This is a genomic window from Mesorhizobium sp. B2-3-2 (assembly GCF_006442295.1).
Taxonomy (GTDB): domain Bacteria; phylum Pseudomonadota; class Alphaproteobacteria; order Rhizobiales; family Rhizobiaceae; genus Mesorhizobium.
The window spans coordinates 1-52855 of the sequence record NZ_VFWA01000010.1 but is presented as its reverse complement, the minus strand read 5'-3'; the positions used below and the strand labels follow the sequence as shown (position 1 = coordinate 52855).

General features: G+C 64.6%; 61 protein-coding genes and 3 pseudogenes (1 of these 64 cut by a window edge). 32 read left to right on the top strand and 32 right to left on the bottom strand.

The genetic code is table 11. The features are described 5' to 3' along the window. Positions 1-69, bottom strand: the 5' end (the start) of a protein-coding gene (locus FJ964_RS21360) for an SDR family oxidoreductase (RefSeq protein WP_140552239.1). The gene continues 714 nt to the left of window position 1, outside the view; only the first 69 of its 783 coding nucleotides appear in the window; it begins with the start codon at positions 67-69; the stop codon falls past the left edge of the window. A gap of 70 nt (positions 70-139) precedes the next feature. Beyond that, entirely contained in the window at positions 140-1027 is an 888-nt protein-coding gene (locus FJ964_RS21355; RefSeq protein WP_140552238.1) for a MurR/RpiR family transcriptional regulator, read from the bottom strand. Positions 1028-1358: 331 nt separating this feature from the next. On the opposite strand from FJ964_RS21355, the gene FJ964_RS21350 reads away from it, so the two are divergent. Together FJ964_RS21350 and FJ964_RS21345 are read left to right on the top strand one after the other, a co-directional pair. After that, the gene (locus FJ964_RS21350; protein ID WP_140552237.1) at positions 1359-2543 is read left to right on the top strand and encodes a Gfo/Idh/MocA family oxidoreductase; all 1185 of its coding nucleotides are present in this window, start codon (positions 1359-1361) and stop codon (positions 2541-2543) included. Between the two features lie 286 nt (positions 2544-2829). Then, entirely contained in the window at positions 2830-3363 is a 534-nt protein-coding gene (locus FJ964_RS21345; RefSeq protein ID WP_140552236.1) for a sterol desaturase family protein, read from the top strand. Positions 3364-3422: 59 nt separating this feature from the next. On the opposite strand, the gene dinB is transcribed toward FJ964_RS21345, so the two are convergent. Next, complete coding sequence (dinB, locus tag FJ964_RS21340) at positions 3423-4664, bottom strand: DNA polymerase IV (RefSeq protein WP_140552235.1); 1242 nt, start codon at positions 4662-4664, stop codon at positions 3423-3425. Positions 4665-4806: 142 nt separating this feature from the next. Between dinB and FJ964_RS21335 the strand changes: the two genes are divergently transcribed. Continuing rightward, on the top strand, positions 4807-5043 hold the full coding sequence (locus FJ964_RS21335; RefSeq protein ID WP_140552234.1) for a hypothetical protein: 237 nt from the start codon (positions 4807-4809) through the stop codon (positions 5041-5043). 113 nt (positions 5044-5156) lie between these two features. Here FJ964_RS21335 and FJ964_RS21330 read toward each other — a convergent pair whose 3' ends face one another. Next, entirely contained in the window at positions 5157-5573 is a 417-nt protein-coding gene (locus FJ964_RS21330) for a helix-turn-helix domain-containing protein (protein ID WP_140552233.1), read from the bottom strand. 141 nt (positions 5574-5714) lie between these two features. On the opposite strand from FJ964_RS21330, the gene FJ964_RS21325 reads away from it, so the two are divergent. Further along, on the top strand, positions 5715-6302 hold the full coding sequence (locus FJ964_RS21325) for a dihydrofolate reductase family protein (protein WP_140552232.1): 588 nt from the start codon (positions 5715-5717) through the stop codon (positions 6300-6302). Between the two features lie 119 nt (positions 6303-6421). Here the strand turns inward: FJ964_RS21325 and FJ964_RS21320 are convergent, their stop codons facing one another. Continuing rightward, positions 6422-7180, bottom strand: coding sequence for an alpha/beta hydrolase (locus FJ964_RS21320; protein ID WP_140552231.1), 759 nt, complete (start codon positions 7178-7180; stop codon positions 6422-6424). 110 nt (positions 7181-7290) lie between these two features. Next, complete coding sequence (locus FJ964_RS21315; protein WP_140552230.1) at positions 7291-8205, bottom strand: alpha/beta hydrolase; 915 nt, start codon at positions 8203-8205, stop codon at positions 7291-7293. Between the two features lie 118 nt (positions 8206-8323). On the opposite strand from FJ964_RS21315, the gene FJ964_RS21310 reads away from it, so the two are divergent. After that, positions 8324-9226, top strand: coding sequence for a LysR family transcriptional regulator (locus tag FJ964_RS21310; protein WP_140552229.1), 903 nt, complete (start codon positions 8324-8326; stop codon positions 9224-9226). Between the two features lie 8 nt (positions 9227-9234). On the opposite strand, the gene FJ964_RS21305 is transcribed toward FJ964_RS21310, so the two are convergent. The 4 genes from FJ964_RS21305 to ada all read right to left on the bottom strand — a co-directional run bounded on the left by FJ964_RS21305 (position 9235) and on the right by ada (position 12178). Further along, positions 9235-9978, bottom strand: coding sequence for a 2OG-Fe(II) oxygenase (locus FJ964_RS21305; RefSeq protein ID WP_140552228.1), 744 nt, complete (start codon positions 9976-9978; stop codon positions 9235-9237). After that, the gene (locus tag FJ964_RS21300; protein WP_140552227.1) at positions 9975-10529 is read right to left on the bottom strand and encodes a methylated-DNA--[protein]-cysteine S-methyltransferase; all 555 of its coding nucleotides are present in this window, start codon (positions 10527-10529) and stop codon (positions 9975-9977) included. The genes FJ964_RS21305 and FJ964_RS21300 overlap by 4 nt, the downstream gene beginning before the upstream one ends. A 326-nt stretch (positions 10530-10855) precedes the next feature. Next, positions 10856-11086 carry a hypothetical protein gene (locus FJ964_RS21295; protein ID WP_140552226.1) on the bottom strand — a complete coding sequence of 77 codons (231 nt, stop codon included), beginning with the start codon at positions 11084-11086 and terminating at the stop codon, positions 10856-10858. A 12-nt stretch (positions 11087-11098) separates the two neighbouring features. Beyond that, positions 11099-12178, bottom strand: a complete 1080-nt coding sequence (gene ada / locus FJ964_RS21290) for a bifunctional DNA-binding transcriptional regulator/O6-methylguanine-DNA methyltransferase Ada (RefSeq protein ID WP_140552348.1) — start codon at positions 12176-12178, stop codon at positions 11099-11101. Between the two features lie 98 nt (positions 12179-12276). Here ada and FJ964_RS21285 point away from each other — a divergent pair. After that, positions 12277-12572: pseudogene (locus FJ964_RS21285) on the top strand (type II toxin-antitoxin system HigB family toxin). After that, positions 12572-12970: a type II toxin-antitoxin system HigA family antitoxin gene (locus tag FJ964_RS21280; RefSeq protein WP_140552225.1), complete on the top strand. Its 399-nt coding sequence runs from the start codon at positions 12572-12574 to the stop codon at positions 12968-12970. Before FJ964_RS21285 ends, FJ964_RS21280 begins: the two are co-directional and overlap by 1 nt. 13 nt (positions 12971-12983) lie before the next feature. Here FJ964_RS21280 and FJ964_RS21275 read toward each other — a convergent pair whose 3' ends face one another. Beyond that, on the bottom strand, positions 12984-13676 hold the full coding sequence (locus tag FJ964_RS21275) for a helix-turn-helix domain-containing protein (protein WP_140552224.1): 693 nt from the start codon (positions 13674-13676) through the stop codon (positions 12984-12986). A gap of 177 nt (positions 13677-13853) precedes the next feature. On the opposite strand from FJ964_RS21275, the gene FJ964_RS21270 reads away from it, so the two are divergent. After that, on the top strand, positions 13854-14180 hold the full coding sequence (locus FJ964_RS21270) for a DUF1330 domain-containing protein (protein ID WP_140552223.1): 327 nt from the start codon (positions 13854-13856) through the stop codon (positions 14178-14180). A 154-nt stretch (positions 14181-14334) separates the two neighbouring features. Here FJ964_RS21270 and FJ964_RS21265 read toward each other — a convergent pair whose 3' ends face one another. Then, entirely contained in the window at positions 14335-15363 is a 1029-nt protein-coding gene (locus FJ964_RS21265; RefSeq protein WP_224713331.1) for a phosphatase PAP2 family protein, read from the bottom strand. Positions 15364-15671: 308 nt separating this feature from the next. Further along, positions 15672-16119: pseudogene (locus FJ964_RS21260) on the bottom strand (ester cyclase). 209 nt (positions 16120-16328) lie between these two features. On the opposite strand from FJ964_RS21260, the gene FJ964_RS21255 reads away from it, so the two are divergent. After that, on the top strand, positions 16329-18425 hold the full coding sequence (locus FJ964_RS21255; protein ID WP_140552221.1) for an EAL domain-containing protein: 2097 nt from the start codon (positions 16329-16331) through the stop codon (positions 18423-18425). A 134-nt stretch (positions 18426-18559) separates the two neighbouring features. On the opposite strand, the gene FJ964_RS21250 is transcribed toward FJ964_RS21255, so the two are convergent. Further along, positions 18560-18757: a hypothetical protein gene (locus FJ964_RS21250; protein ID WP_181172563.1), complete on the bottom strand. Its 198-nt coding sequence runs from the start codon at positions 18755-18757 to the stop codon at positions 18560-18562. A 206-nt stretch (positions 18758-18963) separates the two neighbouring features. Between FJ964_RS21250 and FJ964_RS21245 the strand changes: the two genes are divergently transcribed. Then, positions 18964-19683: a 3-keto-5-aminohexanoate cleavage protein gene (locus FJ964_RS21245; protein ID WP_140552219.1), complete on the top strand. Its 720-nt coding sequence runs from the start codon at positions 18964-18966 to the stop codon at positions 19681-19683. Between the two features lie 7 nt (positions 19684-19690). On the opposite strand, the gene FJ964_RS21240 is transcribed toward FJ964_RS21245, so the two are convergent. From FJ964_RS21240 to FJ964_RS21230, 3 genes are all read right to left on the bottom strand, one after another. Continuing rightward, positions 19691-20791, bottom strand: a complete 1101-nt coding sequence (locus FJ964_RS21240) for a serine hydrolase domain-containing protein (RefSeq protein ID WP_140552218.1) — start codon at positions 20789-20791, stop codon at positions 19691-19693. Between the two features lie 177 nt (positions 20792-20968). Next, positions 20969-22573: an ABC transporter substrate-binding protein gene (locus FJ964_RS21235; protein WP_140552217.1), complete on the bottom strand. Its 1605-nt coding sequence runs from the start codon at positions 22571-22573 to the stop codon at positions 20969-20971. A 49-nt stretch (positions 22574-22622) separates the two neighbouring features. Then, on the bottom strand, positions 22623-23756 hold the full coding sequence (locus FJ964_RS21230) for an FAD-binding oxidoreductase (RefSeq protein ID WP_140552216.1): 1134 nt from the start codon (positions 23754-23756) through the stop codon (positions 22623-22625). Positions 23757-23888: 132 nt separating this feature from the next. On the opposite strand from FJ964_RS21230, the gene FJ964_RS21225 reads away from it, so the two are divergent. Then, positions 23889-24506 (top strand): XRE family transcriptional regulator, encoded by a 618-nt coding sequence (locus FJ964_RS21225; protein WP_140552215.1) that lies wholly within the window; start codon positions 23889-23891, stop codon positions 24504-24506. A 56-nt stretch (positions 24507-24562) separates the two neighbouring features. On the opposite strand, the gene FJ964_RS21220 is transcribed toward FJ964_RS21225, so the two are convergent. After that, positions 24563-25558, bottom strand: coding sequence for an ornithine cyclodeaminase family protein (locus tag FJ964_RS21220; protein ID WP_140552214.1), 996 nt, complete (start codon positions 25556-25558; stop codon positions 24563-24565). A 131-nt stretch (positions 25559-25689) separates the two neighbouring features. On the opposite strand from FJ964_RS21220, the gene FJ964_RS21215 reads away from it, so the two are divergent. The 3 genes from FJ964_RS21215 to FJ964_RS21205 all read left to right on the top strand — a co-directional run bounded on the left by FJ964_RS21215 (position 25690) and on the right by FJ964_RS21205 (position 28138). Continuing rightward, a complete protein-coding gene (locus FJ964_RS21215; protein WP_140516010.1) occupies positions 25690-26157 on the top strand; it encodes an Lrp/AsnC ligand binding domain-containing protein in 468 nt (155 codons plus the stop codon). A 123-nt stretch (positions 26158-26280) separates the two neighbouring features. Continuing rightward, positions 26281-26985, top strand: coding sequence for an SDR family oxidoreductase (locus FJ964_RS21210; protein WP_140516008.1), 705 nt, complete (start codon positions 26281-26283; stop codon positions 26983-26985). Between the two features lie 94 nt (positions 26986-27079). Beyond that, on the top strand, positions 27080-28138 hold the full coding sequence (locus FJ964_RS21205; protein WP_140552213.1) for a Gfo/Idh/MocA family oxidoreductase: 1059 nt from the start codon (positions 27080-27082) through the stop codon (positions 28136-28138). A gap of 17 nt (positions 28139-28155) precedes the next feature. On the opposite strand, the gene FJ964_RS21200 is transcribed toward FJ964_RS21205, so the two are convergent. After that, on the bottom strand, positions 28156-28758 hold the full coding sequence (locus FJ964_RS21200) for a DUF922 domain-containing Zn-dependent protease (protein ID WP_224713330.1): 603 nt from the start codon (positions 28756-28758) through the stop codon (positions 28156-28158). 290 nt (positions 28759-29048) lie between these two features. On the opposite strand from FJ964_RS21200, the gene FJ964_RS21195 reads away from it, so the two are divergent. The 4 genes from FJ964_RS21195 to FJ964_RS21180 all read left to right on the top strand — a co-directional run bounded on the left by FJ964_RS21195 (position 29049) and on the right by FJ964_RS21180 (position 32049). Continuing rightward, positions 29049-29501, top strand: a complete 453-nt coding sequence (locus FJ964_RS21195; RefSeq protein WP_140552211.1) for a GNAT family N-acetyltransferase — start codon at positions 29049-29051, stop codon at positions 29499-29501. 148 nt (positions 29502-29649) lie between these two features. Then, positions 29650-30849 (top strand): PLP-dependent aminotransferase family protein, encoded by a 1200-nt coding sequence (locus FJ964_RS21190; RefSeq protein ID WP_181172567.1) that lies wholly within the window; start codon positions 29650-29652, stop codon positions 30847-30849. 110 nt (positions 30850-30959) lie between these two features. Further along, positions 30960-31340, top strand: a complete 381-nt coding sequence (locus FJ964_RS21185) for an ester cyclase (RefSeq protein WP_140552209.1) — start codon at positions 30960-30962, stop codon at positions 31338-31340. A gap of 160 nt (positions 31341-31500) precedes the next feature. Further along, on the top strand, positions 31501-32049 hold the full coding sequence (locus FJ964_RS21180; RefSeq protein WP_181172562.1) for a YbhB/YbcL family Raf kinase inhibitor-like protein: 549 nt from the start codon (positions 31501-31503) through the stop codon (positions 32047-32049). Between the two features lie 133 nt (positions 32050-32182). Here the strand turns inward: FJ964_RS21180 and FJ964_RS21175 are convergent, their stop codons facing one another. After that, positions 32183-32653: a nucleoside deaminase gene (locus FJ964_RS21175; protein ID WP_140552207.1), complete on the bottom strand. Its 471-nt coding sequence runs from the start codon at positions 32651-32653 to the stop codon at positions 32183-32185. 244 nt (positions 32654-32897) lie between these two features. Between FJ964_RS21175 and FJ964_RS21170 the strand changes: the two are divergent. The 8 genes and pseudogenes from FJ964_RS21170 (at position 32898) to FJ964_RS21135 (ending at position 40483) form a co-directional block, all read left to right on the top strand. Continuing rightward, positions 32898-33516 (top strand): annotated as a pseudogene (locus tag FJ964_RS21170) (C39 family peptidase). 35 nt (positions 33517-33551) lie between these two features. Then, entirely contained in the window at positions 33552-34631 is a 1080-nt protein-coding gene (locus FJ964_RS21165; RefSeq protein ID WP_140552206.1) for a D-alanine--D-alanine ligase family protein, read from the top strand. A gap of 73 nt (positions 34632-34704) precedes the next feature. Further along, positions 34705-35127 carry a VOC family protein gene (locus FJ964_RS21160; RefSeq protein ID WP_140552205.1) on the top strand — a complete coding sequence of 141 codons (423 nt, stop codon included), beginning with the start codon at positions 34705-34707 and terminating at the stop codon, positions 35125-35127. A gap of 206 nt (positions 35128-35333) precedes the next feature. Continuing rightward, positions 35334-35693, top strand: coding sequence for an SPW repeat protein (locus FJ964_RS21155; protein ID WP_140552204.1), 360 nt, complete (start codon positions 35334-35336; stop codon positions 35691-35693). 177 nt (positions 35694-35870) lie between these two features. Further along, positions 35871-37256, top strand: coding sequence for a nodulation protein NfeD (locus tag FJ964_RS21150; RefSeq protein WP_140552203.1), 1386 nt, complete (start codon positions 35871-35873; stop codon positions 37254-37256). Continuing rightward, the gene (locus FJ964_RS21145) at positions 37253-38017 is read left to right on the top strand and encodes a slipin family protein (RefSeq protein WP_140552202.1); all 765 of its coding nucleotides are present in this window, start codon (positions 37253-37255) and stop codon (positions 38015-38017) included. The genes FJ964_RS21150 and FJ964_RS21145 overlap by 4 nt, the downstream gene beginning before the upstream one ends. Before the next feature lie 325 nt (positions 38018-38342). Further along, entirely contained in the window at positions 38343-39335 is a 993-nt protein-coding gene (locus FJ964_RS21140) for a sterol desaturase family protein (protein WP_140552201.1), read from the top strand. After that, positions 39332-40483: a GNAT family N-acetyltransferase gene (locus FJ964_RS21135; RefSeq protein WP_140552200.1), complete on the top strand. Its 1152-nt coding sequence runs from the start codon at positions 39332-39334 to the stop codon at positions 40481-40483. Before FJ964_RS21140 ends, FJ964_RS21135 begins: the two co-directional genes overlap by 4 nt. Positions 40484-40556: 73 nt before the next feature. Here the strand turns inward: FJ964_RS21135 and FJ964_RS21130 are convergent, their stop codons facing one another. Together FJ964_RS21130 and FJ964_RS21125 are read right to left on the bottom strand one after the other, a co-directional pair. After that, positions 40557-41564: an aldo/keto reductase gene (locus FJ964_RS21130; RefSeq protein WP_140552199.1), complete on the bottom strand. Its 1008-nt coding sequence runs from the start codon at positions 41562-41564 to the stop codon at positions 40557-40559. 156 nt (positions 41565-41720) lie between these two features. Next, complete coding sequence (locus tag FJ964_RS21125; protein ID WP_224713329.1) at positions 41721-41996, bottom strand: hypothetical protein; 276 nt, start codon at positions 41994-41996, stop codon at positions 41721-41723. Between the two features lie 261 nt (positions 41997-42257). Here FJ964_RS21125 and FJ964_RS21120 point away from each other — a divergent pair, with 261 nt between their 5' ends. Both FJ964_RS21120 and FJ964_RS21115 read left to right on the top strand, forming a co-directional pair. Continuing rightward, positions 42258-42503 (top strand): hypothetical protein, encoded by a 246-nt coding sequence (locus FJ964_RS21120; protein WP_140552198.1) that lies wholly within the window; start codon positions 42258-42260, stop codon positions 42501-42503. A gap of 220 nt (positions 42504-42723) precedes the next feature. Next, complete coding sequence (locus FJ964_RS21115) at positions 42724-43788, top strand: PAS domain S-box protein (RefSeq protein ID WP_140552197.1); 1065 nt, start codon at positions 42724-42726, stop codon at positions 43786-43788. Between the two features lie 81 nt (positions 43789-43869). On the opposite strand, the gene FJ964_RS21110 is transcribed toward FJ964_RS21115, so the two are convergent. The 4 genes from FJ964_RS21110 to FJ964_RS21095 all read right to left on the bottom strand — a co-directional run bounded on the left by FJ964_RS21110 (position 43870) and on the right by FJ964_RS21095 (position 46267). Then, the gene (locus FJ964_RS21110) at positions 43870-44076 is read right to left on the bottom strand and encodes a hypothetical protein (protein ID WP_140552196.1); all 207 of its coding nucleotides are present in this window, start codon (positions 44074-44076) and stop codon (positions 43870-43872) included. A 104-nt stretch (positions 44077-44180) separates the two neighbouring features. Continuing rightward, positions 44181-44471, bottom strand: coding sequence for a hypothetical protein (locus FJ964_RS21105; RefSeq protein ID WP_140521515.1), 291 nt, complete (start codon positions 44469-44471; stop codon positions 44181-44183). 408 nt (positions 44472-44879) lie between these two features. Beyond that, positions 44880-45194 carry a plasmid stabilization protein gene (locus FJ964_RS21100; protein WP_140552195.1) on the bottom strand — a complete coding sequence of 105 codons (315 nt, stop codon included), beginning with the start codon at positions 45192-45194 and terminating at the stop codon, positions 44880-44882. 140 nt (positions 45195-45334) lie between these two features. Further along, positions 45335-46267 (bottom strand): alpha/beta hydrolase, encoded by a 933-nt coding sequence (locus tag FJ964_RS21095; protein ID WP_140552194.1) that lies wholly within the window; start codon positions 46265-46267, stop codon positions 45335-45337. Positions 46268-46383: 116 nt separating this feature from the next. On the opposite strand from FJ964_RS21095, the gene FJ964_RS21090 reads away from it, so the two are divergent. Then, positions 46384-47361 carry an SDR family oxidoreductase gene (locus FJ964_RS21090; protein WP_140552193.1) on the top strand — a complete coding sequence of 326 codons (978 nt, stop codon included), beginning with the start codon at positions 46384-46386 and terminating at the stop codon, positions 47359-47361. Positions 47362-47428: 67 nt separating this feature from the next. Continuing rightward, positions 47429-47725 carry a hypothetical protein gene (locus tag FJ964_RS21085; protein WP_140499986.1) on the top strand — a complete coding sequence of 99 codons (297 nt, stop codon included), beginning with the start codon at positions 47429-47431 and terminating at the stop codon, positions 47723-47725. Positions 47726-47785: 60 nt separating this feature from the next. Here FJ964_RS21085 and FJ964_RS21080 read toward each other — a convergent pair whose 3' ends face one another. The 3 genes from FJ964_RS21080 to FJ964_RS21070 form a co-directional block, all read right to left on the bottom strand. Further along, positions 47786-48037, bottom strand: coding sequence for a DUF982 domain-containing protein (locus FJ964_RS21080; protein WP_140552192.1), 252 nt, complete (start codon positions 48035-48037; stop codon positions 47786-47788). A gap of 87 nt (positions 48038-48124) precedes the next feature. Further along, complete coding sequence (locus FJ964_RS21075; RefSeq protein ID WP_140552191.1) at positions 48125-48568, bottom strand: GFA family protein; 444 nt, start codon at positions 48566-48568, stop codon at positions 48125-48127. Positions 48569-48652: 84 nt separating this feature from the next. Further along, a complete protein-coding gene (locus tag FJ964_RS21070) occupies positions 48653-48832 on the bottom strand; it encodes a DUF3606 domain-containing protein (protein ID WP_115144153.1) in 180 nt (59 codons plus the stop codon). Between the two features lie 390 nt (positions 48833-49222). Here FJ964_RS21070 and FJ964_RS21065 point away from each other — a divergent pair, with 390 nt between their 5' ends. Beyond that, on the top strand, positions 49223-49651 hold the full coding sequence (locus FJ964_RS21065; RefSeq protein WP_140515969.1) for a DoxX family protein: 429 nt from the start codon (positions 49223-49225) through the stop codon (positions 49649-49651). On the opposite strand, the gene FJ964_RS21060 is transcribed toward FJ964_RS21065, so the two are convergent. Further along, on the bottom strand, positions 49652-49957 hold the full coding sequence (locus tag FJ964_RS21060) for a hypothetical protein (RefSeq protein ID WP_140552190.1): 306 nt from the start codon (positions 49955-49957) through the stop codon (positions 49652-49654). It abuts the gene before it with no gap. 252 nt (positions 49958-50209) lie between these two features. Between FJ964_RS21060 and FJ964_RS21055 the strand changes: the two genes are divergently transcribed. Continuing rightward, positions 50210-50857, top strand: coding sequence for a glutathione S-transferase family protein (locus FJ964_RS21055; RefSeq protein WP_140552189.1), 648 nt, complete (start codon positions 50210-50212; stop codon positions 50855-50857). Positions 50858-51081: 224 nt separating this feature from the next. Here the strand turns inward: FJ964_RS21055 and FJ964_RS21050 are convergent, their stop codons facing one another. Then, a complete protein-coding gene (locus FJ964_RS21050; protein WP_140552188.1) occupies positions 51082-51696 on the bottom strand; it encodes a hypothetical protein in 615 nt (204 codons plus the stop codon). A gap of 555 nt (positions 51697-52251) precedes the next feature. Further along, positions 52252-52855, bottom strand: a 604-nt coding sequence (locus tag FJ964_RS21045) for an IS1595 family transposase (protein WP_140552187.1), incomplete at its 5' end; no start/stop codon positions are given.

Sequence of the window (52855 nt, the reverse complement as noted above, 5' to 3'; positions counted from 1 at the left end):
GACCGCCCGGCCGATGCCTTGCGTCGCGCCGGTGACCAGCACCATCTTGCCGTCGAGCTGAAGCTCCATTCCTCCTCCCGGAACAAAGTTTCTATTTCTGGAAATATGGAATGTCAGTTCTCGTTAGTCAACCGCGCGATCATTCTGCCCGTTGGGCCACGACGCCATGGACCAAAGCCATGCCGACGGCGAGCGACGCCGCCAGCGAGCGGAAGCCTGCGAAGTCCTGTTCCACCACTTCCAGCCAGGTGTCCGAGAACTTGACCAGCGGAGAAAAAGTGCTGTCGGTGATGGTGACGATCCGCGCTCGCCTCTCATGGGCGACCGCGACGAGGTCGGGCGTGATCGAATTGTAGGGGCTGAAGGAGACCGCCAGCACCGCATCGCGTCCGCCGATGCAGCCGACCTGGTCGAGCGCGGTGGAGCCGACATTGTCGACCAGCACATTGCGCACGCCTTGCTGCGACAAGGTCAGCGAGAGATAGCTGGTGACGGGAAAGGCACGCTTGGAGCCGATGACATAGATCAGCTCGGCGGCCGAAAGCAGCGCCACCATTTTCTCGAAGCTCTCCGTATCGAAGCCGGCCTCGATGCGGCCGAGCGAGGCCTGCGAGGCACCGACAATGCCGCGCAGGAAATGCAGGTCGGCGTTGGGCTCGGTCCGCTGCTCGCCACGTCCCTCCGGCCAGGACGCCTTGACATGGTCCTTGAACAGGCCCTGGAAATCGGAAAAGCCGGCATAGCCGAAGATCTGGGCGAAGCGCACCAGCGTCGAAGGCTGCACCCCTGCCTGCGCGGCGACCTGTGCGATGGTGCCGAGCGCGACATCGCTCGGATGCTGCCACAGGAAGATCGCGACCTGGCGCAGCCGCTTGGGGAAATGGACCGTGCCCGACGACAGCACCGCGCGCAGTTCCTCATAAGTCTGCGGCTTGATATGGCCGAGCGCCGCCAGCGAGCGCCCGCGCTTGCGGGTCGCCGCCTCGTCGGCACTGGACCGTCCGGATGTTTTGCGCGCCCCGCTCATGATTTCAGGCTAGCGCGATACGATCGTTTTACAATATGAAAATTGGAAATCCTGTTCGAAGGTGATAGCCGTTCTGCAGCGAAGAAGTTCGATCTGTTCAACCATAGCGCTCTACGGCGCCCCCCTCTGTCCTGCCGGACATCTCCCCCACAGGTGGGGAGATTGGAAGCGTCGACCGCGACGCCTTTCATGCAACGCCGGCAATTGGCGAAAGCCGGCGTGACATCCGATCTCCCCCCTTGAGGGGGAGTTGTCCGGCAGGACAGAGGGGGGCGCCACAGAACTCGACAGTGGGTGCTGGGCAAACAAACTATCGGGAGGAATCATCAGCATGGTCTATGCGACATCCGACGGATCGGCGGGCAAGCGTTTGCGCGTCGGCATGGTGGGAGGCGGGCAGGGCGCCTTCATCGGCGCGGTGCATCGCCTCGCCATGCGGCTTGACGACCAGATCGCGCTGGTGGCCGGGGCGCTATCGTCCGACCCCGGGAACGCCGCCGCCTCGGCCGCCGAGATCGGCATCGCGCCCGAGCGCAGCTATGCCGATTACCGCATGATGGCAAAGGCGGAGGCTGCGCGCCCGGACGGCATCGAGGCGGTCGTCATCGTCACCCCCAACCACCTGCATGCGCCGGTCGCGACAGCCTTTCTCGAAGCCGGCATCGATGTGATCTGCGACAAGCCGCTGTCGACGACGCTGGGCGAGGCGCAAGCGCTGGTCGCGCTGGCGCGGGAGAAAAATCGCCGCTTCGTCGTCACCCTCAACAACACCGGCTACGCCATGGTGCGCCAGGCGCGCGAGATGGTGGCGGCGGGCGAACTCGGCCGCATCGTCTCCGTGCACGGCGCCTATATCCAGGACTGGCTGACTAGGCCGATCGATGCCGACGGCCAGAAGCAGGCGGAATGGCGTACCGACCCGGCGCGTGCCGGACAATCGGCGGTGCTGGCCGATATCGGCGTGCATGCCTTCAATCTGGCGAGTTTCATCAGCGGCCGCGAGGCCGAGACGGTGTCGGCCGACCTGTTCACCGCCGTGCCGGGACGGCGGCTCGACGACAACGCGCATGTGCTGGTGCGCTGGGCGGGCGGCGCACGCGGCACGATCCTGGCCAGCCAGACGTCGCCCGGCCACTATAATGATCTCTCCGTGCGCATCTATGGCGACAAGGCCGGGCTCGAATGGTCGGGCACGCGGCCCGAGGAACTGCGTTTCTCCAGATATGGCGAGGAAACCCGCACGCTCGTGCGCGGCGGCCATGGCTCGACGCAGGAAAGCCGGCGCGTGTCGCGCATGCCGGCGGCGCATCCCGAAGGCTATATCGAGGCCTTCGCCAATTTCTACCGCGACGCCGCCGACATCATCCGCGCGCATCGCTCTGGCGCTGCCGTCGATGCGGCCCGGGCGGCGCAGGTGCCCGATGTGGTCGACGGTGCGCGCGGCGTGAAGTTCGTCGCCGCGGCGGTGGAGTCGAACGCGGCTGATGGGGCGTGGACGGCGGCAAGCTTCGGGTGAGGGCGTGCCATCGGACGCGAAGCACGCCATCGCGGCCACGTCGACGGTGCCGCGCTGTTGACGGCGATCACGAGTTGGCTGTCCATTCGGGACCACGCTGAGTTCCGCCATTTTTCAGTTCGTTGCGAGGCTGGTTTCGAGGGCAGCAGCCGGTTGACTGCTTCCAAATCGTTGCCGCGGACCTTGCGCGAGGTGATTGCGACGCTATGTCAGGTACATCCGCGTTGCTTCTCGCGCGCGCGTTCGGCAATCTCATCGCTTCTTCGGCGTTGAAGGCTTGGTCCCGATGGAACTCGGTCTCGTTGGATACTATAGCGATTTCGTGGTGTATCCGCTGGCGATCGTCGTACTCGCCGTCGCCGGACTGCTCGAGGCCGGAGAAGAAAGTGCGCCGGGCTGGCTGGCCACGGTCATCGCTTGTCTCTGCTTGTGGACGCTGATCGAATACGTCATGCACCGGTTCGTCCTTCACCACATTCCCTGGATCAGGGATCTGCACGACCGCCATCACGTCGAGGAGCGCAGTCCGGTGGGCACGCCCACCTGGCTCAGCCTCGGCGTGCATGCGCTTGTCGCGTTCTTCCCCATATGGATGGCTTCGGATTTCGCGGTCGCCAGCGCGGCGAGCTGCGGGCTGATGCTGGGCTACCTTTGGTACATCAGCATCCACCACATGATCCATCACTGGCATCCCAGGCATCCGAGCTATCTCTACACGCTGAAGCGCCGCCACGCGCTGCATCATCATGTCGACGAAAACGTCAATTACGGCGTGACGTCGCTGTTCTGGGATCGGGTCTTCGGCACGATGCGCCTCTGAAGCAAAGAGGTGTGCCATTCGGGCAGCGCAGGTCTGACGGACGAGACAGCCATTCCCGTTCACAATTCCTTCTGCGCCAATTCCCTGAACTCGTCGGGCACGGAACGGGCCGCCTCCAGCGCCACGGTGCCGTAGCCGACGGCCTGTTTGCCGAAGCGCTCGCGGATCTTGTCGATGGCGCGGTCGGCGCCGAAGCGGGCCAGGCCCTTCCTGGTGCCGGGGCGGCGCTTTTCGTCGGCGAGGCCGAGCGGCAGTTCGAGCTGCAATTCGGCACTTTCCTCCAGATGCGAGACGGAGATCGCCAGCAGCGAAATCGTCCTGTCATGCGGATGATCGGCAAGCACGCCCCGTACCAGGCCTGTCGCGATCTCGGCCAGCATCACCGTCGCCGAGATCGGCTGGTCAGATGTGATCGAGCGGGTGACGGCGCTGAGGTCGGCGAAGCGCACGCGCACCGTCACCGTGCGGCCGGGGCGCGCCTTGGCGCGCAACCGGCTGGCGACGCGGTCGGCCAGATGCAGCAGGACGGGGATGTAGACGCTTTCCAGCGCCGGCTTGCGGCCAAGCGCCGACTGGGCCCCGGCCGAATGGGCGCGGCGATGTGTTTCCAATCTGCGCGGGTCGCGGTTCCACGACAAGGCGGCGAGCTTTTCGCCGGCGGCGGGGCCGAGCAGCCGCGCCAGCGCGCCGCTGTGCGTCCTGGCTAGTTCGCCGATGGTCTCGACGCCGATCTCGGCCAGCCGCGCCTTGGTCGCCGGGCCGACGCCCCACATCAGCGAGACCGGCAGGTCGTGCAGGAAGGCGATCTCGGTGCCGGGCTCGACCACCACCAGTCCGTCGGGCTTGGCCACCTGCGAGGCGATCTTGGCCAGGTGCTTGGTGCGTGCGACGCCGATCGAGATCGGCAGGCCGAGTTCGCTCCGCACGCGGCGGCGAATGGTCGAGGCGATCTCCCGCGGCTGTCCGAACAGATGCGTGCAACCGGCGACATCGGCGAAGGCCTCGTCGATGGAGATGCGCTCGACCAGCGGCGTGAAATCGTCGAGCACCTTCATCGCGGCGTCGCCGAGCCGCTGGTAGTCGCGGAAATTTCCGCCGACGAAGATCAGCTGCGGGCAGAGCTCGCGCGCCTTGCGGCCCGGCATGCCGCCGCGCACGCCGAAAGCGCGGGCCTCGTATGAGGCGGCGAGCACGACGCCGCCGCCGACCGCGATCGGCTTGCCGCGCAGCGACGGGTCGAGAAGCTGCTCGACCGAGGCATAGAAAGCGTCGAGATCGGCATGCAGGATGGTGGGCTCCATCCCCGGTTCCTCGCCACGTTGTACGATATGGAACATAAAGAGAACAAACATTGCTCGCTGTCAAGCAAGGTCGCGATCTGCCGGAACATTGTCGCTCACAATCGCGTTGACGGGCCGAAGGGAGCTGCATGCGGAGGCTGGCATGGGCAACTTTGAAATGATCGATCTGGTTTGCGTCGTCAACGCCTGCTCGACCGACCGCGCCGCCGGGCGGCTGGTGTCGATGGCCAGGGCCGTGGAGGAATTGCGGGTGCTGACCGGCGATTTCGTCTCGGCCGACGAAACGGTTGCGAATGCATTGAGTGAAGTCGCGCTGCAATGCGGCTGTGCCGTGCTGTTCGATGAGCAGGCGGGCGCCGACATTTTGCGCACGCCATAGCTCGTCGCCGGCGTGCTTGTTTTAGCGCTATTCCGAACAGAGGGCCGTCACACGCTTTCAACGCGTGTTGCCTATGCGTGTCGTTGTCTCGAGGCCGCCTTGGGCGGCATCCATTAACCGAGATGCTCCGCTCGCAGCGCCTGCTTCAGGCGCTCCAGCGCCGGTTCCCCGCCGGCAGCGAGCTTATCGGCGATCCTTGCCAGATGGTCGTCGGCCTTGCGGTGCTTGCTGCCCCAGGCGCCGAGCGTGGCCAGCACGGGCACAAGGTCGATGCCGGCCTCGGTCAGGCGATAGATCGCCTTCAACCCATGCGTGGGATCACCGCTGCGGGTGAGGATGCCTTCGTCCTGCAATGTCTGGAGGCGCTCGGCCAGCGTGCGCGAGGATATGCCCTCGTCGGATTGCAGGAATTCGCGAAAGTGTTTTTTTCCGGCGAAGACCAGATCTCGGATGATGAGCAGCGTCCAGCGGTCGCCGAGCAGTTCGAGCGACAGGTTGATGGGGCAGCCGGACCGGTCCCGCGTCGACATGTGCATGGTTCCATTTTTAAATCGCTTTACTATTGACAGCATTTTCATCTCAGGTCAATAGTTCCAAATGTAAGCCATCGGCAGCCGTGCCGGCCGAGCGGGTAAAACGAGCCGCTCGGCCTTTGACCAGGGAGAACCATAATGAAAAAGCTGATCCTGCAGATGCAGATGTCGGTCGACGGTTTTGTCGGCGCCGACGCGGATCATCGCTGGCAGCTCTGGGAATGGGGCGACGACAGCGCCTGGGACGAGGAGCTGAAACGGGATTTCAACGCCGTCTTCGCCGGCATCGATACCATCGTCTTGAGCCGCAAGATGGCCGAGGAAGGCTACCTCACCCATTGGGGCAATGCGGCCAAGAAATTTCCCAGGGACCCGTTCTATGCTTTTGCCCAGCGCATCGTCGAGGCGAAGAAGGTGGTGCCGAGCGACAGGCTCAAGGCCTCGCGATGGGAGCGCACGACAGTGGTCAGCGGCGACCTGCCGCGGGAGGTCGGCGCGCTCAAGGCCGGCGAGGGCGGCGACATCGCGGTGTTCGGCGGCGCCGGCTTCGCCTCGGCGCTGATCGCGGCCGGGCTGGTCGACGAGTTCCAGCTGTTCATCAACCCGGCCGTGCTTGGCGCCGGACGCCGCATCTTCGACCAAGGCGGGTTCCGGACATTGCGGCTGCTCGGCTCGAAATCCTATGCCTGCGGTATGGTGGTGAGCCGATACGCGCCAGCGGGGTGACAGGGTGGCGTAGGCCCTGCGCCAAAACCGTTTCGGCGGAGTCCCTTGGCCGCGTCTGTTCGTCTTCAGGTGCGACAGTCGCGGTGCGACGAAAGAGCATGCGATGGGACGGTTCTTGGCTATTTCAACGCGTCCGCCGCCGCCAGGATGACATCGGCGACTTCTCGCGGCCTGGAGAGCATCGGGACGTGGCCGGTCGATAGCTCGGTCACCTCGGCGCCGATCGCCTTGGCCATGGCGGCCTCGGCTGCCGGTGGGATCATGCCGTCGTTCTTGGCGACTATGTACCAGCTCGGCTTGGTTTCGTAGGCGGCGGCCTCAAGCCTTTCATCGAAGATCCCTGAGAAAGCCGGTCCCTGGGTGGCGGCTATCAAGCTGATTTCGACCGCCGGGAGGTCTTGCGCGAAGTGTCGGGCGACGCCCTCGGGGGTCAGCCGGAGATAACCGGCGCTGTCGGCTTGCAGCGAACCGGCCCATGGCGCCGGCTGGCCCTTGCCAAGATCGTTGATGGAGACGCCCTTCGGCGGCGCGAAGGCGGCGACGTAGACCAGCGCCTTGACCTTGTCGTTCACGCCCGCCTGGCTGATGACGACACCGCCCCAAGAATGGCCAACCAGGATGACCGGTCCCGGCTGGGCATCGATAACACGTCTGGTCGCGTCGACGTCGGCGGCAAGCGAGCTCAACGGGTTTTGCACCGCCACCACATTGAGCCCCTTGGCTTCCAGCAATGGAATGACCTTGCTCCAGCTCGAGCCGTCGGCGAAGGCGCCATGGACCAGCACGACCGTTTTCTTCGGGGCATTGGCGGTCGATGCAGGTACCGCCGCAGCCATTACAGCCGTGGCTCCCAGAACCAGGAAATCCGATACCGACATAGAAAGTCTCCCATTTGCGCCGACAGCGCCCTTGCGAGGAGCAAGCCGTACGGCTTCGTTTCACGAGATCGATGACGGCAAAGCCCCCGGGTAATCTCCGGAAGCGGCTGCTACTTGGCGAGGAAGTCGGCGATGAGCTTGACCGTTGCATCCGGGTTTTCTTCCATGATCCAATGGCCCGAGGCGGGCACGATGGCTCCGGTCACATCGGCGGCGACGAACCGCAGAATGTCTGCCTGCGTGGTGCCCGCCGATTTTTCGGCGCCGACGGCCAGAACCGGCATGGGCAGTTTGCCGCCGGCGGAAAGCATCGCCTGGTTGTCGGCGGCGTCCTGATCGAATGCCTTGAACTGTTCGAAAGCGTCATGCATGGCATGCGGCCTGGCATAAAGCTTGGCGTAGTGGGCGCGCGTCGCCTCGTCGATCTTTCGGGGATCGGCGGAAAGCTCGTTGTAGAAGCGATCGAGATAGATGCGCTCGCGGCCCTTCACCAGCCGCTCCATGTCGGGGCCACGGAAGTTGAAGTGCCACAAAAGCGGGGTTTGCTTGATCTTGTCCCAGTCGCCGATGCCCGGCAGGGGCGCGTCGATGACAACCCATCTGGTGACACGCTTCGGATATTGCGCGGCCAACGCGTAGCCGACCATGTTGCCGATGTCGTGCGTCACCAGATCGACCTGGTCGATTTTCAGCGCATCCATCACGCCGGCGATATCGACCGCCTGGTTCTTCTTGGCGTAGCCGGTGTCTGGATGTGCGGACAGTCCCATGCCGCGCAGGTCCGGCACGATCACCGTATGGTCCTTCATCAATCTTGCCGCGACCGGCGCCCACATGTCGCCGGTGTCGCCGAAGCCGTGCAGCAGCAGCACTGCCGGGCCTGTGCCGCCGACGCGGACATTCAGGCTGGTGCCGTTGGTCTCGATGGTGCGCGCCTTGAAGGCGGCAGGAAACGGCATTACCCGCGCCATGGCTGGAAAGCTCATCGCAAGCAGGCCGAGGATGATGATCAAAGGACGGAACATGGTATTCTCCCCGAGATTTCGCTCTGCCGCGCGTATCGCAGCCAATGCAGTTATGGCACTATCTGTTTGATTTCGTTAGGCGGCGGTCGCCTAATGGTGAATTCGGGAAAGCCGAACAATGCTGAAGCTAGAATCCGCCGCCGCTTTCGTCGCCGTCGCGGAATCCGGTTCGATCAGCGAAGCGGCCCGGCGCATGTCGCTGTCGAAATCTGTCATCAGCGAGCGGCTTTCGGAACTCGAACGCAGCCTGGGTACGAAGCTGCTCGACCGCACAACCCGCAAATTGTCCATCACCGAGACAGGACGGAGTTTCTACGAACGCGCCAAGCGCATCATGCGAGAGGTAGCCGACGCCAGTGCGGAAATCGCGGAGCGCAGAGGTGATCTCACCGGACAGCTCAGAATCGCCGCGCCGACGAGTTTCGGCATCCTCCACCTCGGCGCGGCACTGTTCGATTTCCTAGCCAGACATCCACGGATCGAGCTGACGCTCGACCTCGACGATCGTTTCGTCAGCTTGGTGGCCGACGGCTACGATGCCGTCTTGCGTCACGGGCCCGTGGTCGAGGATGGGCCCGTCATCGTCAGGAGGCTGGCCTCCAGCCGCCGCTTCCTGGTGGCCTCGCCCGACTATCTCGAGCGGTTCGGGTGGCCGAGGACCATCGAGGACCTGAAACGCCACAAAGGCATCATCTACTCTATCCGGGGCGCTGCCGACTGGCGGTTCAAAATCAAGCGGCGGCTGGTGACGGTCCGACCGGAAACCGGACTGCGGGTCAACAATGGGATTTTGATGCGCGATGCTGCCCTTGCCGGCCTCGGCTTGGCATTGCTCCCGGCATACTTCATCCAGACGGAGCTCGCCGACAAGCGACTGGCTGTCGTCGATGTCGGTGCCGAGCCTGAAGGAGCCACGATCTACATCGCTTGTCCCGAGGACCGGCGCGGGTCTGCCAAATTGCGCGCGCTTACCGCATGGCTGCGCGATGTCTTTGGCGACCCGCCCTATTGGGAGGCGTGAGCCACCGCTCACTTCGCATCATGAAAAATAATGCCCACCGTGTGCCGCATGCCCGAGCGCAGGCGGCTGACGCCGTGGCGCAGATTGACGCGGTAATTGCCCTTGGTGCCCTGCACCGGCCGGTTGTGGACGGCGAAGGCGACGGCATCGCCCTGGCGCAAGGGCACCACTTCCACCCGGCTCTGCATGCGCGGTCGCTGTTCGGTCAGGGCGAACTCGCCGCCGGTGAAATCCTCGCCGGGTTCGGAAAGCAGAATCGCCACCTGCAGCGGAAAGGCGAGGTCGCCATAGAGGTCCTGGTGCAGGCAGTTGAAGTCGCCGGGCACGTATTGCAGCAGAAGCGGCGTCGGCCTGACCTGGCCGGCTGCGTGGCACTGTTCGAGAAAGGCGGCGTGGGCGCCGGGATAGCGCGCGGCCAGGCCCATGCGCTCGTTCCACCGGTTGGCGACCTCGGTGAGCCTGGGATAGAGCGCGGTGCGCAAGCCGCCGATCAGGTCCGGCAAGGGGTAGCGGAAATAACGGTATTCGCCCTTGCCGAAGCCGTGCCTGGCCATGTGGACGTGACTGCGGAAATGCTGTTCGTCCGAATAGAGCCCGGCGATCTGCCGGCACTCCTGCGGCGTGAGCAGCTTTTCCATCACCGCACAGCCGAAGCCGTCGAGTTCGGCGGCTAAGGCTGGCCAGTCGTAAGCGGCAACGCGTTCCTCGGCGGCCTTCACCACCGATGCCGCAACCTTGGCATGGGCGTTCATATCGCGGTCTCCCTGTCGAGCAGGGCGCGCTTGCGCTCAGTGCCCCAGCGGTAGCCGGAGGGCGTGCCATCGGCGCGGACGACGCGGTGGCAGGGAATGCCGAGCGCGATCGCGTTGGCGGCGCAGGCCGTCGCCACGGCGCGGGCGCCGTTCGATTGGCCGAGGCATTGGGCTAGGGCGGTATAAGTGATCGTGACACCGCACGGAATCGCGCGCAGCATCTCCCAGACCCGCTGCTGGAACGGTGTGCCGTGGCTGATGTCGAGCGGCAGCTCGAGACCGGCGGCGGGCGTTTCGATGAAACGCGTTATGGCCGCGAGATCGTCTTGCAAGGCGGTCTCGTCCTCGACCAGCATCCTGCCGGGGAAGCGGCTGGCGAGGTCCTGCGCCAGCGCCTCGGCGTCGGAGCCGATCAGGATGGCGCAGACGCCGAGGGAACCGCGCGCGGCGAGGATTTTGCCGATCGTGGATTGGGCGATGGCGTAGGTGATGGTGTCGAGGGCGGCGGCGCCGGAAGCTATGGCCGGCGTATGGGTTTGCGTGAGGTTCATTGCTTCACTCCTTCTGTGTGCCTGAACCCTAGCCGCGTGCCTTCCGTTCCTCACTCCGATGCTTGCTTTCAAATTCAAATCCTGTCGTCGGCGGATGAACCATGCCAAGGTAAGCGCCCTACGGCGCCCCCCTCTGTCCTGCCGGACATCTCCCCCACGAGGGGGGAGATTGGCTGTCATCACTGCCTTCGCCAAATCTCCAACGTGGCAGGAATGAGCAAGTCGCCGAAGCTGCCAATCTCCCCCCAAAGTGGGGGAGATGCCCGGCAGGGCAGAGGGGGCGCCGTAGAGCGCTGATCTTGACACTCGCACTCTGGCCAGCACGCTCAGGCGACACGCGTGACGGACATCTCGCCCAGCAGGAACACCTCGCCGGTCAACAGCCGCAGTTCGAACTCACCGGATGCCGTGCGGTTCCATTCGGCCTGGCCGGCATCGACCAGTTCGCGAATGGCAGCCATCACCAGCGACTTGGCATCTTCGGCGCGTCTGACGGCAACACTGCCTGATATCTGGCTGTTCGCGTCGGTGATGGAAGACCTTGCCATCGCGCCCATTGCCGGTCCTCCTCAGGCCTCGCGGCCGAGCAGCGCGCGCTTGCGCTCGGCGCCCCAGGCGTAGCCGGACAGGGCGCCGTCCTTGCGGATCACGCGGTGGCAGGGAATGGCGACCGCGAGCGCGTTGGCGGCGCAGGCGCCGGCAACGGCGCGGGTCGCCTTCGGCGTGCCGATGCGCGCTGCGATCTCGGCATAGGAGACGGTGTGGCCGGCCGGGATGTCGCGCAGGGCCTGCCAGACGCGCTGCCGGAACGCGGTGCCGCGCAGGTCGAGCGGCAAGTCGAGACCGACCCTTGGAGCCTCGACGAAGCCGACGACACGGGCGACGAGCGCCTCATAGTCGCGGTCGGCGCCTATCAGCCGCGCCTTCGGGAAACGGTCCTGCAGGTCGCGCACCAGCGCGTCCGGGTCGTCGCCGAGCAGGATCGCGGCGACGCCTTTCGTGCTCGACGCGACAAGGATGGCGCCGAGCGAGCATTGGCCGACGGCGAAGCGGATCTCCTCGCTGGCGCCGCCGGCGCGATAGCGCGTCGGCGTCATGCCGAGCATGCCGGTCGACTTCTCATAGAAGCGCCCGCTCGAATTGAAGCCGGCATCGTAGATCGCCGCTGTCACGCTGGCGCCGTCTTCCAGGCCCTGGCGCACCCTTTCGGCGCGCCGGGCGGCCGCGTAATCCTTCGGCGTCAGGCCGGTCACGGCCTTGAAGGTGCGGTGGAAATAGCCCGCGCTACGGCCGGCGGCGGCGGCCAGTTCACCGAGCGACGGTTCTTCCTCGCTCTGTTCGATCCGGCGGCAGGCCACGGCCACCATCGCTGCGTTGCCGGCCTCGAGCGAAGGTCCGTCGGGATTGCAGCGCCGGCAGGCGCGGAAGCCGGTCGCCCTGGCGTCGTCCAGCGTGTCGTGCAGCTGCACGTTCTTCGGATTGGCGCGCCGCGACGGGCAGGAGGGCCGGCAATAGACGCCGGTCGTCGCCACCGAATACCAGAAGCTGCCATCGGCCGATTTGTCGCGCGCCACGATCAGCGCCCAGCGCGGATCGTCGGCCACCGGCAGCGGCGCGGGTTTGAGATTCTTGGCAAGGGTGATGAACATGCCGGCATTGAAGCCGCGGACGACCCGCGTCGCCACCCGTTTCCTGCCAACTGACAGGTCCCTTGATTTCCCAATTTGGGAAATTGCTATATTTGGCCATGCAGATCATCGCCAGGAAGGCGCTGAAGGAGTTTTGGGCCAAACACAATCAAGCCGAAACTCCTTTGACGGTTTGGTATTGGGCGGTGAGCAATGCTGATTGGAAGGCCCCGGCCGACATCAACGATATGTTTGGAGCGACGGTCGATTTCGTCGCGACAATCGTGTCATTTTCGACATCGGAGGCAACAAGTACCGCCTGGTTGTCCATGTCGCCTACAAGTTTCACCGGGTTCTGATCAAATTCGTCGGGACACACAAAGAATATGACAAGATTGATCCGGAGAAGGTGTGATGGAAAACATTCGACCCCTTAAGACCGAAGCCGATTACGATTGGGCGATTGCCGAAATCACCCAATATTTCGAGAACGAGCCGGAAATCGGCTCTCCCGATGGCGACCGATTTGATGTTCTCGCGACCCTGATCGAGGCCTATGAGGACAAGCACTATCCCATTGAAGCACCCGATCCCGTTGAAGCAATTCAGTCCCACATGGAGTTGTTCAACTTGTCGCGAAAGGCTCTGGCCGAGGTGATCGGATCATCACCGCGGGCAACGGAGGTGCTGAACAGGAAGCGGGCCTTGACCCTGGACATGGTCTTCAAACTGAACAAGGAATGGAACATTCCCGCCGAAATCCTCGTGAAACCCTATCATCTTGCAAATGATGGGGGTCGAAAGTGCGCCTAACGGCTCCAGACTCCTACGCCGCCCGCTTGGGCTCGACCGCGAACGGGCTCAGCCCTAGCCATGTTTGCATCTTCCTTGCGATGTGCTGATCTCCGGTCAAGGCGACCTTTGCACCTGCCTTCTCGACCGTGATCAATCCCATCCAGATCGCCGTCATCGTGTGCAGGTCGGTCGAGACATAGAGGTCGACGTCGAAGCCCGGATCGTACCAGCACAGATCGACCTCGCCATGCTTTTCGACGATCAGCCACCACGACCGTTTGGACGCCGGCAGGTCTTGGTACAGGAACTGTATCACGGTGCGCCCCTCGGGTAGCGGCGAGGGGTTCAGGTTGCGCCGCATGTCCCACATCAGCAGCGACGGATCGAGGTTCTTGAGGGACAGCCGGGACTCGACCCATTTTTGTCCCCAAAAGCCCATCGCTTCGACGACGGGGCGCAAATCCCGGCCGGCCTCCGTCAGCCGGTATTCGGAGATGCCCTTCTCGCCCGGCACTTCCTTGCGCTCGACGATCCCGGCGAGCTCAAGCTCCTTCAGCCGTTGCGACAGAAGGCTGGGCGACATTTTGGGGACGCCGCGGCGCAGGTCGTTGAAGCGGGTCGAACCCGCCACCAATTCGCGCATCAGCACCATCGTCCAGCGGGTGCACAGCACCTCGGCGGCCATCGATAGCGGGCAGAACTGCTTGTATCCGTGCTGGGCCATGATCCGACGTCCTCCCTCGACGCTGGGTTGAACATTAGGCCTTCATAAAGGAAGCGGCCAGTACGGAAACTGTACCGGCCCGGTACAGATCGCGGACTGGCTGGCGCCGGCCCTGCCATGCGAGCCCTTTGACCGGCCGCGGGGATTTCCCCTGCGCGCCGTAACAGGGAGACGACCATGACCACATATGTCATCGCGGACATCAAGGTGAAGAACCCGCAGTGGATGCCGGCCTACGCCGCATCGGTGCACGACCTGGTCCACAAGCATGGCGGAAGGTATCTGTCGCGCAGCGGCAATGTGAAGACCCTTGAAGGCAAGCCGCTCGACACCACGCTGATTGCGCTGATGGCATTCCCGTCGGAAGCGGCGGCGCGCGCTTTCGCCGACGATCCGGCCTACGCGCCCTTCGTCTCGGCCCGTCAGGATGGCAGCGACAGCCGCTTCCAGATGATCGACAACACCGACCTGGCGGGGACGATCCCGTACTTGCCGAAGGGATGAGCCTTCCCTCCATGGGCCTGGAAGGGCAACCCGACCGGCACCTTCGCCGACATGAACCCGAAAGTGTCGTGCGAACACGCGTCGGCGCCCCGCCAGTGGTCAACGAGGCCAGGTGGCGATGGCCGCCTGGCCCGACGCTGTCCGCTCCGGCCCATTATCGCGGCGCGGGATTGGGGGCCGCCAATCCCGTATCGGAAGCCTGTTGGGCCACGTCGGAAGCCTGCTGCCCCGATGCCGGTAGAACGAAGCGTCCGGTCAGGTACCAGAGCAGAGAGACCACGAGGATCGACAGGTAGCCGTCCACGGCATAGTGCCAGCCGGTATAGACCGAGCCGAACAGGATGAGTGCGGCGAACGACCAGCCGGCGACGGCCCAGCGGCGACCAAAGCCGGTGAGGAAGAAGGCATTGAGCGTGACGATGGCGACATGCATGCTCGGCATCGCCGTGATGCCGCTGCCCAGCGCGGAGCTGCCGCTGTCATATGCATCGAGCAGATAGCTGGCGGCGAACCGCACCGGCAAGGCATACGGGTCTGCCATCAGCGCTGCGAGCACCCCGGCAAATCGGCTGCCGCCATAGAACCGGTCGTAGAATATCGGCCCGCTGGATGACAGCACGATTGGAAGAACGGTGCCACACAACATCATGGTGAGCGCGAACGCCCAGAGATAGCGGATGCGCCGGGCGGGACTGTTCCAAAAGGCGACGAAGAGCACGACGCCAAGCCATTGCATGAACCACCAGGACATATAGGCTTTGAAAACCAGCATGGAGGCGGGCGCTGAAACGATGCCGTGCGTCCATACCCAAGGATCGACGCCGTGCAGCCAACGATCGAGGTCGGCCAGCATGGGATCGGCATAGTAAGGCACGATCTCCGGTATGGTGATCCTGAACGTCGTGAAAGCGATGATGCCGAGAAAGAATAGCAGGACGACCCGCGCGGCCGCCGGCCCGCGCTCCTTGAGTATGTGCACCATGAATCTTGTCGGCCTGGGCCCGCCATACACCAATGCCGTTAACCCGAGGCCTACCACCAGCAGCACCGGCAGCAAGCCGAGGAATGTCCCGAAGTACTTTATGGACAGCAGCATATATCGCTCAGGCCGCAGGCAAAGCGCCGTCGCGACGCAGACCAGACACAGGCCCGTCAGCAGCCAGCTGCTTCTGGTTGTCGCCACGCCAAGATCAACAGTGGAAACCGATCGGAGATCGCCACCCTGTGTTCCGGTGTGTCCACTCATCAGGGAGGTCCCGCCAGCTTTCGAACTTGTTATGAATGTTCTGGCGGCAACGTATTAATATCTTGTTGCGTCCGTAATGGTGTCTGGTTTCCAATATAATACTTAATAGTGTAGTATTGTATTCAAATACGGGCTGAGGACGATGGCGGTGCTGGCCCGTGTCGGGTTGCTGCCAAGAGGCCTTTCGTCACATCGCACGTGCAATCGAGAGGGACCACTGCCTGGACGGCGATGGTCCCTCTCATTCAAGCCGCCTTGATCAGGCCGAGCTGGGTCAACGCCGCGACGCCGTCGTCGAGCCCGATCTCCTCGACGATCCTGCCGTCGATCACCTTCAGCACCGTGGTGCCGGTGAAGCGCATGGTACGGCCGGTGGCGGCGGGCAGCGAACCGACTAGGAAATCGCTGAAGGCCGGACCGGTATGCGTGCCGCCGCCTTCCCACTGGCCGACGACATAGTCGCCCTCGGCGATGAGGTCGGCGGTGGCCCAGAAATTGAGGTCCGGGAAGGCGGCGCGGAAATCGGTCATGAAGGCCTTGATGTCGTCGCGGCCGCGGCGCGGTTCATGCAGCGAGTATTTGAGCAGCATGTCGGGCGCGGCGATGGCGTCGACAACGGAAAGATCGCAGGTTTCACCCCAGAAATCGGTGAACCATCTGACGACGACGGCCTTTGTCTTCCTGTTTGGTCATGGGGAAAGTCCTCTTCTTGTTTGCACGAGATCACCAGGGCGGGCGGCGACCCCGCGCAACCACTAGGAGGATCGGCGGGCGGGCAAACTCCGCTTCTTGCCGGCCAATCGAAAGTCGGGACTGCAAGCGAGCGGCGCCACGGACGCGGTAACGCTTTCTTCTCTGGTTTTGCCGCAGATTGCCCCCGGCGGGGTTGGACGAAACGGAAGATGGCGGGTCAGGACAAGAAAAGCCGCAATGGAACGTTCTGGGAGAAGGCCCTGGAGCGCGCCCAGCTTGGCGTCTGGGATTGGGACCTTCGGACAGGCGAGTGTTTCTATTCCGCCACCTGGGCGCGGATGCTGGGCTATGACGAGGACGAGCTCGCCAACAGCAGCGACCTCTGGCTGCGGCTTACCCATCCCGACGATCGCGAGCAGGCGCTGGCCAGCGGCGACCGTCACATCGCCGGCCTGACCGATACCATCGAGACCGAGCTCAGGCTCCGGCACAAGCAAGGCCACTGGGTCTGGGTGCTCGACCGCGGCGGCATCGTCGAACGCGACGGCGACGGCCAACCGATCCGGCTGATGGGCGTGCAGACCGATATTTCGAAACAGAAGGCGGCAGAGGCCGCGCTGGAACAGGTCAACATCCGCTTCCGCCTGGCGCTCGCGGCCAGCGGCACCGGCATCTGGCACTACGACATCGCCAGCAACAAAAGCTATTGGGATTTCCGCACCAGGGAAATTTTCGGCCTTGTAGCCGTTACCGACGAGGTGACCGCCGACCTATGGCACAGTTACCTGCATCCCGACGACAAGCAAGCGGCCGAACGCGCCCACAGGGCGCCGCTGGAAACCGACGGCGTCATTGCCGCGCAATATCGCATCATCAGGCGCGACGGCGATATCCGTCATGTCGAATCGCTGGTGCGTTTTGTGGCCGCCGCCGGTGCTGCCGGCCAGATCCTCGGCACGGTGCGCGACATCACCGAGGACAAGCTGCGCGAACAGGAACTGGCCTATGCCGCCCGCCACGACGCGCTGACCGGCCTGTGGAACCGCGCCGCCTTCGACAGGCTGCTTGGCGAGCATATTGCGACGGGGGCGCCGCTGGCGGTGTTCTATGTCGATCTCGATTACTTCAAGGCGCTCAATGACTTCGCCGGGCATGCCGCCGGCGATCTGGCGCTGAAGAGCGTCGCGGGGGGCATACGCGGCTGCCTGCCGTCGTCGGCGCATGCGGCGCGCCTGGGCGGTGACGAGTTCGCGCTGCTGGTGCCGCATTGCGACGCGATGCAGGCCGAGCGGATCGCCGGCGCCGTGCTTGGGGCGGTGCGCGAGGCCGATCTCGGTCCGGCCGCGTCATCGCGCCGACTGGCGGCCTCGATCGGCATCGCCTTCATCGATGACGCCACGACCACCGTGGCCGATGCGCTGGCTTGCGCCGACGACGCCTGCTACGCGGCCAAGGCGGCGGGGCGCAACCGCTTCGCGGTGTTTTCGGCGGCGGCGCGATCGGGGGCGGCCGGCCTCAATGCGGCGCGCATCGCAGCCGACACCGTCGATGCCATGGACGACGGGCGGCTGAAACTGTTCGGCCAGGAAATCCATCTCCTGGGAAAGCCGTGGCAAGAGTGCCGGCACGTCGAAGTGCTGGCAAGGCTCGCCGCGCGCAACGGGCGGCTGGTGCCGCCGGGCGAATTCATCCCGGTGGCCGAGCGTTTCGGCATCGCCTCGAAACTCGACCGCTGGATCATCCGCACGGCGCTGGTGCGGCACGGGCCGGCGCTGCGTGCCGGGGCGCTGACGCTCGGCTTCAACCTGTCGGCTCAGACATTGAGCGATCCGGGGCTGTGGGATTTCGTCGACAAGACCATCGAGGAAACCGGTGCGCCGCATTCCGGCATCGGCTTCGAGATCACCGAAACCGCGGCCGTCACCAATTTCGACGCCGCCGAGGACTTCGTGCGCAAGGCGCGCGAGCGGCGCTGCCGGGTCAGCCTCGACGATTTCGGCGCCGGCATGAGCTCGTTCGAGTATCTCAGGCGCTTTCCCGTCGATGCGATCAAGATCGACGGCTCATTCATCGAACATATCACCGACAGCCGCTTCGACCGCGAGATCGTGCTGGCGATGACCAGCATTGCCAGGAGCCTCGACTTCGCCGTCGTGGGCGAGAAGATCGAACGGCACGATACGCTGGCCATGCTTAGGGATATGGGCGTCGCCTACGGTCAGGGCTTCTTTCTGCATCGTCCCGAGCCGCTGGAGGCGATCGTTTCGCGCGCGACGGCCGGAACGCCCGACAGGCGGCGCGCCTGAAGCGGGCAAGCCGCCCGCCAGAATCGCCGAGCCACTCCAACACTCCATTAGGCAATCCCGAAGAGCTGTTGAGCACGGCCCCTGGAACGGCCCCTGGAACGGCTCCGGGCGGTCGGCCGGGCTCGGCGGAACGATCACTGGCGGTCGGCGAACCGTATCGATCGCGGAAACTCCAACACCTCTGCCTCCGATCGCCTGTGCTGCGCCTCCGCGACCGCTTCGATCAGCAGGTCGAGGGCTTCGCATGCCGAGCGGCTTGTCTCGTCATCGCCGCGCAAATAGTGATAGGCGCGCTCGAGATGCACCCGGGCGGCTGAAAAATCGCTGGTCAATGATCCCTCCATTACCTCGCCCTAATATATCTTGGCCGGTCTGGCGGAACGCAGGGTAAATATCCACAGGCGGATTTTATTCAAATGCCGGGGGATTCCGGCAAGACGGGCGAGGCCGGCGCTGTCAGGAGAGACAACGCCCAACCCTTTGCCATGCCTTGCCACGCAGCTAGAGTGCTACCTCCCTTGTCCAAGGATGAGATCCCATGATCGTCCAGGCCTGTATCAATGGCGCACGACCGCGCGATTTTCATCCGAAATTGCCGCTGACGGCGCAGGCGATGGCGAGCGATGCGGCCGCCTGCGTCGCCGCGGGCGCGGCCGAGCTCCACATCCACCCGCGCGGCGCGGACGGGCGCGAGAGCCTGGCCGCCGTTGACGCGACCGTGCTGGCGGTGCGCCAGGCCTGTCCCGGCACGCTGATCGGCGTGTCGACAGGCGCTTGGATCGAGAATGACATCGAGCGCACCCGCGCGGCGATCGCCGGCTGGCGCGAACTGCCCGATTATGCATCGGTCAATCTTTCGGAGGCCGACGCGCCCGCCGTGATGGAGCTTTTGCGCCAGCGCGGCGTCGGCATCGAGGCCGGCCTTGCCACAACGGAAGATGCCCAGCGGTTCGTCAGTCTTGCCGATCACGGCCGGGTGCTGCGCATCCTGATCGAGATCGACATACAGGAATTGCCCGCCGCACTCGCCGAGGCGCACGGCATCGCCACCGCGCTGGACCGCGCCGGGGTACGGCGGCCGATCCTGCTGCACGGCGCCGACGCCACGGTCTGGCCGTTCGCGGAACTGGCGCGTCGAAGGCGCTGGTCGACGCGGGTCGGACTGGAAGACGGCAGGACGCTTCCCGATGGAAAGGTGGCGCAGGACAATGCGGAGATCGTCGCGGCGGCGGTATCGGTGCTTCAGGCTGGTCTTTAAAAGAGAGTTAGTCTCCCAGAATGATCCGGATCGCCTGATCCACCACCGGATGCAGGCCGCTGGCCTGGAAGGACAGACGGTTGCCGGAGCCGACATTGCTGGTCATGGCGATGGTAAGGCCGGACTCCGGGTCATGCAGCATGACCGCGACGTAGCCCGGAATGCTGCCTTGGTGGCCGTAGAAGGCGCGGTCGGCATAGGCGCTCTGGAACATGCCGGCGCCGGTCTCGCGCATGCGCGTGCCCGGGAAGCTCGCCGGCACGCGGTGTTCGAACATCTCGGCGAAGAAGGGCGGCGACAAGAGCTTGCCGGAGAACAGGCCGCGCATGAAGCCCACCATGTCGGATGGCGTCGACACCATGTCGCCGCAGCCATAGGCGGCGCCGAACGGGAAGGAATCAGAAGAATCCTGCAATTCGTCGGAGTAGGGCAGCACGCCGTCCATGCGCCACATCTCGCCGCCGGAAGCGATGTCTGTCGGCGCGCTCGGCGCCGGCGGCGGCCGGTGGTAATAGCCGCGCACCATCGACTTTTCCGGAAAGGCTTCAGTCGCGGGCGACCAGGTGTTTTTCAGGGCGAGCGGCTGCAGGACCGCGCTTCGGACATAGGCGCCGAGCGACTGGCCGGTGACGGCCTCGATCACCATGCCGGCCAGCACATAGCCGGTGTTGTTGTAGACAGCGGGTCCGCCCGATGCCTTCTGCTTGTCGGAGGCGAAGGCGATGTCGACCAGTTGCTGCGGCGTCCATTGCCGGCCCGGATCCATCGGAATGTAATATTCGAATTCCGGCAGGCCGCTGCGATGGTTGATCAGCTGGCGCACCGAAATATTCCCCGCACCCGGCAGATCCGGGAACCAGGAGGAGATCGGCGCGCCGAGGTCGAGCTTGCCCGTCTCGGCGAGCTTGACCAGGGCGGCGGCGACGAAGGTCTTGGTGCAGCTGCCGATCTTGAACAGCTGGTCTGATGTGACTGATGTGCCGTGCTTGCGATCGGCGAGGCCAGCGGTGAGGGCGATCGGCGAGGCGCCTGTCGAATAGGCCAGCGAGGCACCCACCGCGCCGTCGGCGAGGTAGCTGTTGAGGAGGGCGTTGAGGTCTTTTGGCATGATGGTTTCGCTTTCTTTTACCTTCTCCCCTTGTGGGAGAAGGTGGATCGGCGCGCTAGCGCCGAGACGGATGAGGGGTGTTCCAGCGGAGTGAGACGTCGGCGTTCCCTGGAACACCCCTCATCCGTCGCCTTTGGCTCTCCCTTCTCCCACAAGGGGAGAAGGGAGAGCGCCGCGCTACTCCGCCATATCCACGGCCGCGAAATTCTGCCGGCCGAAGGGGTCGAGCACGTAGTTGAGCACGCTCTTGCGGATCGGGATCGCCACCATCGAATGGGCGATCGGCGCCACCGGCACCTCGGCCTTCAGGATTGCCTGCGCCTTCCCGTAGATCGCGGCGCGCTCTTTCGGGTCGGCGGCGACGCGGCCTTCATCCAGCAGCTTCTCGAAGTCCTTGTCGCACCAGCGCGAGCGGTTGGAGCCGCCCTTCACGCCGTCGCAGGACAAGAGATAGCTCAGCATGTTGTCGGGATCGCCATTGTCGCTGCTGCCGCCGAGCAGGAAGGCGTCCTGCTCGCCCGCCGCGGTGCGCTTGAGATATTCGCCCCATTCGAAGCTGACGATCTCGGACTGCACGCCGACCTTCGCCCAGTCGGCCTGGATCATCTCGGCCATGCGCTTGGCGTTGGGGTTGTAGGGGCGCGACACCGGCATCGCCCACAGGCTGATCTTGAGGCCGCTTTCGTGGCCTGCTTCCTTCAACAGTTTCTTCGCGCCATCGGGATCATAGTCGATGCCGGCATCGGTGACGGCGCCGAGCTGCGCCGGCGGCACGACGCTGCCGGCAACGGTGCCGGCGCCGGCATAGACGGCATCGACGATTGCCTTGCGGTCGACGGCCTTGGCGAGCGCGGTGCGCACGCGAACATCGCCCAGCGGCTGATGTTCGACGTTAAAGCCGAGGATGCCGATATTCTGGCCCTTGAGGTCGAGGACCGTAATGTCTGGATCGGCGCGCAGTTCGGCGACGGCACTGGGCGGGGGCGGGGCCGCCACCTGGCATTCATTGGCCTTGAGGCGCTCGACGCGGGTGGTCGGCTCGGGCGTGACGGCGAAGACCAGCGTGTCGATCTTCGGCGCGCCGCGCCAGTAATCCTTGTTGGCGGCGTAGCGCACCTGGCTGTCGGGCACATAGGCCTCGAGCACGAACGGGCCGGTGCCGACCGGCTGGCTGTCGATCAGCTCCGGCGTGCCGGCGGCCACCATCTTTTCGGTCTGCTCCAGCGACAGGATCGAGAGGTAGTCGAGCGCCAGCCCGGCCAGGAAGGTGACGTTGGGGGCCGTCAGCGTGAAGCGCACGGTGTGATCGTCGACCTTCTCTATCCTGTCGATCAGCGTGCCCATGCCCAGCGCGTTGAAGTATTCGTAAGAGCCGCCGCCGAGCTTGTGGTAGGGATTGTTGGCGTCGCGCTGGCGGTTGAACGTGTAAAGGACGTCGTCCGCGTTGAAATCGCGGGTCGGCGTGAAATGCTCGCTCGACTGGAATTTCACGCCGTGGCGCAGGTGGAATGTGTAGGTCTTGCCGTCCGGCGAGACATCCCAGCTCTCGGCCAGCGCCGGCCCGACATCGGTCGTGCCCGGCTTGAACTCGACCAGCCGGTTGAAGATCGTCTTGGCGGCGGCATCCATGGTGGAGTCGGCGATGCCGATTGCCGGGTTGAAGGTCTCGGGATTGGCCTCCGAGCAGTAGACGAGCGTCTTGGCATGAGCCTGCCCGCCGAGAAGAACGGACGAGGCCAGAAGGGTCGAGCCAAGCACTGTGCGCAGAACGGTGGATTTCATCGCAAACGCTCCTGATGACACTTTTTCTGGTTGAGGGAAGGCATGAGCTTCATGGCGTCGCCGCCGGGGCCAGGAAGCGGCCGGGCGCCAGCGCCGCGGCGGTGACGCCAAGTGCTGCGACATCGTCGGGCAAGGATTGGCCGCGCATCAGCGCCGCGCTCAGCCTGGCCAATGTCAGCGACACCTGGAAACCGTAGCCGCCCTGGCCGCCGAGCCAGAAGAAGCCGGGCAGGCGCGGGTCGAAGCCGGCGACCGGCGTGCGGTCGGGCGCAAAGGTGCGTAGGCCGGCCCAGGGTGTCGACGGGCGGCCTATGCGCATCGACGTCGCCTGCTCGATGCGGTCGACGGCAATGGCGACGTCGATGTCTTCCGGATACGCGTCGCATGGTTCGGAGTCTGTCTCGTCGGCGAGCGAGCCGATCAGCCTGCCGGCGTCTGGCTTGAAGTAGAATTGTTCGTGCAGATCGACCACCAGCGGCCAGCCGGCAATGTCGACGCCTGCGGGCGGATCGAACAGGAAGGCGGTGCGCCGCTTGGGCTGGATGCCGAGACCGGTGAGCCCCGCCATGCCGGCCACGACGTCGACCCAGGCGCCGGCGGCGTTGACGACGATGTCGGCGGGATACGCGCCGGCGCTGGTGGCGACGCGCAGGCCGTTGCCGGCGCGTGCGATCTCGCGCACCTCTTCGCCCGTGCGCATGATGCCGCCCCTGGCCTTCAGTGCCGAAGCGCAGGCCGCAAGCATCTTGCCGGTATCGACATCCACCGCACCCGGTTCATGGACACCGCCGCATGTGGTTTGCGGATCGATGACGGGAACCAGCGCATGCAGCTCGGCGGCGGAGAGGCGACGCACGCTCGGCACCATGGCCTGCAATTCGCCGGCCAGCCGGTCGACCGCCGCGCCGTCATCGGCGCGGCCGACATGCAGCGCGCCACGTCGATGCGCGACGAAGCCGCCGTCGAAGATCGCCCGGCGGCTCGCCAGCGTCAGCGCTCGCACCACGCGGTTGCCGTAAGTCTCGGTGAACAGGGCAGCCGAGCGGCCGCTGGCATGATAGCCGGGTTGGCTCTCGCGCTCGATCAGGGTGACATCGGCCCAGTCCGCCACCTCGGCGGCAAGCGAGAGGCCGGCAATGCCGCCGCCGATGACGACGATTTTTGGGAGGGAATTCGACTGCATCGATCAGTCGTAAAAATAATTTCGTATCCAGTCAATATTTAGCGTATAAGAAAATTGTTGGTGTTGTTGATGGCGACGGGGAGTTCAATTACCTAGGGATGGAGCGGCGCGATCCCGCGGCATGGAGCTGATATGTCGGAGCAACCGAACCTGGGTGATTGCCTGCGCGGCTTGAGGAAGACGCATGGCTGGACCTTGCAGGAGGTAAGCAGGCTCACCGGGGTCGCGGTGTCGACGCTGTCCAAGGTCGAGAACGACCAGATGTCGCTAAGTTACGACAAGCTGCTGCAGATCTGCGAAGGGCTCGGCATCCATGTGACGGAGCTGCTCAGCGGCGACCGCAAGCAGCCGGCGGCGCGCACCCGCCGCTCGGTGACGTCACCGTCCAACACACTGCGCCAGCTGACCCGCAACTACGACTACCGCTATCTGGCCACCGACCTTGTGCGCAAGCGCATGGTGCCGATCCACGCCTATGCGCGCGCCCGCACCCCCGAGGAGTTCGGCCCGTTGACGAAACATGCCGGCGAGGAATTCCTGATCGTGCTCAAGGGCGAGATCGAGTTGCACACCGACCAGTACGCGCCGGTGCGGCTGAAGGAGGGCGAGAGCGTCTATATCGATTCCACCATGGGCCACGCCTATCTCTCGGTGGGTGAGGGCGACGCCGAGATGCTGTGCGTCTGCTCCGGCGACGAGCCCGACATGGAAGGCACGCTGCTGAGCGTGCTGGAGACGGTGGAGGGGTAGCGGCGACAGGCTTCGGGCGAAGCTGCACGACCTTCTCCCTCCTTGGCTGCGGACCGCTATAGCGAAACGGTTCGCCCCAATCCCCGCCGCACCGCTTCGCGATAGGCGAGGTCGGCCGCCACCATGTCTTCCATGGCGACGCCCATTGCCTTGTAGACGGTGATCTGCCCGGCATCGACCCGCCCTGGCCTGAGCCCGAGCAGCATCTCGCCGAGTTCGGTTCCGGTTTGCGGATCGAGCCCATTGAGTTCGCAGGAGCCGACCGGGCTTGGGGCAAAGGCCTCGCTTGTCTCGACAAAGAGGCTGGCCTTGCCGATGAGGTCGACGGGCAGCTCGCCGCCGGGCGGGGCGACGCCGACCGACGAGACATGGGTGCCGGGCCGCACCCAGTCGGCCGAGATCACCGGCTCGTAGGAGTGCGTGGCCAGGCACACGACATCCGAGGAGCGTATCGCGGCCTCGAGATCGCTGACGGCGACGACGCCGGGATAGTGGGCGGCAAGCGCTTGCGCATCGGCGAATTCCTTCGAGACCACGCGGATCTCGGCGAAGTCGCGCACCAGCGGCAGGAGATTGAGGTGCTGGCCGGCCTGCACGCCGGCGCCGACCACTGTCGCGATCCTTGCGTCGGGGCGGGCGAGTTCGCGCACCGAAAGCACGGCCGAGCCGGAAGTGCGCACGGCGGTGATGTAGGTGCCGTCCATGACACAGACCGGCATGCCCGTGGCAGGGTCGAACAGATGGATGGTGGCGAGGTGACTTGGGATGCCGCCGGCGATATTGCCCTCGAACACGTTGACGATCTTCACCGTCAGATGCATGCCCGCCATCCAGGCGGGCATCGCCAGCGAATAGCCTGCCTGCGGAATGTCGAGCTGCGGCCGGGCCGGATTGACGACTTTGCCGCCGGACAGCGCCTTGAAGCCGCCGGCCAGCGCGTCGAGAAGCTGGCGAAGATCGAGGCATGTCTTCACCTCGGCCTCGCTCAGGATGAGCACCGGCGTGTCGCCCTTGGCCTGGGCGCTGCGGGAGATCGATAGGGCTGTCGTCATGGGATACGCTTTCGTTGGTGGCGGGAGTGCACCGCAACGGTATTGCGATCCATGGGCGTGATGAAATATGCTGTTTTGGCTATTTCGGCGTGATTATCACGTTTTCTTTCGTTCAAAGGTGTGAATCTGACATGGACGACCTCGACCGCATCGACCGCTCGCTGCTGCGCTTGTTGCAGGAGGATGGCCGCCGCACGACGCTCGATCTGGCCCGCCGCGTCGGCCTGTCGCCGACGGGAGCGGCGCAGCGCGTCAAGCGGCTGTTCGCCGAAGGGTTCATCCGCGCGGTGCGAGCCGTTCTCGATCCGGCCAGGATCGGGCAGGCACAGCTCGTCTTCATCGAGGTGCGGCTCGACCACACGGCGCCGCATGTCTTCGACCGCTTTGCCGAAGCGGTGTTGCGGGCGCCCGAGATCATCGAGTGCCACATGGTGGTTGGTGGCTTCGACTATCTGGTCAAGGCACGGATCGCCGACATGGCGATGTTCCAGGATTTTCTGCAGCGTGTCATCCTGCCGCTGCCCGGCGTTCGGGAAACGCACACCTACGCCTCGATCGCCAATGTGAAGCCGGATGCTTTGTTGCCCGTCGCTCCTTGAAGTCGAGCGACATGTTCGCATTTTCTGCAGGTCGGTTCAGCCTTTCTGGTTCGAAGCGGCCGACGAAACCGGCTATATGACCGCTGAACCGCAACTCCCGCCAACCCTTGAGAGGAAAACCCAATGAGTTCAGAAAAAGTGGCTGTCATCGTGGCCGGCGGCAGCGGCATGGGGGCTGCGGCGGCGAAGCGGCTGGCGGCGGACGGGTTCAAGGTCGCCATCCTGTCTTCGTCCGGCAAGGGCGAGGCGCTGGCCAAGGAACTGGGCGGCATCGGCGTCACCGGCTCCAACCAGTCGAACGAGGATCTGCGGCGCCTCGCGGACCTGACGCTGGAGCGCTATGGCCGCATCGACGTCCTGGTCAACAGCGGCGGCCACGGGCCGCGCGCGCCAATCCTGGAGATCACGGACGAACAGTGGCACGCCGGCATGGACGTCTACCTGCTCAACGTCATCCGGCCGGTGCGCATCGTGGCGCCGCAGATGGTCAAGCAGAAGGCCGGCGCCATCATCAACATCTCGACCGCCTGGGTGGTGGAGCCGAGCCCGATGTTCCCGACTTCAGCGGTGTTCCGCGCCGGCCTCGCCGCCTACACCAAGATCTTCGCCAACACTTATGCAGCGGACAATGTGCGCATGAACAACGTGCTGCCCGGCTGGATCGACAGCCTGCCGGCGACGGAAGAACGCCGCGACTCGGTGCCGATGCAGCGCTACGGCACGTCGGAGGAGATCGCTGCGACCATCGCTTTCCTGGCTTCGGACGGCGCCGGCTACATCACCGGCCAGAACATCCGCGTCGACGGCGGGATTATTCGCGCTATTTGAGGCGCGGGCCGGAGGGGAGGCCTGCCCGACACGCGCCGCGGAGGGGATCCGGCATCCCGCCTGGCGCGACGACATCTCGCACCAAGGAGGAAAAATGCGGCTTCTGATACTTGGCACCGGCTGGATGGCGCAGGAACATGCACGCCAATTCAGCGCCATGGATGGCGTCGACATTGTCGGGGCCGTCGACCTCGATCCGGCGCGCGTCGGCGAATTCGCCGACGGTTTCAACATCCCCAACCGCTTCACCGCGCTGGAGGAGGCGCTGCAATGGGGCGCTTTCGACGCCGTGGCCAATGTCACGCCGGACCGCATCCACCACCCGACCACCATGAAGCTGATCGCCGCCGGCAAGCCGGTGTTGTGCGAGAAGCCGCTGGCCGAGAATGCCGGCAAGGCGATCGAGATGGCCGAGGCCGCCGAGAAGGCCGGCATCGTCAACATGGTGAACCTCACCTACCGCAATGTCGCGGCGCTGCAGAAAGCCCGCCGGATGGTGCAGGCCGGCGAGATCGGCACGGTCCGGCATGTCGAGGCGTCCTATCTGCAGAGTTGGCTGGTGTCGAAATTCTGGGGCGACTGGCGCAGCGACCCGAAATGGCTGTGGCGCCTGTCGCGCGGCCACGGCTCCAACGGCGTGCTTGGCGATGTCGGCATCCACATCCTCGATTTCGCCAGCTATGGCGCGGCCCTCGGCATCGACCATGTGTTCTGCCGGCTGCGTTCCTTCGACAAGGCGCCCGGCAACCGCATCGGCGACTATGGGCTCGACGCCAATGACAGCTTCGCCATGACGGTGGATTTCTCCAACGGCGCCTTCGGCGTGGTGCATGCCAGCCGCTGGGCGACCGGCCATCTCAACGAATTGCGCCTGCGCATCTATGGCGACAGAGGCGGTCTCGAAGTGGTGCACAATCTCGACGGCTCGTCGCTCAAGGCCTGCCTCGGCCAAAATGTCGATGACGGGATATGGGAAGAGCTCGACTCCGGCACGGTGGCCACCAACTACCAGCGTTTCGCCGACGCGGTGCGGACCGGCGTGCAGGCCGAACCATCCTTCCGCCACGCCGCCGAACTGCAGAAGGTGCTGGATCTGGCCGTGGTGTCGGACGAGAAGCGGGCGGAGCTCGCGGCGAGCGCGCAGACGCGGTGAGGGTCGCGCCTTCCCTCTCAGGGACCGGTCACGAGGTCAAAAACCAGTTTTTGCAAATTGCCGCCATTGCCGAATTCGACGCGGTCGAAATCGCGGCTTGCCTGTCGCTGCGCCTGCGACAGTTCGGAGAGGCGCCTGGTCATCTCGCTTCGGATCTTGGCGCATCTGGGATCGTCGGCAACGCTGAGGCCGACGGTCGCCGCCTCGATCTTGCGCACCATGGCAATGATATCGGCGCCATGCACCTTCTCATGGGCGGTGACGCCGGCGATGAAGCGGTCCCAGCTCTTCTGCACGGCCGGCGGCAGGGAGCCTGACGGCTTCGGCAAGGCATAGGTGATGATCAGCTTCGGCCTGGCCGATGCCAGCACGCAATCGCCGCCTTTGTTCTGGTAGTCCCTGGTCCAGGTCAGCTTGAAATTGGTGTAGGCGATGGTGCGCGTTTTGGCGCCGCGGATCAGCGGTCCGTTCTCGCCGATCGACCGGTAGAGCTCCTGTCCGGTCCGGCCCGAGATAGCGTAGGGCTCGATCGTGTCGACCGGCTTCCATTGGGCATGGGCGGCAAGCGGCAAGGCGAGCACCGCGACCAGCGAAAGGCACAGACGAACACACGCTCTCAACACCGCTCTCCGCGAAACCAGGACCGGCGCCGACGCCAATGCCACCTTGTGGCTTTTCCTATATGCTGCCGGCGGGTGCTGCAAATACCTTTGGAGGGCCAATCGCCGGGTGCTGGCGCAGTGCCGCAAGGCCAGGATGGGGATGGGGTTGGAGAAGTTCCCTCGGTTCGTCATCCTAGGGTCTGCGCGACGGAGCTGCGCTCCTGCTTCGCCCTTGGATGACGAAGAGAGGGTGAGGCTTCCAAACCAACGGCCTTGCCGGCGCCGGCGTGTCGCCGTAAGTCGTGCTCATGATCACCTTCCGCAAGGCCCTGGCCTCCGACCTGCCTGCCCTCGTCGCCATGCTGGCGGACGATCCGCTTGGCGCGGCCAGAGAGGATGCCTCGCTGCCGCTGGCGCAGGGCTATGTCGATGCCTTCAACGCCATCGATGCCGACCCCAACCAGTTGCTGGCGGTGGCGGTCGATGGCGCCGACGTGGTCGGCACCTTGCAGATCAGCTTTCTTGCCGGGCTGTCGCGCAAGGGCGCCTGGCGCAGTCAGATCGAGGCAGTGCGGGTCGCCGGGCACCGCCGTTCCGAAGGCATAGGCAGGCTGATGATCGAATGGGCTGTTGATCAATGCCGGGCGCGCGGTTGCGGCCTCGTCCAACTCACCACCGACAGGACCAGAGCGGACGCGCACCGCTTCTATGAAAGCCTCGGCTTCACCGGCAGCCATCTCGGCTACAAGAAGACCTTGTAGCGCAGGCGGGGCCGTCGCTTTCCGCTGAGGCGGGCGGCTGGCGCATGCGGGAAGGCCTGCAGGCCCTATTCAATTTGCGGCGAGACCAGATATAGGTCAGCTAAGTTGACCTATATTCGATGCGTCCGGGGAGGCGTGCTTGACCCTTATGAACCTGTTGGCGTCGCGCTCGTCGCGCATGAAGGCCTCGGAAATCCGCGAGCTCCTGAAGCTGCTCGACCAGCCGGACATCATCTCCTTCGCCGGCGGCATTCCCGATCCGGCGCTGTTTCCGGCCGAGGCGATCCGCGATGCCTATGCCGACGTGCTCTGCGGCGGCGAGGCGGGGGCCGCGCTTCAGTACCAGGTCTCGGAAGGCTATCTGCCGCTGCGGCGGTGGATTGCCGGGCAGATGGGCAAGCTCGGCGTCGCCTGCGAGGAAGCCAACATCTTCATCACTTCGGGCTCGCAGCAGGCGCTCGATTATGTCGGCAAGCTTCTGCTGTCGCCCGGCGACACCGCACTGGTGACGTGGCCGACCTATCTCGGCGCGCTGCAGGCCTTCAACGCCTATGAACCGCGCTACGACCGGCTGCGGCCGGAAGGCGGCAACATGACGCCGGATGCCTATCGCGCGGCGGCAGCGGCGAATGGCGGCCGGGTCAAGTTCGCCTATCTGGTGCCGGATTTCGCCAATCCGACCGGCAACACGCTGGACAGGCAGCAGCGCGAGGAGGTGCTCGATCTTGCCGGCGAGCTCGACATCGCAATCGTCGAGGACGCCGCCTACCGGGCGCTGCGCTATGATGGCGAAGGCGTGCCGCCGATCCTGGCGCTCGACTGCGCGCGCTCCGGCGGCATCGACAAGGCGCGCACGCTCTATTGCGGCTCGTTCTCGAAGATCCTGTCGCCGGGCATGCGCGTCGGCTGGGTCTGCGCGCCGCGTCATGTCGTGGAAAAGCTGGTGCTGATGAAGCAGGCTTCCGACCTGCACAGCCCGTCGATCAACCAGATCGTGATGCACCGGGCGGCCGAAGCGGTGTTCGAGGCCCAGGTCGAAAAACTGATCGGAGCCTATCGCGAGCGCCGCGACGGCCTGCTTGGCGCACTCGAGGCCAACATGCCGGAAGGCGTGACCTGGAGCCGCCCGGAAGGCGGCATGTTCGTCTGGGTGACGCTGCCCGAAGGCGCTGACGCCACCGCGCTCCTGGCGCGCTCGGTGAAGGAAGCGCGTGTCGCCTTCGTGCCCGGCAGCGCCTTCTTCGCCGATGGCAACGGGCGCAACACGCTGCGGCTGTCCTTCACGCTCGCCGACCGGCGCGCGGTGAGCGAGGGGATCCCGCGGCTGGCGGCGCTGCTCAAGGCTTAAGGCGCCGGCCAGACGACGGTGCATCGCCTTAGCGGCGATCAAACCCGGGTTGTCCTGACGTGTCGCGGGTGCAAAATGGCCTTGTGTCCACGAACGCGGGTTCATGCGCCATGACCGACCTTTCCGGTATCTACCGCGACTACATTGCCTGCCTCAACCGGCAGGACTGGCCGAACCTCGGGCAGTTCGTCGACGACGACGTGTCCCACAATGGCAAGCGGATCGGTCTCTCCGGCTACCGCGCGATGCTGGAGAAGGATTTCGACGACATTCCGGACCTTCGTTTCGACATCCGGCTGCTGGTCTGCGATCCGCCTCATGTCGCGAGCCGGCTGATGTTCGACTGCACGCCCAGGGGAAATTTCCTCGGGCTTACGGTAGACGGCAGGAAAGTGTCCTTCGCCGAGAACGTCTTCTATGAATTTCACGGCCCGAAGATCCGGGTCGTGTGGTCCATCATCGACAAGGCCGCCATCGAAGCCCAGCTTTGAAACACGAATCTCTCCTGGCGCGCTCGGTAAAGGAAGCCTCCGTCCCCTTCGTGCCCGGCAGCGCATTCCAGCGAATCCACCAACAGTTCGCACCATTGCCCAATTTCGGGCCGCTTTTCGGCTAAACTCGTCGGCATCTTGGCTGGAAGTGGAGGAAGCCATGAGCTCGCGCCTCGGTTTCGCCGTGCTGGTGCTGTTCGGCCTCGCCAATCAGGCGGCGGCTTTCGAGATTTCAAGCCCGTCGGTTTCCAACGGCAAATGGGCCGAAAAATATCTCGGCGACAAGGCCGGCGGCTGCAGCGGGCAAAGCGTGTCGATCGCCTTGAGATGGAAGGACCCGCCGGTCGGCACCAAGAGCTACGCGCTCACCATGTTCGACCCCGACGCCGGCGGCGGCAAGGGTTTCTGGCACTGGCTGGCCTGGAACATCCCGGCAAGCGCGAAGGGCTTGGCCGAAGGGGCGGGCTCGAAGCGCGGCAAAGGCTTGCCCAAGGGTACTGTGCTCGGCAAGGGCGGCATCGGCCGCGCAGGCTATTTCGGGCCATGCCCGCCGCCCGGCAGCGGAACGCATCACTATGTCTTCACGCTCTATGCGCTCGGCGCGCCGAAGCTGCGCGCGCCGGAAAATCCTTCTCCTGAGATGGTGGCAGTGGCCGCGAAGAGCCAGGCGCTCGGCGAGACCAGCGTGACGTACACCTATGGGCGGTAGGCAAGACCGGTTCAGGCAATCGCCGTGACCCACCAGCGTATCGACGACGCTGTTGGCAAACACGTTCCAAGAGATCGTTTGAATTCCGTTCCGGTGGCCATCTGGCGCTTCGCGCGCGGCTTCGGCCGGCGCGTCAGCGCGTCCAGAAATCACGGTGCGGGGCGATCAGCTCGTCCTCGATCTCGGGGAAGGGGCCAAAGACCTCGATCTTCTTCTGGCCCGAGGCGAGGACTGTGCGCGAGGGCAGGCTCATCGTCGGATTCTCGGCGTGATCGCCGGTGAGTGCCAGGAGCTTCGTCTCCTCGAAGCCGTAGACCAGGCGGCCGATATTGGCCCAGTAGAGCGTTCCGGCGCACATCGCACAGGGTTCGCCGGTCGAGACCAGCGTGCAGGACCAGAGGAAATCCGGCTCGTAGGCAGCCGCTGCGCGCCGGGCGAGCTCGGTCTCGGCATGGCGCACCGTGTCGAGATTTCCCTGGCGCATCAGCACGCGATCGTCCGGCCCGACCAGCACGCAACCGAACGGATGATGGCCGTGCGCGGCCGCCTCGCGAGCGACGGCGTCGGCGGCGCGGAGGTGAGCGAGCATCTGGTCGCGGGTCATTGCATGGTCCTAAACAGGATGGGCTAGGGGAGATTGCGGGCGAACACACCCCGCTATCGGCCCTCGTCAAGGCGACAACCGGCTTAATCCGGCTCAGAGTGCGCCAATCGGGAGGCATAGGCAAGGTTCGCGCGGCGGGCGAAAACGAGCGGACCATCGCCTGATCGGGCGGGAGCGGTTTGAATTGCTGTTCTTCGCTTTCGTATCCTGTATACGAGATTGAAAAGCCTGTTCGAGGGAATCGATGAAACCACTGCCCGAGACCGTGCCGTTTTTCAGCCAGTGGGAAACACCCGACATGACTTCGGCCGTACTCGCCGATGGCGCCGACACCGCTTTGCGGCGCGATCCGCTATGGCAGGGATCGGGCGCGCGCACGCTCGACGAATACGCGCTCTGGGCCGCCAACATATGCGGCATGGCATGCCTCAAGATGATCCTGGCAATGCGCGGCCAGATCGTGCCGACGATCGAAACTGGCCAGGCGCTGCACCGGATATGGCGGCTATGTCGTCACCGAAGGATCGATCAAGGGCCTGATCTATGCCCCCTTCGTCAGCTTCGTGAAGGCGGAATTCGGCCTGGAAGCGCAGGTGATGACCAGTGTCGCGACATCGGACATTGCTGCGGTCCTCAGGCAGTCGCGCTTCTTCATCGCTTCGGTCAGCAGCTCGATCCGCTGGCCCGAGCGCGAGCCGCCATCCAAGGGCGGCCATCTGGTGCTGGTCATGTCGGCATCGGATGAAGGTTTTCGCTTTCACAACCCGTCCGGCCATACCCGCGCCACACAGGCAAACGCAGTTTTGGCGCCGGCCGATTTCGACCGCTTCTTTGCCAATCGCGGCATTGCCGTCGCCATTTGATCCCGGGGAACTTCGATGAACGACAAGGCTTCTCGATGAACAACAAGATTAGGGTCGCCGTCCTCTATGGCGGGCGTTCGGCCGAGCACGACGTGTCGCGCCTTTCGGCCGCCAACGTGCTGAAGGCCATCGACCGGACGCGTTACGAGGTCGTGCCGATCGCCATTTCCAGGGACGGTCGATGGCTGCTGCAATCCGAACCCGGTGGCGACGGGGCAGGGGCGCCGGCGTCGGAGGACGGGGTGGAGGTCGCGCTGCTGCCTGGCGGCGGAGGCCGTCTGGTGGCCGCACCGGGAGGCGGAGCACAGCGCGACCTGGCGCCGGTCGACGTCGTCTTTCCCGTGCTGCACGGCCCCTTCGGCGAGGACGGCTCGGTGCAAGGCTATGCCGAGGTCGCCGACGTCGCCTATGTCGGCTGCGGCATTCTCGCCTCGGCCGCCGCCATGGACAAGGATGTCGCCAAGCGGCTGCTGCGCGAGGCCGGGCTGCCTGTTGCTCGTTCCGTCACCGTGCATCGAAACGATGTCGGGCCGTTCCAGGAGATCGCCGGCGCGCTCGGCCTGCCTTTCTTCGCCAAGCCGGCGCGCCAGGGCTCGTCCTTCGGCGTCAGCAAGGTGAACGACCGGGACGGCTTCGAACGGGCCGTCGAGACGGCTTTCCGCTATGACGGCAAGGTCCTGATCGAAGAGTTCGTCGACGGCCGCGAGATCGAATGCTCGGTGCTGGAGGGGGCCGACGGAACGCTGACCGTATCGCTGCCCGGCGAGATCATCCCGGCCGGCAAGCACGGCTTCTACACCTATGAGGCCAAATATCTCGATGCCGACGGCGCCGTGGTGAACGTGCCCGCCGATGTCCCGGCCGCGGTCGCCGACAAGGCAAGGGAGATGGCGCGACAAGCTTTCCAGGCACTCGGCTGCGAGGCAATGGCCCGCGTCGACTTCTTCCTGCGCGCTGACGGCTCGCTGCTGGTCAACGAGGTCAACACGTTGCCTGGCTTCACCGACATCTCGATGTATGCCAAGGCGCTGGCGGCGATCGGCATCGGCTACAGCCGGGTCATCGACGTGCTGATCGAGCACGCACTGGCGCGGCATGCCGCGCGAAACTCCTGACGTTCGGCGCGGCATTGACGGCGGATCACGCGAAGCTAGTTAAATTCGAGCCCTTGGCGAGAGGAGAGCTTGCATGGAAGAACTGCATCGCGGCCGGCTGATCGATCATATCCAGCTGGTGGTCAGGGACATCGCCGCCAGCCGCCGCTTCTACGAAGCAGTGTTTCGGGTGCTCGACATTCCGATCGGCGGCAGCGCTGCCGATTATTTCTGGGCCGACGAGCTTTTCATTTCCACCGCCGACAGCCGCGCGGCTCGGGGAGAGTTGACCGGTCGCCATCATCTGGCATTCCAGGCGAAGGACCGCGCCATGGTCGATGCGTTCTATAGGGCCGGGCTGGACGGCGGCGGCAGGGACAATGGCGGGCCGGGCGAACGCCCGTACCACCCCGGCTACTACGCCGCTTTCCTTCTCGACCCCGACGGCAACAACATCGAAGCGGTTCATCACGGGGCGGCCAACCGCAGTGCCGCCTCGGTGAAGATCACGTTTTAGAATGCGCCGACAAGAGGCGGGCGGTTTTGCTTGATGCGGCCGGTCCCGGCTTGATCCCGATCGGGCGGAGGGAGCTCGATCCACGCCAAGGCGGCCCGCCGCGGGGCGGGCCTTGAAGGCCATGTGAGGCATAGTTACATCAACCATCAAGCGTGCGTTGCACGCGAATACAACGCTTTGGCCAAGCTTCATCTATGGAGGTTGTCATGGCAAATACACTCATGGAAGGAAAGAAAGGCCAGGACTGGCTCAATCTGGTCCTTGCCGTCTGCCTGTTCATCTCACCCTGGATAATCGGCTTCGCTGCTGAAACCGCTCCCGCATGGAACGCCTGGATTATCGGCGTCGTGCTGGGCGCGGTGGCCGTGGCGGCGCTTGCCGCCTTCGCCGAGTGGGAGGAATGGGTAGGTGTCGTTCTCGGGCTCTGGCTGATCGTGTCGCCCTGGCTGCTCGGCTTCATGGCGAACACGCATGCGATGGCCACCCATGTCATTCTCGGCGTGCTGGTGGTTGCCGTATCGGGTTGGGCCGTCTGGGACGTCCGTCACCCGCACGCACATGCGTGACCGCTGACCAAGGATGGGGCCGGCGCGCAAGCGAGGCCCCTCCGGCTTTGAACGTCGGCCCCATTGCGTTTGCCGTCCGGCTGCGAAGAGCCGGACCGCTGGCTTGCAACGTGAGGCCAAGCCATGGATTTCGGCGAATCGAACGCCATATCCTGCATAGTCTAGGGAGTTTTGAGCGTGACCCTCGCGCGGATGGTGGTTCTGGCAGCGGCCTTCATGGCCGCCGCGGCCGCCAGTCAGCCTTCCGTGACCGCCGAGGCGACGGAGAAGGTCGCGTTGCGCATCGTGATCGACGGCGCCATCGGCCCGGCGAGCGCCAGGCAGCTCAACGAAGCGCTGGCGAAAGCCGCCGAGCGGCACGCCGAAGCCGTTGTCCTCGAGATCGATACACCGGGCGGGCTGGTCACCTCGATGCGCGAGATGATCGCCGATATCCTTGCCTCGCCGGTCCCCGTCATCGGCTATGTCGCGCCCGCCGGCGCGCATGCGGCAAGCGCCGGAACCTATATCCTTTATGCCACCCATGTCGCGGCGATGGCGCCCGGCACCAATCTGGGTGCCGCCACGCCGGTCGAGCTTGGCGGGCTGCCGTCCCTTCCCGGTGGCGACCAGAAGGAAAAGGGAGATCAGAAGAGCGACCAGAAGAATGCCACCGGGCCTCCGGCCGGCGACGCGATGATGACCAAGGTTACGAACGACGCGGTCGCCTTGATCCGTTCGCTCGCCGAACTGCGCGGCCGCAATGCGGACTGGGGCGAAAAGGCCGTGCGCGAGGCGGCCAGCCTTTCCGCCAACGCGGCACTTCAGGCACATGTAGTCGACCTCGTCGCCCGCGACACGGCCGAACTGCTCCAGCTTGCCGACGGCCGCGCGGTCGAGGTGGCCGGCAAGCAACAGGTGCTGGCGACCAAGGGCCTGGCGGTCGAGACGCTCGATCCCGGCTGGCTGATCCAGCTTCTCGCCGTCATCACCGACCCCAATATCGCCGTCGTCCTGATGCTGGCCGGCGTCTACGGCCTGGTCTTCGAGTTCACCAGCCCAGGCGCGGTGGCGCCCGGCGTGATCGGGACCATCTGCCTGCTGCTGGGGCTCTATGCCCTCAATTTGCTGCCGATCAGCTATGCCGGCCTCGCCCTGATGCTGCTCGGCATCGCCTTCCTCGTCATCGAGGCCTTCAACCCGACCGTGGTGCTCGGGCTTGGTGGCGTGGCCGCCTTCCTGCTCGGCGCCGCCATGCTGCTCAAGGTCGAGGGTCCCGGCTTCGAGATGTCGTGGGCGCTCATCGGCGCCGCCGCGGCGCTGACGCTTGGCCTGGCGCTGCTGGCCGGCAGCTATCTGTGGACGGCGCGCAGGAGCCTGCCGCGTGTCGGCGCGCAGGCCATGCACGGACAGCCGGCCAGGATTCTCGACTGGTCGGGCGGCGAGGGCCATGTGCTCGCGCAGGGCGAGCGCTGGCGGGCGAAGGCCGATGAACCGCTCGCCCCCGGCGACAGCGTCGAGGTGGCCGATGTCAGGGACCTCGTGCTGACGGTCCGGCGCAGGAACAATGGAGCAAGGCAATGATCATCGGTTACGTCGCCTATCTGGTACTCGCCCTCATCGTGCTGATCTTCCTGTCCTCCGCCATTCGCATCCTGCGGGAATATGAGCGCGGGGTGGTCTTCACGCTGGGCCGCTTCACCGGGGTGAAGGGCCCCGGCCTCATCCTCCTCGTCCCCTTCGTCCAGCAGATGGTGCGGGTCGACCTGCGCGTGGTGGTCCAGGACGTGCCGCCGCAGGACGTGATCTCGCGCGACAACGTCTCGGTGAAGGTGAACGCGGTGCTGTATTTCCGCATCGTCGACGCCGAACGGGCCGTTATCCAGGTCGAGGACTTCATGGCCGCGACAAACCAGCTGGCGCAGACCACGTTGCGCTCGGTTCTCGGCAAGCACGAACTCGACGAGATGCTGGCCGAGCGCGACAAGTTGAACAGCGACATCCAGGAGATCCTGGACCAGCGAACCGACGCATGGGGCATCAAGGTGTCCAATGTCGAGATCAAGCATGTCGACCTCAACGAGAACATGGTCCGCGCCATCGCCAAGCAGGCCGAGGCTGAAAGGCTGCGGCGCGCGAAGGTGATCAATGCCGATGGCGAGCAGCAGGCGGCGGCAAAGCTGGTCGAAGCGGGCAAGATGCTGGCGCAGGAGCCGCAGGCCATGCAACTGCGTTATTTCGAGGCGCTGCACGACATTGCCGGCGAGCGCTCGTCGACGGTGGTGTTTCCGCTGCCGATGGACCTGCTCACGATCTTCAACAAGCAGCCGGGCGCCGGGAAATAAGCCTGGGAGGGTTTGGCAGCCTGGCCGCGGGCCCGCGAGCTCGGGGCCGCCACGATCACCCCGCGATTCCCCGAAGTTGCGATCTCTACGCCAGGCGCGCTGCCGGTCGTTTGCTGTCAATTTTAGGAGTTTTATTCAGAATTCGGCAATATATAGCGGGCTTTTTAGCGGATTCATTGTTTTTAATCAGCTTAAGCTTTCGCTATGAATTCTCGACTAGGGTGAAGGCGAAATGATCGAGAGCCTGACGGCGTGCCGGCTTGCCGGCCAGTCAGGTAAATCGCATCCTACAAGTCAAGCTTCGGTTGCATAAATGAGTGGGCCCATGTCGATTGCCGGCATCATCGAAAGGATACTGGACAAGTTGTCCGGTTCCAGCCTGCTTGCGGCCGGCCTTCTGCTGCTGACCGCGCTGGGCAGCGCTCTGATCGCCTATTGGCGGACCGCGGAGCGCAAGAGCTTCAGGGAATTCTTCGATTTCGTCTTTCCCAACGAGATCGTCACGCATCCCTCGGCGCGGGCGGACCTGCTTTTCTGGATCACCCGCAAGGCGATTATGCCCTTCCTCATGCTGCCCGCGGGCGTGACCTTCGTCGTCGGCGTCGGCTACGCGACGAATCGGACACTGGCGGCACTCCTCCAAATCGAGCCGCCGCTGTTGCCGGGACCGCCGGGAGCGGTGACGATCGTCATCTTCACGGTGACGATGCTGATCGCCTACGACATATCCTATTACCTCTACCATGTGGCCCAGCACCGCTTCCCGTTCCTGTGGGAACTGCACAAGGTGCATCACTCGGCGGAGGTGATGGTCGGGATCACCAAGGACAGGGTTCATCCCCTCGACGAACTCATGAACCGCGCCTGGGACGGCGTCATACCCGGGATCTGCTTCGGCATCTGGACCCTCTTGTCGCTCAACCTCGTCGAAGTGACGATCTTTGGCGTCAACGTCTACGTCATGCGCAATATCCTGATGATGGATTTCGTCAGGCATACCCACTTCAAGATTTCGTTCGGGCCGCTCAACAACATCGTCTTGTGCCCGCATTGGCACCAATTGCACCACAGCGTCGATCCCAGGCATTACGACAAGAATTTCGGCCTGCTGTTCTCGTTCTGGGACCGGTTGTTCGGAACATTGTGCGTGCCGAAGCCCGATGAGGATTTCAGGTTCGGATTGATGGAGCGCGGTGCGCGCGACTATCAATCCCTGTCCGGGCTTTACGTGCTGCCGCTCAAGAAGATGTGGGGGCACATCGCGCGGCGGTTCCGCCGCCGCGCCTCGTCCGAGGCGACACGGAGCCCGCAGCCATGAACGCTCACGCCACGATCGCGGGCTCGAAGGCGGGCGCGCTGGAGATCGTCACCTCCGAAGAGCGCCTTGCGTCGGTCGGGCTGGCCTGGACGGAGCTGTGGCGCCGGGCGGAGGGGCTGATCTTTCAAAGCCACGCCTGGGTCACGGCGTGGTGGCAGACGGCCCCGGACCGGGCGCTGCGCGGTCTCAGGATCGGCCTCGTCTGGAACGGTGACCGCCTCGACGCGGTCATCCCGCTGGCGACGCTGCGGCGCAAGGGCGTCAACGTCCTGGAATGGGCAGCCAAGGACCACAGCGACTATGGCGACGTGCTGGTCGCGCCGGACTGCGATCCGGCGGCGGTCATGGCGCTATGGCAGGAAATATCGGCCGCGGGCGGCTTCGACCTGGTCTATCTGAACCGCCTGCTGCCAGACGCCGCGATGCGCACGCTGCTCGCTCCCGCTTCGGCACCCAAGGTGGCGCTTCGCCCGAACCGCCGCAGCGAAACCAGCTTCAGGGTCGCCGGGCCATGGCGAACGGGCGCGGACTGGTTCGGGGAACAAACGAAGAAGATGCGCCAGAATTATCGCCGTGGCCGCAAATTCCTCGAGGAGGGCGGCGAAGTGCGGTTCCGCCTCATGTCGCCTGACGAGCCGATGCAGCCCGTCCTCGACAGGCTCGCCGAGTTCAAGCGCAAATGGCTCGCCGCGCGCGGACACGAATCCAACCTGTTCGATGAGGGGTCGCCGGCGCTGGCCGCGCTGGTCGCCGTGCTGGCCAGGGAAGGGCTCCTGCACGTCTTCGTGCTGGAATGCGCCGGGATGGTGGTGGCGGTCTCGATCAATTTCGTCCAGCGCAACACGATGATGGCCTTCGTCACGACCTACGATCCGGATGTCGAGCGGGCGTCTCCCGGCATGGTGCTGATGATGGACTACATCCAGTGGTCGATCGACAGGGGGCTGACGATGGTCGACTTCCTGTGCGGCGGCGAGGATTTCAAGCGGCGCTTCGCGACGCAGTCCGTGACGCTGGATTCGGTGCTGGGAACAAGGACCTTGCGCGGGACACTCGCCGCCCTGGCGGACCGGACCCTGCACGCCGGCAGGGAACTGCACCAGCGGTTGCGGCCCGATCCTCGCCAAAAGCCGGCGCCGGTGGAATAGGCCCGATTCACCGGCGACGTGCGAACCGAAATTTGACGCTGCTGGCAGGGCGGAACCTGCCCGAAACCGGCGCCTATCGGTCGATCATCACCATGGTGCGGTCGCCGTAGCGCGGGCCGGAGACCTTCCCCGGGGCCAGCGCGTCGTCGAGCGCGGCCATCTCGGCGGCGTCAAGTTTCAGCGACGCGGCGGCGACATTTTCTTCGAGATATTTGATCCGCTTGGTGCCGGGGATCGGCACGATGTCGACACCGAAGACGTTGCCCTTCTCCAGGAGCCAGGCCAGCGCGATCTGCCCTGGCTTGACGCCTTTGGCGACGGCGATGTCGCGGACCTTCGCGGCGGCCTCGATGTTGGCGTCATAGTTCGCGCCCTGGTAACGCGGGTCGCCGCGGCGGTAATCGCCTTCGGGATAGTCCTCGGCGCGCTTGGCGCCGCCGGTCAGGAAGCCGCGGCCGAGCGGTGAGAACGGCACCAGGCCGATGCCGGTTTGCCGCAGCAGGGGAATGATCTCCGGCTCCAGATTGCGCTCCCACAGCGAGTACTCGCTCTGCAGCGCCGAGACCGGAAACACGGCGTGCGCCCGCTGGATGTTGGCGGCTCCCGCCTCCGACAGGCCGAAGAAGCGGACCTTGCCTTGTTTGACCAACTCGCCGACCGTGCCGGCGACATCCTCGGCCGGCACGGCCGGATCAACACGGTGCTGGTAGAGAAGGTCGATATGGTCGGTGGCGAGCCGCTTCAACGACCCTTCAACCGCCGCCCTGATCGTTTGCGGCCGGCTGTCGCGTTCGGTGCCGACCTGCCGGCCATCTTCGATGCGGAAGCCGAATTTGGTGGCGATGGTGACCTTATCGCGCTTGCCCTTCAAGGCGCGGCCGAGCAGCGCCTCGTTGGTATAAGGGCCATACACCTCGGCGGTGTCGAGGAAGGTGCAGCCGAGTTCGATGGCGCGGTGCAGCGTGGCGATGGATTCGGCTTCGTCGGCAGGGCCGTAGGACTGGCTCATGCCCATGCAGCCGAGGCCGACGGCCGAGACCCGCAGCCCCTGGCTGCCGAGCTTGCGTGTGGCGAGCGTCATGGCGTGTTCTCCTCAGGGATTTCAAACACCATATAACGCGCGTTCTCGATTTCCACAGGTCGCCCGCTTCCAGCGAGCACGCCCCGCACCTAAACCCCTGATGCAGGTCGCTCGAAGTGACTTCAGCGCGTCGCCCGAGTCCGTTCAAGGTATGATTCAGGACAGGGCCCGGCCGCCGGAGCGGCCGTTGACGTGAGCGTCCGGCAGGCGGTCGATCATGGTCAGGCCCTCGAATTCGATGGCGGCGCCAAGCAGTTGGGCCGCCGCCAGAACCAAATGCTCGACGTCCTCCAGCGCAACGTTTTCGTCGAGGTTCCTAAGCCTGATCCGTTCGGCCACCGCGGTGATGTTGACGATGCCGGCCGTCCTGAAAGCCGTCATGACCTCGGATTGAACGTCGTCGCGCAAGCGGGTCGAGTAATTGTACCGCATGGAAACCTCCTGGACTGGGTTGCCCTCTTTCGCAGCATGCGCCGTGCGCGGGTTCTCGGCAACCAGAATCTGAAAAATATCGATTGAAATCAGCAAGTTAGAGGAGTTAAACAAAGGTGCATCCGGCGTTTTATCCCTATAATGAGCGGGATGAACGTCTGACCAACTGCTGACCTTGACCCATTAGGAGGGCTACCCTAATTGTTAGTTGATTGAGACAGAGACTAATTCACTCATTTCGGGTCTGGGCGAGGAAGCACCGTGGCTGATTTGGAACGTCCTGAACGACTGCAGGTCATGCTTACCGTCGACGAACTGACGGCACTGGAAAACTGGCGCTTCGACAAGCGCATGCCGAGCCGCTCGGCCGCGGTCAGGGAGCTTTTGCGGCGCGGCCTCGCCTCGGACGGATTCCTGGCCGCGGAGCAGGGCGTCAAGTCTCAGGAGTTCGGACTGCTGTCCCCGGCAGACGGGAACGGCAAGGTCGGCGATGGTCACTCTGATTAAGGTGCGGTGACATTCAGCTACGCCGGCTTGCAAGGACGGGTTCCGCGCTTCCGGTGTCCATCGATCCGAATGTCCGCTCCGTCCCGGTTGCCGAAAACCCTTTTTGGTTCGCTTTCGCGCCCACCTTCGATGCCGTTGAAACGGGCAGGCCGCTTCAAGGTGATTGCCTTGTGCGGCCCGCGCGTTATCTAGTGGCCATAGGCTGATACCTGGCGGGGCAATGGCTGACATCGCAAGCAATGAAAAACAGGATGCAACGGCGGATGCGCAGCTGGCGGCGATCGTCGATTCTTCCTTCGACGCCATCATCAGCAAGGACCTGAACAGCATCATCAAAAGTTGGAATCAGGCGGCCGAACGCATGTTCGGCTACAGCGCGCAGGAAGCGGTGGGCCAGTCGATCCTGATGCTCATCCCCGACCACCTCAAGAACGAGGAGACCGAGATCATCGCCAAGGTCCGCCGCGGCGAGCGCCTGGCGAGCTATGAGACGACGCGAAAGCGCAAGGACGGCACTCTCATTGCCGTATCGCTGACGGTGTCGCCGATCAGGAATGCCAGCGGCGAGATCGTCGGCGCCTCGAAGATCGCCCGCGACATCACAGCCAGCAGGGAGAACGAGCGTCGGATCAAGTTGCTGATGCGGGAGGTCAACCATCGCGTCAAGAACCAGTTCGCGGTGATCCTGTCGATGGTCAGGGAAACCAGCAAGCGCTCGCAGGACCCGCGCGAATTCGAGGAGATGATCCGCGCCCGCATCATGGCGCTGTCGCGCTCGCACGATCTGCTGGTCACCTCGAACTGGGCGGGAGCCAGCCTGTTCGACCTGGCCCAGGAACACCTCAAACCGTTCGGCCGCGAGGAGCAGATACTGCTTTCGGGACCGCTGCTGACGTTGCAGTCGAACGCGGTGCAGAATCTCGGCATGGCTTTCCACGAGCTTGGCACTAATTCGTCCAAATATGGAGCGCTCGCCAGCGATTCCGGCCGGATCGAGGTGACCTGGAGCATCGGCGATCCCGCTGTGGCCGAACGCGAATTCCAGCTCGTCTGGGAGGAGCGCTCGCCCCCCTATAGCGGCGACGAGAGGCGCGACGACACAACGCGCAAGGGGTTCGGCACGGTAGTCCTGCAAAGGGTCGCGCCGCAGTCGCTCGGCGGGTCCGCCGCCGTCGAGCGCTCGTCCGGCTATCTCAGATGGACGCTGAACGCGCCGCTGGCATCGATCATCGTGCCGCAGCACCCCATGGAAGACGCCGGTCAGACACTCGGCTTCGGCATCTGAAGGCTGCCGCCGCGCGGCGGCGGGGTCGGCTGCCGATCCGCCATGGCTGGAGCGCGCCGCGTTTATGCGGATTCAGGCGAGCTACAGGATGTTAGGCGTCACCTCGACGATGATCGCAGCCCCTTCGAGCGAACCGTCGGGCACATGCACGACACGCGAAACGCGCAGCTCCTGCGCGTTTCCGTCGACGGACAGCGAAACGCTCTCGCCGATCCGGGGCACGGCCTGGAACACGGCCTCGATGGATTGAGGCCGGTTGTCGATGGATACGCGGCAGTTGACGGTCATGGGCATCTCCCGTGGCGGCCACCCCAGCCGTCAACGCGGGCGCCTCGGAATGGTTTCAGGCAGGGGGTGCCGCAATCTCGGAACATGCCGGCCTGGCCGACCTGTCAATTCGGGAAATTGTTGACCGGCTCCTCGCAGCGGTAGACCGGACAGTGCCCGTCGCGGGCCGGGATATAGGCCGACATCGGCACTTCGGGCCAATCGCATTCATTGCCGAACTGCCTGACATAGCGGTCATAGGTGTTGGGGCCGGTGGTCAGCACGACGGCGCGGTGGCTCTGGATCATGGCGCGGATCTGCGCGCAGCTCATGGCGCGGCTGTCGGGCCGGGCTTCGGCCAAGCCGGTGGCGGCAAGCATGGCGGCCACGGTCGGCAACAGGATTCGAACGGACATGACGGTCTCTCCAAGGCATGATCTGCAACGCCGGGCGGTTTGCGCCTCGTGCGGCATGCCGGGGAAATTCGCATTTTGTCTGGCGGTTGCGCAACAGCCGGCGTCTTCTCTTGCGAGGGACGGCGGCCGCGCAACCAAATCGCGCCTCGCGCATTGCTGGGCATGCTCGGCAGGAAGCCTTACCAGACCCCGCGATGGCCGCCCGGGAACAGGGATCGCGAAGCCATGTGCTGTTCGTTCTGCGGCGGCCGCGACCACGGCTACGAGGACTGTCCGCAAAGACTGCCGTCCAATAATCCGGCCGAACCCAACTTCGATGATCCGCCGGGCGACGACGACCTGGTCAAGGGCAGACCGGGCGATTGCAGGCAGGGCGCATAGGATTTCTCATTCCGGTCGCGCGGCCTATCAATGGGCGTGCGCTTGGTTGCGCTTGCGGGTCGCGGCTGCCTTCCTGGCCGATGCCGACCGGCTCGCGGCCGAGCGCGAGGCGGAAGCCTTGCCGCCCTTTTCGCCGCCCTTGTGCGCGGCCGGGTGGCCGGTGTGCTTGCCGCGGCCGGAGCCGCCCTCCTTCTTGCCGCCGCCATCATCCTTGTTGACGGTGGCCCAGGCGCGGCGCTCGGCCTCCTTCTCGGACACGCCGCGATGCTCGTAGCCCTCGGCGATGTGGTCGGCCTTGCGCTCCTGCTTGTCGGTGTATTTCGATTTTTCTCCACGTGGCATGGTTCTGCTCCCGGTTTCATCGATGTCCATGCAACTGCGCAGCCAGGATGTGGTTCCAATTCCCCTGGCCCTGGCCGGCTGCGAAGGTTCCCGCTGAACCGCTCCAAGCTTCGGTCCGGCGCGATTCTCCAGGGAAAGCGCTACGTACTTTTCCGGGCATTCGCCGGACGGGCGGCAGTCTCGGGGCCGGCGAAGAAAGCGCTCAATTCGGCGGCCGTTTGCGCGGGTGCTTCTTCGGGAAAGAAATGCCCGCCCTGGACCGCATGGCCGCGCAGATCGCCGGCCCAGCCGCGCCACAAGGCCAGCGGTCCGCCTTCGCCGGCATACCATTCGGCGAGCGCGCCTTGCCCGCTCCACAGCGCCAGCACCGCGCAGGCGACGCGCCGGCCGGCGGCGCGGTCCGCATGGTCGTGCTCGCGATCGAGCGTCGCGGCCGCCCGGTACTCCTCGCAGATCGCATGGGCATGGGCGGGATCGCGCAGCGCCTCGACATAGGCCTGGCGCACGCCGGCGGGAAATGCCTTTGGTGACGAGCCCCAGCCGCCCAGGGCGTTGTCGACGATCGCGTCGGCCGCGCCCGCCATGAGCTTTTCCGGCAGCGGCTCCGGCTGCGCCAGCAACGACCACGGCCAATAGCCGAGCGCCAGCCTGGCGTCGGCCCGGTCCCAGGCGTCGGCGGTGGGCACGATGTCGAGCACGGCAAGCTTTTCTATGCGGTCGGGATGGTCGAGCGCGAGGCGGTAGGCGACACGCCCGCCGCGATCATGGCCGGCGACCATGAAGTTGGAAAAGCCGAGCCCGGCCATCAGCGCCACCATGTCGCGGGCCATGGCGCGCTTGGCGTAAGGGGCGTGATCGGCGCTCGACGCGGGGCATGAACTGGCGCCGTAGCCGCGCAGGTCGGCGCATATGACGGTGAACCGGTCCGCCAGGCGTGGCGCCACGTCGCGCCACATCAGATGTGTCTGCGGAAAACCGTGCAGCAAAAGCACGGCGGGTCCGTCGCCGGCGCGCCGGGCGAAGATGCGGGCATCGCCGCAGTCGACCTCGAGCGTCTGAAAACCTTCGAACATGATTGCCTCCGGCAGGCGAAACGGCGGCAGGATGCGAGCGGTTGCAATGCGCGCCTGCGAAAGCCGCCAACTTTTTCGGCCGACATGCGTTGTCCCTGCGAGCAAAGGAGACGACCATGCCGACCAGCACCCGGAGCGACAGTTCGAAAGCAACCAGCAAGCAGCGCAGCATCCAGCGCAAGGTCGACGCCAAGGACCGCGCCAAGGCGAAACCCAAGGCTGACGGCGCCATGCAGGCCGGCGCGCGAAAATATCCCGCACCGCCTTTTCCCGCCCAACATCATGCCAAGCCCGGCGAGGAATGGGCGATCGAGCCGGCGCCGCTTTACGACGCGCCGTTCTGGCGCGGTTCGGGAAAGCTGGAGGGCAAGGCGGCGTTGATCACCGGCGGCGATTCCGGCATCGGCCGAGCGGTGGCCGTGCTGTTCGCACGTGAAGGTGCCGACATCGCCATCGTCTATCTCAGCGAGGACCGCGACGCGGAGGCGACCAAGCAAGCGGTCGAGGCGGAGGGCCGCCGCTGCCTCGCCTTGCGCGGCGATGTCGGCAACCGCGCCTTCTGCGCCAAGGCCGTGGCGAGGGCCGTGAAGGAACTGGGGCGGCTCGACGTGCTGGTCAACAATGCCGCCTTCCAGATCCATTCCACCGATTTCGCGGACCTGACCGAGGAGCATTTCGACACCACGCTGAAGACCAACCTCTACGGCTACTTCCATATGGCGCAAGAGGCGGTGGCGCATATGAAGCCGGGTTCGGCCATCATCAACACCGGTTCGGTCACCGGCATCGAGGGATCGAAGGACCTGGTCGACTATTCCATGACCAAGGGCGGCATCCATGCCTTCACCCGGGCGTTGTCGGGCAACCTCGTCGGCAAGGGCATCCGCGTCAACGCAGTGGCGCCAGGGCCGGTGTGGACGCCGCTCAATCCGTCGGAGAAGGAGGCGCAGGACGTGTCGCAGTTCGGCGCCAAGACGCCGATGAAGCGGCCTGCCCAGCCGGAGGAAATCGCGCCGGCTTATGTGTTCCTGGCCTCGCCGCAATGCTCCAGCTACATCACCGGCGAAATCCTGCCGATCGTCGGCGGCTATTGAGGCAAGCCTGTCGAAGGCAAGCCATTGGCTGCCGGTGAGGGCGGCCCAAACCGCAAAGGAGGCCGAGATGAGACTTCTCGCCATCATGTCCGTCAGCCTGATGCTCGCCGCGCCCGCCGCGGCGCTGGCGCAGGCCGAGCAGCAGAACCCCGACAAGCAGGCGCCCAGCGAAAAATGCCGGGCCAAGCCCGACGGCAACCAGCAGCCGACCGACAATACGCTGACCGAGACGCTGAACGATTGCGGCGGCGTGCTGAAGCCGCCGCCGACAGGTGACCAGGGCATGGCCGCGCCGGCGCCCAACGAAGGCAAGACGCCGGTGATCAAACCGGGTGAGGTGCCGCCGCAGCCGCCGAAACAGTAGCCGGCGGCCTGCCGCGATGCAGCTATCGGGTTCCGGACCGCCCCGTGAGGCGGCAGGCTGTCAGGATTTGCCGTTGCCGGGCAGGAATTCCGCCTCGCGCCCGGCATCGATCATGGCCCGCATCGCCTTCTCGGCCGGGGTCCAGCCATCGAGGGCATCGCGGCAACTGCGCCATGCGGCGCGGTAGCGCCGGCCATGGTTGCCGGGCCAGTCGCGCAGGCATTCCAGGCCTTCCCAGGCGCTGCGCACCACGCGCTCGCTGGCCGGTCCGACCTTCAGCCTGACCGGACGGGGAAAGAACTTGTCGTTCACGGCGATCTCCATTGAAACTGAGGCGCCCGATAACGCCGGCCGCCGTTCCGGGGTTCCGTCGCGGCCGCTCAACTTTTCGACTAATTTTCAGTCGCCGGGAACTGCGTCCGACAGCGGCCTCGGCGGCGGCGGGCCGGAAGCCTGCGCGGCGAGCCGGTCGTGCTCGAACTGCTCGGTGCCCGGCAAGGCATGCAGCCAGGATTCCCGCCGGCCGATCCACAATTCGTACTCCGGCATGAGATCGGTCGGCGCAACGTCGAGGCTTCCGATCATCACCTCGGCCTCGTCGTCGCTGAGCGAGGCGACACGGCTGCCGCAGGTCGGGCAGAAGCCGCGGCCGGCATAGGTGCCGAGGATGCCCGATGTTTCGAAAGCCTGGCGCGGCCAGATGGCGAAGGCGGCAAAGGCGGAGCCGCTGGTCTTGCGGCAATCCTTGCAGTGGCACAGACCCACCCGCAGGGGCGGACCGCTGACGGTGAACTGCACGCCGCCGCAAAGGCAGCTGCCGGTTCTGCGCGCGGTGTCGGGCATGGTCGTGGCCTCCAACCATTCGGTGCCGCAAATGCGCCCGGGGTCATGCCCCCGGGCAACGCTTCCAACGCCGGTCGCGCCGAGCTATCCGCGCGCGGCCATGTGGTTGTCGAGCTTCTTCCTCGAGGGCCCGTAGCGCTTGATGATGGTCTGGGCCTCGCTCTGCGGGATGCCGTATTTGCGGGCGAAAGCGGCAACCTCATAGGTTTCCTCGCTCGAAACCAGTTTGCGATCCTGCTTGATCTTCGATTTGTCGTCCGCCATGCCGAGCCTCACTTTCCACCCCGGCGCGCCGCCGTCGCGGCGCGACCCTGCGGTCATACATAACAGCAATCGACGCCGCTGGTTCCATAGCGGCTTTTGCGCGCCTTGGCGATCACCGACCGAATATCGGCTCCGCCGCCTCAGGCCGGCTTCAGGCGCATGGCGGCGAGCTACATCAGGGCCGATGCGGCCACTCTATAAAGGAGCCGGCAAAGCGGAATCCGGTTTTGCGGCAGCGACCCGATCGTGCGGGCGCGGCATCGGGAAAAAATTCGCCTGACATGTCGGATGTGCGGTGCGTGGCGCGTCCTAGGAGCAATTCCAGGAAAGCTCCGTAGCGGTTTCCATCCGGAATTGGGTAAAACAAGCAAACGAAACGGGAGAACAACCATGCCGTCGCCAACCGTCCAATCGCCGTGGCAGACCGCCGCCTTGCTCATAGCCCGCCTGATCTTCGCCGCCGTCTTCCTGATGGCGGTGACGTTCAAGTTCATGGGCATGGGCGCCACCGCCGGCTATATCGCCGCCGCCGGCTTTCCGTTTCCGCTGTTCCTGGCCTGGTGCGCGGCGATACTGGAGGTGCTGCTGGTGATCGCTTTCCTCACCGGCGCCTTCTTCACGCCGGCCGCACTGGTCGCGGCGGTTTACGTGCTGTTCCTCGGCTTCGCCTTCCACGGACCGAGCCACTGGGCCGGCAACCAGGCGGAATTCGGTTTCTTCGTCGACCATTTTTCCTTCCTGGCCGGGCTGCTGTTCGCCGCCGTGCATGGGCCGGGCCGCGTGCTTTCGCTCAATCCGGGATGGCCGGGCAGGGCGTAGCTACATCTGGTCGTTATAGGGTTCCTTCATCTGGCCGACCATGCGCGCCAGCTTCGAAAAGGACGGCATGTCAGCTTCCGGCTGGCACTGGTTGGCGAGTTCCAGCAGCCGGATCGGGAAATTGACGGCGTCGCGGCTCGACGCCGACATGCCCTCGGACCGCTCCTCGCTGGTTTCGCCGGCTTCGGCCTTGCGCAGGGCGATGTCGATCTCCTCCGATGTCAGCACGCCCTTCTTGACCAGGACGTGGTTGATCGAGGCGACGGCCATCAGCAGGCCCTCGAGTTGCAGGTTGGCGACGTTCATGGCGGTTGCTCCCATCGGTGAGGCGCGTCACGCTGAACAGGGCCCGTGCGACGCACTTGCAGGTATCGACCTACGCATGTCGCCCAAAACCGAGGTCACTTTGAGGCGGCGTGCATAGGCGTTCAAAACGCGCGGGCACGCATTCGCGATCCGCGCCCGGCAAGGAAAATAGTTCAAGACCGATGTCGGGCTGCCGCGGAGGCTTGTTCGTCATCGCCAGGAAGCCCAGGCAACAGGCAAGGAAGCGATGCGATGACAATCACCATCACGGCATTCAAACGCTCGCCCGATGGCGGCAAGGGACTGGCGCGCGACACGCGCGTTCGCTGGGCGCTCGAAGAAGTGGGCCAGCCCTACGAGGTTCGTCTGGTTTCCCATGCTGAGATGAAGGCGCCCGACCATCTGGCCATCCAACCCTTCGGCCAGATCCCCACCTACGAGGACGGTTCGCTCTGCCTGTTCGAGACCGGCTCGATCGTCTTTCATCTTGCCGAGCGGTATCCGGGCCTGCTGCCGGAGGATCGCGACGCCCGCGCCCGCGCCATCACCTGGATGTTTGCGGCGCTCAACACCGTCGAGCTGCCGATCCTCGAACTGACGACGGCAAGACTATTCGAGGCCGACAAGCCCTGGAGCGCGGAGCGCCTGCCATTGGTGAAGGACCGCGTTCGCGCCCGGCTGGACAGGCTCTCGGCCCATCTGGGCGGCGCCGACTGGCTCGACGGTGCGTTCAGCGCGGGCGATCTGTTGATGGTATCGGTGCTGTTGCGGCTCAGAATGTCAGGCATTCTGGACGAATATCAAAACCTGGCTGCTTATGTGGCCCGGGGCGAAGCCCGGCCCGCCTATGCCAGGGCGTTCGCCGCGCAATTCGCGGTCAATGCTCCAACACCTGACTGACGAAGCCGGGCGGCCGGGGAGGATCACGCTGGGACGGGCGGGATAGGATTTTTTTCCTAATTATATACTTGACGTACCAATGGCAGATTCGATAAAGCAGCCGGGACAGGCCGGCACTGAAAATGAAATCGAAATCACGCCAGAGATGGTTGATGGTGGAGAATTGGCATTGCTGGAATTGATTGATCCACCGCTGCCACCGCGCCTCGCGAGAGAGGTGGCTGTTAGGGTTTATGTCGCAATGAGGCTTCGATCTCCTCGCGGCGCTTGATCATTTTTTCCATCATCTCTCTTTGGTGGCGGCCAGAGGGACCGTCTGGGATCTCGTAATCCAGCGCCTTCTCTAGCTTAAGGCGTAGCTGAACCATATCTGACACGATGCCTTCCAATCTGGTTACGGTGTGCACCAAATTTTGGAGATAGCCGTCGCCTTTTTGGGAACCTGACCATATCTCGTCAAAGTGTGTTGAGGTTAGACCGGACCAGAATCGCGCCGGTTCCCCGCTCAAAGTCCCCCAGTTCGCATGGATGATTTTGTTACGTCTGATGCTAAAGGCTTTTACGGACGATAGGAGTATGGAAAGGGCATCTCTCTGAGCGGCATTTGGCAGCAATTCTGCCAGTCCGGTCAAAATTTCAATTTGTTCCTTGTTGCCGACAGTATCGAAAACTATGGTTGCCGCATCGAGGTGGAGATCGGTGAGGCGGCGGAAGAGAAAGTTGCAGACTACCTCTATCTGCCCCCAAGCGGACATTAATCGACCCAGAGCCAAGTTTGGCCGCTCTTCCGAAATGTCGCTTTCTGGGAAAGGGAGATTGTTTAGAATGATGCCTACCACGGCTACGACCTCCAAAGACAAAGACCAGGAAAAGGGCGACGAGGTATTGCGCCGCCTGCTGAAGACGCCGCCAGACCATAGGCGCGGGAAGAAGGAAGAGAAGCGCCCGGATCGCTCCGGGACGCCCCTATCAAAAGAAGATCGAGAGAATGGCCGCGATGCCGAATAGGCAGAGCGCGACGTTCACTTTCACTTCAACATTGACCTTGGGTTTCATGGGAAATCCCTCGGTCCGTGGCCACGGAACCAAAAGGTTTCGTGAGTCATGCCAGCGTTTCGAATAAGCCGTCGTTCGCTGGTGTATCGGCCCACTATTGGCGTTGTACTTCCGCCTCCAGTGGATCCCATGCGCCCCCGGAGATTGGTCAGGGTGCCGGCCGTTGATAGCCGATCTTTCCAGTCCGGGCATGGGCCGCAGATTTTCCAACTCCGGGTGTCCGAACTGGCGTGTTCGGGGCTTCGCTGGGTCTGCGGTTGGCAAAGTAGTGGGCCGAATCTTATTCGGAGTCGAGTCGGCGCTTCTTGCGCCTGTGGAGAAGCTTTCGCGCCTTCTGCTTAGGCGTGATCGGCTTCACCAATCCGCCGATAGGTAAGGCGTTTGTCGCGCGCCATGCGAAGCAGATCGGCCGCGCGTTCTGCATCCGAGACTTTGAGCGCCGTGCGGCGGTTGTAGCGGAAATCGAACTCGGCCAAGTAGCGGTGCAAATGGGCTTCGCCACAATGCTGGTAGACGCCGACCATGCCGCGCTTGAAGACTGAGAACACGCCTTCAATAGTGTTCGAATGGATCGTCTCGTCGCCTTCGTAGCGAACGTATTCGCCAGCGGCATGATTGGTTGTCTTGTGAGAAGCGTATTCCTCGCCAGTACGGGTGTAGAGGCGCGACGAGTCGGTGTAGAGCGTCGATGTGCGGTCAACATTGCGGACCAGTACGTCGCGCACAGTTGAGGCGGTAGCATCGTTCAAATGGAACATGCGGACTTTGCCGCCGCGCTCCACAAGGCCAACCACGGTGCGCTTCTGATTGCCGCCAGTCTTGATATACGGGCGGCCCTTGCGCTGCGGCGACGGCTTGCGCGGTGTCTCGCGCTTGCCAATGTATGTTTCGTCGACTTCAACGGTCTTACCTTCGCCACCAAGCGGGCCAGCCGACTTCACG

Excerpts from the sequence above, each read along its gene's own strand:
- FJ964_RS21355 (WP_140552238.1), bottom strand. The coding sequence starts at position 1,027 with ATGAGCGGGGCGCGCAAAACATCCGGACGGTCCAGTGCCGACGAGGCG.
- FJ964_RS21145 (WP_140552202.1), top strand. The coding sequence starts at position 37,253 with ATGATCATCGGTTACGTCGCCTATCTGGTACTCGCCCTCATCGTGCTG.
- FJ964_RS21055 (WP_140552189.1), top strand. The coding sequence starts at position 50,210 with ATGACAATCACCATCACGGCATTCAAACGCTCGCCCGATGGCGGCAAG.
- FJ964_RS21215 (WP_140516010.1), top strand. The coding sequence starts at position 25,690 with ATGGACGACCTCGACCGCATCGACCGCTCGCTGCTGCGCTTGTTGCAG.
- FJ964_RS21160 (WP_140552205.1), top strand. The coding sequence starts at position 34,705 with ATGGAAGAACTGCATCGCGGCCGGCTGATCGATCATATCCAGCTGGTG.
- FJ964_RS21255 (WP_140552221.1), top strand. The coding sequence starts at position 16,329 with ATGGCGGGTCAGGACAAGAAAAGCCGCAATGGAACGTTCTGGGAGAAG.
- FJ964_RS21090 (WP_140552193.1), top strand. The coding sequence starts at position 46,384 with ATGCCGACCAGCACCCGGAGCGACAGTTCGAAAGCAACCAGCAAGCAG.
- FJ964_RS21230 (WP_140552216.1), bottom strand. The coding sequence starts at position 23,756 with ATGCAGTCGAATTCCCTCCCAAAAATCGTCGTCATCGGCGGCGGCATT.
- FJ964_RS21060 (WP_140552190.1), bottom strand. The coding sequence starts at position 49,957 with ATGAACGTCGCCAACCTGCAACTCGAGGGCCTGCTGATGGCCGTCGCC.
- FJ964_RS21070 (WP_115144153.1), bottom strand. The coding sequence starts at position 48,832 with ATGGCGGACGACAAATCGAAGATCAAGCAGGATCGCAAACTGGTTTCG.
- FJ964_RS21180 (WP_181172562.1), top strand. The coding sequence starts at position 31,501 with ATGAGCTCGCGCCTCGGTTTCGCCGTGCTGGTGCTGTTCGGCCTCGCC.
- FJ964_RS21320 (WP_140552231.1), bottom strand. The coding sequence starts at position 7,180 with ATGTCGGTATCGGATTTCCTGGTTCTGGGAGCCACGGCTGTAATGGCT.
- FJ964_RS21155 (WP_140552204.1), top strand. The coding sequence starts at position 35,334 with ATGGCAAATACACTCATGGAAGGAAAGAAAGGCCAGGACTGGCTCAAT.
- FJ964_RS21220 (WP_140552214.1), bottom strand. The coding sequence starts at position 25,558 with ATGACGACAGCCCTATCGATCTCCCGCAGCGCCCAGGCCAAGGGCGAC.
- dinB (WP_140552235.1), bottom strand. The coding sequence starts at position 4,664 with ATGGAGCCCACCATCCTGCATGCCGATCTCGACGCTTTCTATGCCTCG.
- FJ964_RS21275 (WP_140552224.1), bottom strand. The coding sequence starts at position 13,676 with ATGGCCCAGCACGGATACAAGCAGTTCTGCCCGCTATCGATGGCCGCC.
- FJ964_RS21240 (WP_140552218.1), bottom strand. The coding sequence starts at position 20,791 with ATGCCAAAAGACCTCAACGCCCTCCTCAACAGCTACCTCGCCGACGGC.
- FJ964_RS21325 (WP_140552232.1), top strand. The coding sequence starts at position 5,715 with ATGAAAAAGCTGATCCTGCAGATGCAGATGTCGGTCGACGGTTTTGTC.
- FJ964_RS21205 (WP_140552213.1), top strand. The coding sequence starts at position 27,080 with ATGCGGCTTCTGATACTTGGCACCGGCTGGATGGCGCAGGAACATGCA.
- FJ964_RS21345 (WP_140552236.1), top strand. The coding sequence starts at position 2,830 with ATGGAACTCGGTCTCGTTGGATACTATAGCGATTTCGTGGTGTATCCG.
- FJ964_RS21105 (WP_140521515.1), bottom strand. The coding sequence starts at position 44,471 with ATGTCCGTTCGAATCCTGTTGCCGACCGTGGCCGCCATGCTTGCCGCC.
- FJ964_RS21300 (WP_140552227.1), bottom strand. The coding sequence starts at position 10,529 with ATGAACCTCACGCAAACCCATACGCCGGCCATAGCTTCCGGCGCCGCC.
- FJ964_RS21175 (WP_140552207.1), bottom strand. The coding sequence starts at position 32,653 with ATGACCCGCGACCAGATGCTCGCTCACCTCCGCGCCGCCGACGCCGTC.
- FJ964_RS21065 (WP_140515969.1), top strand. The coding sequence starts at position 49,223 with ATGCCGTCGCCAACCGTCCAATCGCCGTGGCAGACCGCCGCCTTGCTC.
- FJ964_RS21280 (WP_140552225.1), top strand. The coding sequence starts at position 12,572 with ATGGAAAACATTCGACCCCTTAAGACCGAAGCCGATTACGATTGGGCG.
- FJ964_RS21100 (WP_140552195.1), bottom strand. The coding sequence starts at position 45,194 with ATGCCACGTGGAGAAAAATCGAAATACACCGACAAGCAGGAGCGCAAG.
- FJ964_RS21135 (WP_140552200.1), top strand. The coding sequence starts at position 39,332 with ATGAACGCTCACGCCACGATCGCGGGCTCGAAGGCGGGCGCGCTGGAG.
- FJ964_RS21350 (WP_140552237.1), top strand. The coding sequence starts at position 1,359 with ATGGTCTATGCGACATCCGACGGATCGGCGGGCAAGCGTTTGCGCGTC.
- FJ964_RS21110 (WP_140552196.1), bottom strand. The coding sequence starts at position 44,076 with ATGACCGTCAACTGCCGCGTATCCATCGACAACCGGCCTCAATCCATC.
- FJ964_RS21190 (WP_181172567.1), top strand. The coding sequence starts at position 29,650 with ATGAACCTGTTGGCGTCGCGCTCGTCGCGCATGAAGGCCTCGGAAATC.
- FJ964_RS21330 (WP_140552233.1), bottom strand. The coding sequence starts at position 5,573 with ATGTCGACGCGGGACCGGTCCGGCTGCCCCATCAACCTGTCGCTCGAA.
- ada (WP_140552348.1), bottom strand. The coding sequence starts at position 12,178 with ATGTTCATCACCCTTGCCAAGAATCTCAAACCCGCGCCGCTGCCGGTG.
- FJ964_RS21225 (WP_140552215.1), top strand. The coding sequence starts at position 23,889 with ATGTCGGAGCAACCGAACCTGGGTGATTGCCTGCGCGGCTTGAGGAAG.
- FJ964_RS21295 (WP_140552226.1), bottom strand. The coding sequence starts at position 11,086 with ATGGGCGCGATGGCAAGGTCTTCCATCACCGACGCGAACAGCCAGATA.
- FJ964_RS21195 (WP_140552211.1), top strand. The coding sequence starts at position 29,049 with ATGATCACCTTCCGCAAGGCCCTGGCCTCCGACCTGCCTGCCCTCGTC.
- FJ964_RS21085 (WP_140499986.1), top strand. The coding sequence starts at position 47,429 with ATGAGACTTCTCGCCATCATGTCCGTCAGCCTGATGCTCGCCGCGCCC.
- FJ964_RS21075 (WP_140552191.1), bottom strand. The coding sequence starts at position 48,568 with ATGCCCGACACCGCGCGCAGAACCGGCAGCTGCCTTTGCGGCGGCGTG.
- FJ964_RS21270 (WP_140552223.1), top strand. The coding sequence starts at position 13,854 with ATGACCACATATGTCATCGCGGACATCAAGGTGAAGAACCCGCAGTGG.
- FJ964_RS21305 (WP_140552228.1), bottom strand. The coding sequence starts at position 9,978 with ATGAACGCCCATGCCAAGGTTGCGGCATCGGTGGTGAAGGCCGCCGAG.
- FJ964_RS21335 (WP_140552234.1), top strand. The coding sequence starts at position 4,807 with ATGGGCAACTTTGAAATGATCGATCTGGTTTGCGTCGTCAACGCCTGC.
- FJ964_RS21235 (WP_140552217.1), bottom strand. The coding sequence starts at position 22,573 with ATGAAATCCACCGTTCTGCGCACAGTGCTTGGCTCGACCCTTCTGGCC.
- FJ964_RS21140 (WP_140552201.1), top strand. The coding sequence starts at position 38,343 with ATGTCGATTGCCGGCATCATCGAAAGGATACTGGACAAGTTGTCCGGT.
- FJ964_RS21315 (WP_140552230.1), bottom strand. The coding sequence starts at position 8,205 with ATGTTCCGTCCTTTGATCATCATCCTCGGCCTGCTTGCGATGAGCTTT.
- FJ964_RS21130 (WP_140552199.1), bottom strand. The coding sequence starts at position 41,564 with ATGACGCTCGCCACACGCAAGCTCGGCAGCCAGGGGCTGCGGGTCTCG.
- FJ964_RS21245 (WP_140552219.1), top strand. The coding sequence starts at position 18,964 with ATGATCGTCCAGGCCTGTATCAATGGCGCACGACCGCGCGATTTTCAT.
- FJ964_RS21185 (WP_140552209.1), top strand. The coding sequence starts at position 30,960 with ATGACCGACCTTTCCGGTATCTACCGCGACTACATTGCCTGCCTCAAC.
- FJ964_RS21310 (WP_140552229.1), top strand. The coding sequence starts at position 8,324 with ATGCTGAAGCTAGAATCCGCCGCCGCTTTCGTCGCCGTCGCGGAATCC.
- FJ964_RS21210 (WP_140516008.1), top strand. The coding sequence starts at position 26,281 with ATGAGTTCAGAAAAAGTGGCTGTCATCGTGGCCGGCGGCAGCGGCATG.
- FJ964_RS21115 (WP_140552197.1), top strand. The coding sequence starts at position 42,724 with ATGGCTGACATCGCAAGCAATGAAAAACAGGATGCAACGGCGGATGCG.
- FJ964_RS21095 (WP_140552194.1), bottom strand. The coding sequence starts at position 46,267 with ATGTTCGAAGGTTTTCAGACGCTCGAGGTCGACTGCGGCGATGCCCGC.
- FJ964_RS21165 (WP_140552206.1), top strand. The coding sequence starts at position 33,552 with ATGAACAACAAGATTAGGGTCGCCGTCCTCTATGGCGGGCGTTCGGCC.
- FJ964_RS21125 (WP_224713329.1), bottom strand. The coding sequence starts at position 41,996 with ATGCGGTACAATTACTCGACCCGCTTGCGCGACGACGTTCAATCCGAG.